Genomic DNA, 57,671 nt, shown 5'->3' with positions numbered 1-57,671 from the left:
AATAGAATGTAAATTATTTGCCAAAGCATGTGTCCCGGAAAATCCCTTAGGTTCCTGTATGGTGTCCTCTGAAGGCGCATGTGCTGCGGTATATGCTTATGGGCGGGTGAATGCATGATGACGCAAGCAGTATTATCCAAAAAAGTAAAAGCACCAAAACTTAATTTTAAAGAAGGCGTTATTAATTTAACTCATGGCAGCGGTGGACGCGCCATGGCTCAATTAATCGAGCAAATGTTTTTAGCTGCCTTTGATAACCACTGGCTAGCTGAAAGAAATGATCAGGCTTGTTTTTCAGTATCCGCAGGTCGAATGGTCATGACCACAGATGCGCATGTGATTTCACCGTTGTTCTTTCCAGGGGGTAATATTGGCTCCTTATCGGTTCATGGAACCGTGAATGACATTGTGATGTCGGGTGCAAAACCATTATACCTGTCTGCCAGTTTTATTTTAGAAGAAGGATTTCCTCTTGCTGATTTACAAAAAATTGTCAACTCGATGGCTGCTGCCGCACAACAAGCTCATATTCCCATTATTACCGGTGATACCAAAGTAGTCGAACGCGGCAAAGGAGATGGAGTGTTCATTACCACTACGGGAATTGGAGTAGTCCCTGAAGGCATCCATATCTCTGGTAACAGAGCGAAACCCGGTGATCGTGTCCTAGTCAGCGGACATATTGGCGATCATGGTGTTGCCATTATGGCTCATCGGAATAATTTACAATTTCAAACAACCATACAATCCGATACCGCTTCACTACATGATTTGGTGGCCCATATGATTGCTGTAGTACCCGACATTCATTGTTTGCGCGACCCTACTCGTGGAGGTCTCGCAACCACATTAAATGAATTTGCTTTGCAATCCAATGTTGGATTTATCATTGAAGAAAGCAAGATCCCAATTCGTACCGAGGTTGCCAGCGCATGCGAGTTGTTAGGACTTGATGCCCTCTATGTTGCCAATGAGGGAAAATTAGTAGCCATTTGTGCTCCCGACGATGCAAATAACTTATTAGCCGCAATGCGCGCCCACCCTTTGGGAGTTCATACGAAAATTATTGGTGAAGTGATTGAAGACCCACGACATTTTGTACAACTAAAAACAAAATTCGGGGGTATGAGAATTGTTGATTGGTTGGCAGGAGAGCAATTGCCAAGGATTTGTTGAAGTAAAACAAGTTTAATTAGGAACACTCATGGAAGAAAAACAATATTATGTCTATTTGTTGGCTAGCAAAAAGTATGGCACATTATACGTAGGGGTTACTAGCAATTTGGCACAACGAATATATCAGCATCAAGAAGGATTAGTCGAAGGATTCACAAAGAAATATAATGTCCACCAATTGGTTTATTATGAAATCCATTCAGATGTGTATGAAGCGATAACACGAGAGAAACAAATTAAGAAGTGGAATAGGCAATGGAAAATAAATCTAATTGAGCAAAATAACCCTCAATGGATAAATTTGGCCAAGGAATTATACTGATGAATGGATTCCCGCCTGCGCGGGAATGACAGAAACTCGAACTGTCATTCGAAGAGGCGGGATCTATCGGCTTAGTTACAATAAATATTGTCATTCACGCGAAGGCGGGAATCCATAGGATTAGTTACAATAAGTATTGTCATTCCCGCACAGGCGGGAATCCATAAGCTTAGTTACAATAAGTATTGTCATTCCCGCACAGGCGGGAATCCATAGGCGTAGTTACAATAAGTATTGTCATTCCCGCGAACCATAAGCTTAGTTACAATAAGTATTGTCATTCACGCGAAGGCGGGAATCTATAGGATTAGTTACAATAAGTATTGTCACTCCCGCACAGGCGGGAATCCATAAGCTTAGTTACAATAAGTATTGTCATTCCCGCACAGGCGGGAATCCATAGGCTTAGTTACAATAAGTATTGTCATTCCCGCAAAGGCGAGAATCCATAGGCTTAGTTACAATAAGTATTGTCATTCCCGCAAAGGCGAGAATCCATAGGCTTAGTTACAATAAGTATTGTCATTCCCGCGAAGGCGGGAATCCATAGGCTTAGTTACAATAAGTATTGTCATTCCCGCGCAGGCGGGAATCCATTCTCAACGTCTGGAAAAACCTCGAAGCATCACGCTGCGCTCGAGCTATAAGGAGTTTTATGTCTATAAAAATAAGCTATTTCATGCCTTATTTAAAATTGCAGAGTCTATTGGATGCCTTGCACGATGCAGGATATTCCTGCGTTGGCCCTCAAGTACGCGATGGAGCCATCGTTTATGATGTGCTCAATAGTGTAGATCAATTACCTTGGGGGATCCGTGATCAGCAAACTCCAGGAGGCTATCAATTAGAAAAAACTCCGGAACATAAGGCATTTGCCTTTGCCAATGGCCCACAAGCAATCAAACCTCTTTTATTTAAGCCTCAGGAAACGGTATGGAAAGTAAAACGGGACACTGAGGGAAAATTATCGTTCCAACCCCATCAACCGGAGGAACAACCAATAGCGATGATTGGTGCACGCTCTTGTGATTTAGCAGCAATGACCATTCAAGACAAAGTATTTATTAAGGGCGCCCATCCCGATCCACGTTATAAAAAACGGCGTGAACAGTTCTTTATTGTTGCAGTCAACTGCTCTTATTCCTCAAACAACTGTTTTTGTGTTTCAGCAGGAACCGGTCCTGAAGTCAAGAATTCGTTTGATATGCTTATGACTGAAATTGATGATGGATTTGTAGTCAAATCAGGCAGTGAACGTGGACAAGCGATTATTGATAGCTTACAGTTATCTGAAGCAAAAGCGATTCAATGCACCAAAGTAAGTAAAATTATAGAACATACCGCAGCCATGCAAACAAAAAGAATCCCTTTAGATAATAAACAAGGTTTACGCGATTTGTTATTTGCCAACTTAAATCACTCAAGATGGGAGGAAGTGGCAGAACGATGTTTATCCTGTGGTAACTGCACCTCAGTGTGTCCAACATGTTTTTGCCATAGTGAAGTAGAAAAACCCAGTCTGGATGGCACTTGTAGCGAGCATCAACGCGAATGGGATTCTTGCTTTACTGCAGGCCACAGCTATTTGAGTGGAAAAGTACTTCGTGAGGATACGCGTAAACGATATAGACAATGGTTGACTCATAAGGTAGGCAGTTGGTTTGATCAGTTTGACACCAGTGGTTGTGTAGGTTGTGGACGATGCGTTACCTGGTGCCCTGTGGGTATTGATATGACTGAAGAATTAGCCGCTGTTTCTGGTGAATCCAACGTGAGGATTAAAGAAAGTGATTAACCCAAAAATTGATCCTTATTTGCCACTTGAGGCTATCATTGTAGAGAAAACCGAAGAATCCCCTACCATTTTTACCTTGCATTTACGTTTTCTTGATCCCGAACATCAGCAACAATTTCGCTTTTACCCCGGGCAATTTAATATGCTTTATCTGTATGGGGTGGGTGAAGTTGCGATTTCCATTGTTTCTGACCCGGAAAAGAAAAATATTCTGACCCACACTATCCGTGCCATAGGTCGAGTAACTAAAGCATTACAAAAACTCCAACCTGGAGACCGCATTGGAGTACGCGGTCCTTATGGACGCGGGTGGCCGCTTGAACACACAATAGGCAAAGATGTTGTAGTACTCACAGGCGGTCTGGGTTGTGCCCCTTCGGTTTCGATTATCGAATATATTTTAGCGCGTAGAGAACAATATGGTCATCTGAGTATCCTGCAAGGCGTAAAACACAGCGATGATTTTATTTTCAGAAAACAATATGCAATTTGGCAAAAATCACCCAATACTGTAATTCATGTTGCCGCAGATCAAGCAGGGCCTAAATGGCCGTGGGCTGTTGGTTATGTTACGGATATGATTGATAAACTCAATCTAAATCCTGAAAATACAGTTGTCATGATGTGTGGACCGGAAATGATGATGAATACTGCGGTCAAGGTACTCCATCAACGAGGAATTTCAGAAGATAATATTTATTTGAGCATGGAACGAAATATGGAGTGTGGTATAGGACAATGCGGACATTGCCAATATGGAGGTGTTTTTATTTGTAAGGATGGTCCTGTTTTTACCTATTCAAAAATCAAAGAATTATTTAATGAGCCAGGATTTTAACAACCATGAAGCCACGTGTAGCGGTACATAAATTTACGTCATGCGATGGATGTCAATTAGCCTTTTTAAATTCAGGAGAGGCCTTACTCACATTATCTGACTTAGTGGATATGGTGCATTTTTCAGAGGCAGGGGCAGTCGAGTTGGATGCACAAGTGGATATCGCATTTGTTGAAGGCAGTATTTCTACCCCAGACGAAGAGCAGCGCATAAAAAAAATTCGCGAAAACAGCAAATTCATTATTACGATTGGCGCCTGTGCTACTGCAGGTGGCGTTCAAGCATTACGCCATTTCGCCAATACCAAAGAATGGGTAAGCAGTATTTATGCTTCTCCAGAATACATCCATAGCTTAAGCACCTCAACTCCAATTGCGTCGCATGTTAAAGTAGATTGGGAATTATGGGGTTGCCCTGTTAATAGCAATCAAGTATTGGAAGCGATTCGTTTTTTATTATCCAATGCAACGCCACGCATCAAACAAGATTCTGAATGTATGGAGTGTAAACGGAAAGGCAATATTTGTGTTTTAGTCACCCAAAAACAACCTTGCATGGGCCCTGTAACCAAATTAGGCTGTGGCTCCCTATGTCCAACAGTAGGACGAGGATGTTATGCATGTTATGGTCCTAAAGAAAATTCCAACCCTCAATCCTTGGGAAAATGGTTTGAACAGCTAGGCCTGACTCGAGAAGCCATTGCACAAAAATTTTTGCATATAAATAATCAAGCACCAGTGTTTAATAAAGCAGGTACTTATTTCAAGGGAATTAAAATCAGCAATGAGTAATACTATATCTATCAACGTTCCCATTTTAGCGCGCGTCGAAGGTGAAGGAGCGCTAGAACTGCACATTCAAGACAATGCAATCACCAAATTGCAATTAAAAATTTATGAACCCCCTAGATTGTTTGAGAAGTTTCTTGAAGGCAGAAGCTACACCGAGGTGTTGGATCTTGTAGCGCGAATCTGTGGAATATGTCCGGTTGCCTACCAAATGAGTGCGACTCAGGCAATTGAGCATTGTTTTGGGATACAACCCTCCCCTTGGGTACGTGAAATGCGCCGTCTCTTTTACTGCGGTGAATGGCTGGAAAGCCATAGCATGCACATACATTTTTTAGCACTACCTGATTTTTTAGGATTTAAATCAGCACCTGAAATGGCGAAACGTTATCCCGAAGAAGTAAGACGCGGCATCCGTTTGCAGGCATTTGGCAATGATTTAATCAAATTATTTGGTGGCCGTTCGGTGCATCCGGTTGGTGCCTGCTTGGGTGGATTTTATAAAGCGCCTAATCATATGGCAATCAACACACTTTTAGAAAACGCAAAAGCGCGCATCGAAGATTGTGACGCATTAATTCGCTGGCTTGCAAAACTGTCATTTCCGGATAACTCTCATGACTTTACTTGTGTCTCGCTGTATCACCCCACGGAATATCCATTCAATGAGGGACGTTTAGTCTCTGATCACGGATTAAATATCAACATTGAGGAATTTGATGCTTATTTCAAAGAGCACCAAGTCCCCTATTCCACTGCCTTGCATTGTTTATTGCAGAATAAGCCTTATCTGGTAGGGCCTCTTGCACGCATCAATAATTGTTTTGGTCATCTTCCGACACCTATTCATCTTCTGCTTCAAGATTTAAAAATAAATTTTCCTTCTCATAATATGTATCACAGCATGATGGCCCGCGCGGTTGAAATCTATTTTTGCGTTTTGGAGTCCATACGCATTATGGAACAGTATGAAATTCCTAAAGAAGCACATCCAGAGATTAAGCCACGTGCCGGAACAGGATTTGGATGTACCGAAGCTCCCAGAGGGACTCTGTGGCAACATATTCAATTAGATGCTCAAGGACAAGTTAAACTTGCCCGTATTGTGCCGCCAACCAGCCAGAATCAGGCGCGTATTGAGCAAGATTTACGTATTTCTTTGGCGCAATATGGCCTTAATCAAGACGAAGAGTCATTACGCGCCTATAGCGAAATGATTATTCGCAATTATGATCCATGTATTTCATGCTCCACTCATTTTTTAACAATTAAAGTGAATCGAGAATGAACCTCATCAAAGTATTAGGCATCGGTTCCCCTTTTGGCGATGATCAAGCAGGTTGGAAGGTAGCCGCAGAGTTAAGACGACAACTTGCAATCCCAACCCCTATGGCACCTTACGTGCTTATTGAGCACCATGATCGCCCGGGTGTTCGGCTGATAGAGTTAATTAGAGGCTTCAACACGATCTTTATCATTGATGCAGTCAAATCAGGTAGTGAAGTTGGGACTATTCATCGGTTTCACAAAGATGCACTTCTTGATTCGGAGCCCACATTCTCAACTCATGGCATCAGTATTCTCCAAGCCCTGCAATTAGCTGGTGCCCTGAATGAATTACCAGCCAATCTTTTATTTTATGGAATCGAAATTGACGCAATTACCCTGGATGAAACACTATCTCCTCAAGTAGAACAAGCAATTGGGGAGGTGACACGTCTCCTATTAAGTGAGATTGTTATAACTTATAGATTTTAGTTTTCCCTGGCATTCGAGGAATAATAAAAAAACAACTCCATTCAAATTAAAGAGAGCTGCTGCTAATTTTCTACCTTACTCTATCCTGCGGCTTGCTCGCAAGGACCAGGCGCCAAAAGAAATATAATTTGCTTTTCCTAGAAAAAGAAATATTCTATTTTCATGTTTTGCACGCTTTGATTAACTCTTAAAGATTAATGGAGACCAAATATGTCACACGTTGCACTTATTACTGGAGCAAGCAGTGGTATCGGGCGAGCATTAGCTTTAGAGCTGGCATCTAAGGACATCACCGTAATTGCTATTGCAAGAAATAACGATGAATTAATTAAACTAAAGGATAAAAACCCGAATAAGATTAAAATAATACCCGCGGATATTACTACGGATAAGGGTTTAAACAAAATTGAAGAAGAACTTAATGGATTAAAAATCAATTACTTGATCCATAGTGCAGGTATTATTTCTCCTCTTGGTTTATTACATGAAGCAAGGCCTTCTGATGTAAAGAAAATAATTGCAACAAATCTTATTGCACCCATACTGCTCACTCAAAAGACACTGCCTTTCTTCTCCAAAAAAGGCGGTCGAATTTTAAACATTACTTCCGTAGCTTCAGAACATGCCGTCCCAGGTGCAGGTGCTTACTGCATCACCAAATCGGCGCTCAATATGTGGACGCAAGTCTTGCAGACTGAATTGCCTCCTGGGATCGTAGCTACTGATGTTATCCCAGGGGAAGTAGATACTGAAATGCAAAAAAATTTGCGCGAATGTCCTATTGAACAATTCCCATTAGCTAGAGAATTTCAAGAAGCGTACCAAGAAAAAACCTTGATTCCACCCTCTGTATGCGCTGACTTTTTAGCGTTCCTCTTATTAAAAACCACACCGGAAGAATTTTCTGCAAAAAGATGGAATATTTATAAACATTATACAAAGAAAATTCCTCTTCCATTGAATAAAGAAAAACTCAATGATGGGCTAAAAAAACAATAGAATAAAAAAATACAGCTGCGGTTTGCAATTGTAATGGCTTAGAACCAACTCCTAGAGTTATTCAAAAAGCAAAGCCATGAAAATATGATGTTCATATGTTCCATCGATTCGCACCGCATTTTTATGCACCCCTTCTTTTACAAATCCATATTTTTCATACAATGAAATTGCGGCCTGATTGTGTTCACGCACGGTAAGCTCAATGCGGGTTAACCCCTTTTGCTTAGCCATATGCAATGCGGTACTTAATAACTCTTCCCCAATTCCCTGCCCTCGGTACGGTGCAATTACACCAATTCCTAAAGAACCAACATGAGCAAAAACAGGTCGATCAAGCGGACTAATATCACACCATCCAACTAATTTCCCATCACACATTGCGACTACTTGAGGCCAATTATCTTTGATATGTCCTAAAACAAACGCCTTAGTTAATTCGATAGGAGGTCCTTCCAAAAAAGCTAAAAATTTACGTTCGCGAGCAACACTATCTACAGCGGACCAAAACGCTTCAATGTGTTTTTCCTGAATCGGCATAATAGTAAATTGCATAGGAGGCTCTTAAGGTGGGCATCGATGTATAGTAAAAAGAAGATTTATCTTTGAGTCAATAAGCTGTTACTCATTTTCACTGACAAATTAGGTGCTGTTTGCATTTTGCTCGCTTGAACCCTATCTCATTGATTCGTGTTCATTGCAATTTGATTTATTGGAAATTATTAACCCTTAATGATCTTTTAATGCTCATCAAGTATAATAAACAATTAACCATAAGTCCCACATCGTTTTTATTGGAGATATTATGCTACCACTGAATTTCATAACTCAAGGAAGTCTTGTGGTTCCAGCCAATATTTCAGTGCCTTTGGTCTTCCCTGGAGTTAGAGGAAAAATAAAAAAACCAATTCCATTACCTGGGGACCGATCATTAGAAGCGAATAGCTTGGCAATAATCCAGCCACTGAATTTAGATAAGCCAGAAGAAAAACAGCGATTTAGGTTAACTCCTTATGTCCCCATAGGTTCGAGTCGTGATGATTTGCCTGAAAATCAAAGAAATATTTCTATTGATGAGGAAAATAGCTGTGAAGTCGAACTTGATGATCCTACCCAGTATTTAGAATATATCGAACAATATCAACAAACCGAGGCCCCCTTATTTGGTAAGGGCTCTCCATCTATAGACGATGTTAGACAAGCCAGGGTACCCGATTGCTTTTTATTAGCGTCCATAGCAGCTATTTTGAGTCAACCCGACGGAGCCAGCTACATTCGTAGTATGTTGCGACAAAATAATGATGGGACAACGACCGTTCGTTTATTCAACCCTAAAACATTGGAACCAGTTTATGTCCGAGTAGAAAACTCCTACATCGTAGATCAAAAAGGTAGTTTAAATAACCACACTGCGCTATGGGTCGATATACTTGAAAAAGCAGCAGCCTCGGTTCCCGAGTTTTTTGGAAATACGAACCCTTCCATGAGTGGCGCTCTGAAAGGTGGCACAGAATCTAATGCATTGAAAATATTAACGGGTTGCCATTCGAAAGAAAAATATATTAATAATGATAAGTTTTTCGCTTGGGATATAGGTAACTTTTTTGCTAGTGAGCTTGAACAATTGGAGGTATTAACCCAACAGAAAAAGCTCATGCAAGAACTCGGAGGAGAACACCAATCTGGAATAGATAAAATTATTTCAGAAATGCTCTCAGCAAGAATAAGAGTCTTTGAAGAAATTTTTGATGAGGACGCGGAAAAAATCTGTTTGCAATTAATTGATTTTTATATAAAAAATAGAGATGTATGGGGAAAAAAATACAATGAGTATAGTAATAGCCAACAACGTCTTGAAGAAATCATAAAACATTTTTCACAGGATGAGACAAATCAACAAGCAGTTGATATCTTAAAAAAATTATTTAATTACTATCATAAAGATGTAAAACAAAATGTACGAAGAGATAATCAAGAACTATTCAGCGGAATTTATTCACCTGAAGAGCTCCAAGTTTTTAACGACATTACAAATAAACTCGCTGAGGGTGAATCCTTAACAGCCGGAACTCCCCATAGATACGATGAAAAGGTACCCGGCCTAAGAGCGATGCACGCTTATACGATTGTTGATGCTTTTGAAACGCTACGTCCTGTTAATAAAGATGAGGATGTAATGCGTCCGATTAAAATGATACGCATTAGAAATCCGTGGGGATTCACAGGCAGGATTTATTTGCCTAATATGGAAAATCCTGATCAAATTGAGATTAAAGAAGAGCGTGTTGCAGGTACTTTTGATTTAGAACTTAAAGATTTTTGTCGTTATTATGAAAGTTATACCAGCACCCAAAACTTCACCGAGGTTCGAGTACTGGCTGAAAAAAGAAAGCGGTTAGCCTTAAAAATGCAAAATCTCTTAAACGGAGACCATACATTACCGGGGAAAGACACTCAACATGATTTATCGTCAAAAATAGATGCATATTTTGAATGCAAAGCTGATTTAGTGAGCATCCAAATGATTGCTGTTGAATTGTTAAATGAGGATATTCATAAAAAAATCGCGGAAGTGTTTGAAGATAAGCAAAGAAATTACGAAGATGTTATAGATTCATTAAAGGAAATTATTGAAGCCAATAAAATAACTATGATGAATATTTTTCAAACCTCCGATTGTGAGTTAATCGCTGTATCAATTAATTACTGGTGGCAAAATGCGAATCAACAATGTTCTCCAGAGGATGAGAAAAAATATGAACATCAATTAATTGATTCTGTTATGAAAGATAATTTGCTTTGGCAACATTTCGTTGAAAATTATCAAACGAATGCTTCTCTAGCTTTAAAGCCATTGAATAAATCGAGACGATTAATTGATGACTTATTTAAAAGTATTGAGGAATCAAAAGAATCGCTACAATCATTAGACCCACATGATGAGGGTTATGTATCATTTCTAAAAGCACTATTACTCCAAACCGCTTTGCTGAAACAACATATTGGTTATCTTGAAAAAAACGAACAACTTTTGCTACAGTATGATATTAAAATAGATGCCTTTCGCAAAAAAGCGGCACAACTTGATGCTTATATCGAAGAATTAATGCAGAGCAATCCAAGCGCTTATCATGTTAAAATGCAACTCGAACAAGAATTACCGCAACAAAGTGTATCAATAGATGATTTTACCGCTGATACCGAACGACTTTTAAAAAAGAATTTAGCTGAAATGGGCATAGTTTCAAATGAGTATCATGAAAAAGAACAAATCGCTCATGCTTCAAACCAAGAAAATGAAAGTGAGCCACAAAAATCGCGCTACTTGCCTCAATGGTTAATTTCTTTACAGAACTTATTAGAGCGAGTTCTTGAGGCAATTACGAATTGGAATAGCCCTAATCCTATTAATAACGATCAAAGTTCGTCCCGCGCTGGATATAATCTAAAACCGACAGGTGATAAATATTCCAATCATTTTAAGAGATTGGCATTTTTTGTCCCCGTTGTTCCTGATAATGAGACAATGCATACTGTCGCTGATTTCGTCTTCAAATCCTAATCGCTAGATCTCCTTCCATACAGGAGGTCTAAACATTGCGCGTTATCCAGTGCACCCACAGATGGCCAATTACTTCAAATTTTCCTTAAAGTAAACTCTTTAATTAATTGGACAGGATAAAACCCCAAGAACATGTTATAGTTCAAATCAACAGCAACAACACTTAAAAAATATGCAAAAAATTACAATTTATCATAATCCTAGATGCTCCAAATCAAGGAAAACGTTGGAACTTCTTCACTGCCAAGGTTATGAACCTGTTATTGTTGAATATCTTAAAACCCCGCTTAATCTGGAACAAATAAATAGTTTAAGAGCACATTTCGCGCTTAAGGACTTCGTTCGTACAGAGGAGCCTGTTTTTAAAGAGCATGGATTATCCCTGGACAATGAAGTCCAAGTTTTACAAGCAATGCTTAAATACCCCATATTAATGCAACGTCCAATAGTCACCTATAAAGATAAAGCAGTCATAGGACGTCCACCTGAGCATGTTCTGGAGTTATTTAAGTAGTTGTTTCTTGTAGCCTGCGGGAGGTCCCTCGTTACACCGTTACACTCGAGATGACGAAAACTCCCCTCCCAGTTAAGTGTTTCGTATCGCTTAACTGGGCGTGATAATCCTTATGCTCATTGATAGTTAAGTGGCTTTGAAATGCCCTCGTCAACCTTCATCGTTGATTTTGATTGATGAATACCAAAACTTCCTAAAGTAGTTAAAGGTAGAAATCGGGGCTTATTGAGTGCTTGATTCAGTTCAGAGTCCTGATTTTGAACTGCTTCGTTGAGGTCAGCTCCACTCTTCTTAAGGCTTAATACAGCATCGACAATACCTTGAAGGTTTGTACCACTATTCATCCAATATGGATTCAAACTGTTTTTTCCTTCTTGTAAGCACATTATAGTGTCGATGATTTTTTGGCCAACTAGTCCCTGTTTATTTAAAAAATGTATTGCTTGATTACAGTAAACATCCTCGATTGGATGAAAAAATATCTTTGGATTAAAGATGAGTCCCTCTGTTTTTAAACAAATTGCCAACTGTTGTTTCAGCATCGTATATAAATTGTTTAAATCCCGATCGATAAAAGGGAAATGTGTTTTCAATTCATTGAAAAGTGGAGGGGATAAACTTAAAAAATCAGGAAATGGAGTCATAGAGACGGACTTAAAGAGTTCATTTACTTTAATTATAATCTCAGAGATATCCCCTGCATTTTTATTTTTGTTCAAATTGTTAATAATCTCTGCGAAAGAAGATAAAATTCCAATATGCCTAACGAATGCAATCAGGTTATTATCAGCATCTCGAGCACAGACCTCATCATCGCCTATCTTAATCCTGACATCTGGAGATATTGAAGATGAATCAATTAATTTTTCATCTTGATCTTTACTCATATAAGGTTCGAGCGAATTAAGCATTCCAGTGAACAATGGCATCATATCTGAAAGGTAATGGTCCCGATAGAACAATGCGAATATGAGATAGTTATAAGACTTGATTTGCTCTAATAAAGTCTCTAAAGTCACTGAATGAGAATACTCCTTAAATTCCTCTACAAGTTGTTTTTTTTGTTCTTGACTTAAATCATGGTCATCAAATGCATCTAAAAATAGAGCTAAATTAACTTCATTAACTGTTTCAGGCAAAATGAAATGGAAATGCTCGTGTTTCTCCTTTGCTTTATCCTTTATAAGAAACGATAGGTGCTTATTATGAGTATAATGAGCAAAATCATGCATTAGTCCTTCGCCAATAGACAAAACTTTATATTGTGTTAAAAGCTTATTATATTTATCGAGAAACTTTTGGAGTCCAGCTTCAGGGACATAAACGCTAATAAATGGGCCACTTATTTTAATTTTTTTTATAAGTTGATTTTCAGGAAATCGTTTTAGAAACATAATCCACAGTCCTACTGAAGAAATTGAGGACACAGTGTAACGCAATCGGGCATTTATTTTAATAGTAGCTTTTAAATTCACTCATTTAGATGGCGCTATTTGAGTAGTATTTGTTGTTCTTTGTAGCTTGGGTTTAGCGCAGCGAAACCCAGGCTACAATCTTATAATTCAAGCGTCACTACTATTCAGATACTAATTGATTTGGACAACCTGCTTGATGGAATGCTACAAGTGCAGTATAGATGCCTTGATAATCTGCAAATGCATTTCTATTCGCTTTAATATCATCAAAAACCGCGTCTGTTCGACCACAAGTTCCATATTCTGTAATATTTGCATGATCGCCATTGGCTTTTTTATAAGACATAAACGTTTCACCGCAATGCAAATGAGGTCGTTTGGTCTTATCATTCCCTAGATATTCTACATTGCCACAGTACATTTTCTTAAAGTTCACCTTAAACTGAGGTATATTCGCAAATGAATTTACAGAAACTGCAATAATAAAACCAGCTACGGCCATAAGTGATATTTTATTCATCATAACGCTCCAAAATAAATAGAAAGCGCTAAATTTAACACATATCAATACAGCAACCAAGATTCAATACATAAAATACTAATACCTTGAGTTTACCTTATTTTTGCATCACATAGGCTCCAGGCGCAGAGGGTAGCGATGGATCAAGATGCGGTGGTGAAACATGTCTTTGCGAACCAGTGTTGACTAACCACTCGTGCCAGGCAAGCCACCAGGATCCCTCTTTCCTTTTTGCTTTACTTACCCATTTTTTCGGCCCCAGATAAGGCATGTGTTTCTTGCTTTCACGGATATAATAAAAACGTCCTGGATGATTGGGTTCACTAACAATTCCTGCGTTGTGGCCACCATTTGTTAATACAAAGGTAATATCCGAGTGCATCATCAAATGTACTTTATAAACAGATTCCCAAGGAGCAATATGATCATGTTCGGGACTCACGGCAAAAATAGGCACATGAACATTTTTAGGAGCTACTATTTCATCTTCTACACGAAAATGCCCTTCAGCGAATTCATTTTTTAGAAATAGTTTCTCAAGGTATTCCGTATGCATTTTATAAGGCATACGTGTCGCGTCAGCATTCCACGCCAGTAAATCGATCATACCGCGTTTTTTACCTGTCATATAATCATCAACCATCTTTGACCAAATCAAATCATAAGTACGCAACATTTGAAAAGAACCGGCCATATGTTTGGGATCAAGATACCCCTTTTCCCACATCATGTTTTTGAGAAATGCTATTTCACTTTCATTGATAAAGAGCATGAGTTCGCCTGCTTTTGTAAAATCTCCTTGTGCCGCAAGAAGGGAAAGACTTTTAAGACGACTATCTTTATCTCGTGCCATTGCAGCAGCAGTAATCATAGCTAAAGTTCCCCCAAGGCAATATCCCATCAAATGAATTTTTGTCTTAGGCAAAATATCACTTACCGTATCAATTGCGGCCATTGCACCTTGGCGATAATAATCATCCATGCCTAAATCACGGTCGTTCTCGTCTGGATTGCGCCATGAGACAATAAAGACCGTATGTCCTTGTCCCACAAGCCACTTAACTAGAGAATTTCCTGGTGATAAATCCAGAATATAATATTTCATTATCCATGCAGGCAATATTAGAATGGGCTCTTTAAAAACAGTTTCAGTTTGCGGTTCATATTGAATTAATTCTATTAAATGATTAGTAAATACAATCCTCCCTGGAGTAATTGCAACATTCTTGCCTGGTTTGAACTTTCCTGCGCCTGGAGGTGGCATACCGGCTAATCTTCTCTGCGCATGCTCGATTGCAAGTTCGGTACCTTGAATTAAATTGGCGCCACCAGAGCGAATTGTTTCATAAAAAAGATCAGGATTAGTCATGACAAAATTGGAGGGTGATAACGCGTCGAGTAACTGGCGAATAAAAAAAGAAACCGTGCGCTCTGCTCGACCGAAAAGACCAGGAACTTTTCGTGTGGCATATTGCCACCAATCTTCAATCTGAAGAAAAGTTTCAGCATAAAAACGCCAGGGCATCAATTGCCAATTTTCTTTATGAAAACGAACGTCCTTTCCTTCTCCTGGTTGTTTTTCACATAGCAGACGAGCAAGAAACTCATCCAAGTGTATGCCTGGATAACAAGCCAATGCCAATAGATGGCCTGGTGATTGGGCTAATTGCAAAAGCCAGGCCCAATAAGAAGTTCCTATTACTGCAGGACTCATTCCCATTGTAACCTTACCAAGATTTGCCTGATACCATTTATTGAGATAATAAAAAAATTCATCCAACTCCTTGATATATTTTGCATGATGGGAATTGTTGACCATCTCAGATGGAGGCTCAGGTTGTTTCTTTAAGACTAATCTAGATACGACTTTCGTTTGCTCTGTTCCTTTCATGGTCAATTTCCTTTTGATTCCATCCAGCTAATACTTTGTTGGCGATTTAACCGATGTGCTGCTGTAAATTATAGTATTATTTTCAGTATAATGCGTGAGTTATAAAACAGATCAAGAGAATAAAGACATCTTGAGTTGCTTTAATAATGGAGTATGCTTAAAAAAGGATATAAACCAAATCGAACAGAGGGAAACAATGAAAAATCTATTAGTTATTTTACTATGTGTCATTTGTACTTCAGTGCTAGCTGATGATTTGGGAAAAAGCACCTATCAAGTATCGTGTAAATCGTGCCATGCTCCTCAATTTGCAGCCGGGATAAAAGCTCCTGCGGCTTTTGATAAAAAAGCTTGGGATATACGCTTTAAAAATGCTGAACTAGAAGCCAAAAACAATCCTACAGAATATAAAACAGCCATGGATTATTTATTATACAAGATAAAACTTGGCAAAGGGTTAATGCCGCATAGTGGGTTGTGTAAGGAAGCAGATGTACCCAAGAAAAATTGCTCGGATGAAGCATTTATTCAGGCGATTCACTATATGTCTCAAAATTAAGAATCAATGTCAACAATGCATCTAAGCATTAGATGCCTGGTCTCAGCGGCACAGCCATTAAGTTAAGGATTTTTGTCATTCCCGCGAATTCTTAAGTTGGCACTACGCCTTGCTAGAAGTAGGTTCCCGCCTTCGCGGGAACGACAGTTTTTTACTTAACTTATTGAACATGGGTCTCAGCGGAGCCTGGGATATTTGAGTCTCCCAAAAAACATAAGTTCCGCTATGCACGATAATCAAGGTTTATCATGATACAAAACAATCAGCTCCTTACTGGAAGAACAACCTAATACTTCCATTGTCTTAGCCAGAGTACCTTCCACAGTTCGATAGGAAATCTTCATGTCACGCGCAATTTCTTTTGAACTTTTTCCTTGGGCGAGTAATTTAAGACAGACTGCTTGTTGTTCTGATAAGTGTACCGGAATATGTGACACTTTATGAAACAGCACAATATCTTTCTCATTTAATTTGACTGATTTGGATTCTCTTGTTTGCTTTGCGGTGACATGCTCAAACACACTTAATACATGTTCTTCCAATGCATTATCATTTGTATCAAGAGAGATATTCGCTACGTTTTCAAATAATGGATCACGTTCGACATGAAGCCTATCAAAAAAGGTTTTAAGATCAGTAGTTAATAATGGTGAAGGATTACGTGCTATTCGCCCTATTTGCACTTCAGTACTTACTTGCAAAAAAACCACCAACTCCGAAGATAATAAGTGGCGAATTGCCTCATCACAGATAATACTTGCTTCAGTAGCTACTACAATATTCTCTTTAGTTTTCAGTGCATTCAGTAGATTATATTGGCATTGATAAAAATCTTTTTGGCCTTCAGTACCAAAAATCTCATTTAAGGAACGTCCAATATGATACTCAATTCCAAGATCAGCATCGATAAACTGCCAACCCAATTTTTCAGCCAGCTGTTTAGCAAATAAACCTTTACCAGCACCTGGTAGGCCGACAATAAATATACGTTTATATTGATTCATGGTTTTCTCTCCTACCCGCTTTATTAATAAGCACTAATTTTGGAATCTACTGATATTATAAAAAATGGATATAAATAGCATCAATACGTAAAACTACTTATTAAGTAATACAGTATTTGTACAAAAAGGCCTTTTAGCAACTTTTTTCTATTAATAATTTTTTTGCTGTTACCAAATCAAAATATGCTTTTTTCTTATCGGAGGGATTACGTAAAAGATAGGCTGGATGATAACTTACTAAAAAGGGGATATTCTGGTATTGGTGCAGTGTATTACGCAATTGTTTGAGTGGAAGTGGTTTGTTAAGCAAAAACTGCCCTGCAAAACGACCTAACGCCAAGATCAGATGAGGCTGTACAAGCTCAATTTGACGTGCGAGGTACGAACTGCATTGAGCAATTTCATCTTCTTGGGGATCCCGGTTATTCGGTGGTCTACATTTCAAAACATTAGCAATGTAAACATCTTCTTCAACCATTTCAATGCTGTGCAGCATCTGATTTAATAAGCTTCCTGCTTTACCCACAAAAGGTTGGCCTTGTTGATCCTCATAAAAACCTGGGGCTTCGCCAATTATCATCAATTTGGCTTGCGGACTGCCACGAAAAAAAACCGTTTGCGTTCGAGTTTTATGTAAAGCACATCGGGTGCATGCGGCCACCTCTTGAGCTAATGCAGATAAATCCTGCTCACCAGAAGGATTAGGCTTGCGTAACACCCAGAGATCGATTCCCATAGCCTGTAGGTAATAACGATTTAAAGTGTCTGACATAAAGGACTCATTTCAAAACTGTAACATGCTAGAGAATAGTTGGAGTGTTATTTTCGTTTTTAATTTTTGATAAATCAATGCTTACTTTTATTAAAAATAAAATAGACACGGTGTGGGCGAGGTTATGCTCAATTAAACTGGAAAAAACGGTCGTTCCCGCGAAGGCGGGAACCCATATCTAGAAAGACACGGTGCTTCCATAAGAATAGATTCCCGCCTTCGCAAGAATGACAAAAATTCATAACATTATAATGGGATCGTAGTTAACTATCCTAAAAACTTAATAGCCTCTGCAAGCATTATTTGACGAGAGCGTTCAAATTGCACCTCATTCCAGATATTTTCTACCCGTAATGTTCCATTATCAAGACATTCCTCATAAGCAGCCAATGCAAGCAATATATGAGAAAATTTGATTTTCCTAAACTTGCCTAACGCTTCAAGTAACGTCATGAGTTCAATTGCGGCTCCTGAAATATCATCGCCAAACTCACCATCAATCCCATTAAACTTTGCAGAAAACCAATCTTCTAGAGGAATCCCTCTCATGATGAAACAGTGAGATAGTTGCGAACCACCAAGTACCCGAGTATCCAAATATTGCTGAATATCAACACAAATAGTGTTTCTCTTTATGTACTCAAAAGCTTCAGCAAATAATGGAGTTAATTCAAAAGGTTGTACCTGAACAATAGCACGTAATTCAATAAGCGACTTAAGCATATGCAAATTTTCTACTTGTTCTTCTTGAGTATATTTCTCAGAAAAACCGTGCATATTCTTCTTCGCCACCTCTATTTGGCGATCGAGTTCAGCAACAATCTTTTGTAAGCAAATAGCATTTTTTTGTTTCGTTGAAATTTGTTTCTGCAACCAACTGCGAAGCTCTGAAGACAAAGATTGAGCTTGCTTACTTGAACATGCTTTAGTTAATGCAGCATTAAAATCATCCGGATTTAATTGATCATATAATTCAGCGGCCTTTATATAGAGATTTGCATGTTCCTCTTCTAAATGCTCTTCCAACATTTTGCGTTCCAAAACATCAATTTTGGCAACCTTAGTGATTTCAATCATCCCACCACCAGGCAAAATATAAAATCCATAATGTTGCGCAAACCGAATGCGCCCATGCGCATCAATGTTGATTCTATCTACTGCCTCATTCTCAAGTTTTCCTCCCATTTGAATTTGAATAGGATACAATTGATTCGCAGGAGGATGATAAATATCGAGCTGATCCAGATTAAAAAGATGGGTTTTGTTGGTTTTCTCCAAATGTGCTTTTTGAGCCGTACGAAATTTTTCCCAAATCTCTGGTTTATATTCAGAGAGTGGCTGTTTCAATCTCATTTGACCTGGAGTGGTACCAAACTCAAACCAGAAACTTAATTCTTCATCCATCTCCATACCATAGAAATCTAATAAAACATCAAAATACTGCTGATTTTCTATACGTTGTAACACATCAGCATAGTTAATAAATGTCGCCGCATAAGCTAGTGTTTTATAATGATTTTTTGCTTGATTATTATGGGTAATTTGTCCAGAAAGCATTTTAAGCCCTGCAATTTTATCCTGCATCATGGCTTGTCGGCCTTGAGGAGTTGCTTCTCTATATTGAATCAACATTGGACCGACATCAGTAAATAACTGCACCATGACTTCTCCCCATCAGGCTTAATAAATTTCAATTTACTAGTGAATATTACCAACAACACACAACAAGTTCAGTGATTTATTCAAGTGATCCAGGTATTGCTTCATTAAATCAATTTTATCCAAGTTTTTGTTTCATTATAGTTAATGATTTTGAATTATTTTGCTAAGATAGCTTTTGTTGTCATTTTAGAAGAAAGCTCATGACATTAACGAAGATTCCAAATCCTTATTCTGCGGAAACAGCATTTCATGATGGCAGGCTACGCCAAGCCCAATTGAAGATGCTTGCCATGCTTGAAGTGGTGGATTCTATCTGCCTTAAACATGGTTTGGACTACTGGCTTGATGCAGGAACTCTTTTAGGAGCAGTTCGTCATCAAGGCTTTATCCCCTGGGATGACGATGTGGATATTGCCATGCCGCGTGCCAGTTATGAGCAATTTCTCCGTGTCGCACCAGCAGAAATTCCTGACTGGATGTGGCTGCAAACAATTCATAGCGATCCAGGCTATTTTAATATGGCTACTCCTTTAAAAATCAGAGATCGTACCAGCCGCTTTATCGAAAAACATGAAAAAGGTAATGAACCTTACATTCAAGGTATATTTATTGATGTTTTTGTCTATGACAGCATGCCAATAGATCCAAAACAACGTAAACGATATAAATTTTATGCTAAAAAGCTCTCCCGTTTGTTAAGCACCAAATACAGTAAAGTAAAAATAGGACACTATCCCGTACTGTATAAGGCTATAGCCTCATTTTTGCCCAAAAACTTGCTTGAGTTTTGTTTGCAAAAAATCATTCATCGAGCGAATAGCAGTCAAAGCCCTTACATAGGACGCGGTTATAATTGTGTAGGAAGAAATTTAATTAAAAAAGATGAAGTATATCCTTTGCAACGTGTTGCCTTTGAAACGAAAGAACTTAATATTCCTCAAAATGCAGAAACATTTCTTATTCAACAATATGGTGATTATTTACAATTACCCCCAGAAGAACAAAGAGTCATGAGACATTGCAAAGAACTTATCCCTCATCTGGAAGAAACAATCTAAAATCCCCCTCCTCTGCTGGATTTTCTCGATTGTTGACAGATAATCATGCAATCGGTTACAATTGTACCCAATATCAAACAAGCACATCACCAAAGAGGCTTAAACACATCATGGACATAATCTCTTAAGTACGCCCTAAGCACTGGGCAATGACGGAAAGCAGTCACACAAACTGCCCATTAAACTACTTAAGTGAGTTACATGATGCATCAGCCAATTCAATTTAAACATCTTAGTCTTTCTTTTCCCCATAAAACATGTTTTGTGGACTTTAGCGGTCAAATTTCCTATGGCAATCGCATTGCGATTATTGGACGCAACGGCTCCGGAAAATCAACCCTATTAAAATTGCTTGCGAGATTACTTGAGCCAACTGATGGTGACATCCGTTTTCCTAAAGAATTAAACATCGGCTATGTCCCACAAGTTATTGAAGAATTTGATTCATTAAGTGGAGGTCAACGTTTTCATAAATTATTAACCCAAGCATTAGCATCTGCTCCAGATCTCTTAATGCTCGATGAACCCAGCAACCACCTGGATCGTAACAATCGCCGTTCTTTGATGAGAATGCTTGCTGATTATAGAAAAACCTTGATTATAGTGACTCATGATATTGAATTACTGCAAACCACTGTAGATACAATTTGGCATATCGATCAAGCCGAAGTACATGTTTTTACAGGATGTTATGAGGACTACTTACGAGAAACCACTATTCAGCGTAGTGCAATTGAGGGTGAAATTGCAGAGTTGACTCGTCAGAAAAAACAAATACATGCGGATATGATGAGAGAACAGTCACGAGCCAAAAGCAGTAGAGTTCAAGGAGAAAAACACATTCAGCAGAGGAAATGGCCTACGATTGTTTCGCAGAGCAAAGCAAGAAATGCACAAGAGACTTCAGGCCGCAAAAAAAGTGCTATCAATCACAAAAAACAGGAATTGACTCAGCGTTTATCAGAACTGTACGTCCCTGAAGTCATTTACCCTAAATTTGCTATTCATGCAGTAGATACGAATGAGACTTTAGTCACGGTGAGTAATGGGGCTGTCGGTTATAATGAAAATAATTCGATTCTAAGCGCATTGAGTTTCTCAATAAGAGCTCGGGAACGGATTGCAATTTATGGTGATAATGGATCAGGTAAATCCACCTTACTTAAAGCCATATTGGATAATCAGTCTGTAATAAAAAAAGGAACCTGGATCGTACCTCATCCCCATGAAATCGGCATCCTTGATCAACACTACAACACATTACCTGCAGATAAGTCGGTATGGGAGATTATAAGTTGTTTCTTCAGTGACAAATCCTATACCGAAATCAGGAAGCATCTGAATGATTTTTTATTTCGGAAAAATGAAGAAGTTGATGCGTTGGTTTCTACTTTATCGGGTGGAGAAAAAGCCCGACTGTCCTTGGCGCAAATTGCCGCAATTACGCCCAAGTTACTTATTTTGGATGAAATAACAAATAACCTGGATCGAGAAACACGGGCTCATGTTATTCAGGTACTCAAAGATTATCCAGGTGCAATGATTGTTATTTCGCACGATTCTGATTTTTTGAACGCGATTCAAATAACGTACAGGTATGAAATTAAAAATGGATTATTAAATTTATTATAGTTGTGCCTATAACCGAGTAAAGATATGAATAAAAAAGACATTTTACTAAGCAAATTTTTCCTGAGTCTGCTAAAACCTTACAGCGTTTATGTTATTGGATTATTATTTACCGCTGTGTATTGGGGAATTAATAACACCCTTTCACCTTATGTGCTAAAACTTATTATTGATAAGGTTGCTGCATTCTCAGGCGATAAATCAGCTGTATTTGATGCGATAAAACCCTATGTGATCTTATACATTACTTTGTGGATCCTGATCGCTATTGATATGCGTCTTTCAGATTGGTTCCGCTTAAAATTATTTCCCTACATTCGCTTTGACTTGGTAAATAATATGTTTGCCTATTTGAATCAGCATTCGCATCGCTTTTTCCAAAATAACTTTGCGGGCAGTTTATCTAATAAAATCTCTGATATGACCTCAGGAACTATAGCGATTTTTACAACGATTGATGATGCAGCAGCCCAAGTCGTTGGCCTCATCATTGCGATCATCAGCATGCTGCTTGTACATCCTGTATTTGCCTTGATTTTACTTATTTGGGCTATTGTCTTTTTGGGAATTGCGATGGTTTATTTCAAACCAGTTCAAGACTTGTCTAATTTATTTGCGACCAGTAAAACAACATTGGTAGGAAAAATTGTTGATAGTATAAGCAATATCACCAATATACGATTGTTTTCCAGAGCGGCTTTTGAAAATCAGTTAATTCGCAATACAGCCCAAGAAACCACAGATAAAGATCAGACCATGCAATGGACTATCTTGAAAATGCGTTCTTATTGGGACATAAGCATTATCGTACTGATTGCCACCAATTTATATATGCTGGTAGATATGTACAGTAAAAATCAAGTCTCAATCGGTGATTTTAGTTTTATTATCTCCTTATCAATCAGCATTTTTTATAATTTATGGTATCTTGCAAGTCAATTTGTATTGTTTGCAGAAGAGTTGGGAAAATGCAGGCAAGCCCTAACCTTGATTTCAGAATCACATGAGATTACTGATAAACCCGAGGCACAACCATTAACTGTCACTCAAGGCCGGATTGAATTTAAAAACGTGAGCTTTCACTATGACGAAGGTGCGCATCTTTTTAAAAATAAATCCGTGGTCATTGAGCCAGGACAAAAGATTGGTCTTGTAGGCTTATCTGGATCCGGAAAAAGCACTTTTGTTAATCTGATTCTGCGTTTGTTTGATGTGGAATCAGGACAAATTTTGATTGATGGAAAAAATATTTGCGATGTTACCCAAGAATCATTGCGCGAAAACATTGCTATGATTCCGCAGGATGTGACTTTATTTCATCGCACGCTCATGGAGAATATTCGTTATGGCCACATTGATGCAACGAATGCGGAAGTTATTTCTGCATCAAAAAAAGCACATTGTCATGAATTTATTTCACAACTTCCTGAACAATACAATGCGTTAGTTGGCGAACGTGGGATTAAATTATCAGGTGGGCAACGACAGCGCATTGCCATTGCCAGAGCTATGCTAAAAAATGCACCCATTTTGATTCTGGATGAAGCGACATCCGCTTTGGATTCATTGACAGAGAAATTGATTCAGGATGGTTTGCATTTGTTAATGCAAAATAGAACAACTATTGTCATTGCGCACCGTCTTTCTACCTTATCGGAAATGGATCGCATTCTGGTCTTTGATAAAGGTCGCATTATTGAAGATGGGTCGCATGAGGAACTGATCAAGGTACCAAGTCATTACAGTCACATGTGGCAAATGCAAGCTGGAGGTTTTTTACCAGATAAAATCTAAACTGATAATTTGGCTAAAAGCAAGATCCGTAGCTCAGGAAACCCTGAGCTACGTTTTACAGCACTCAGGCTAGGATATAATGTTTTTACATCGAAACATGTTCAGTAACTGCTTGTTTACTTCGCTCATACTGGATGAACAGTTCAGCAAGCGCATCTGGTGTAGCATCTTTTTTAGCATCAATTGCACGCTCACTCCATTTAGGAATTCGAACTCCCTTAAAAAAATTATCTTCAGCCTGTTCAAAGCGTTTCTCAAAATTAACAGTATAAATCTTGCTAAATCCAGTGATCTCTCCTTTTTCATCGGTCTCCAACTCAAGAACAGCTTTTTGAATCGCCTTTTTAGCATCCAACTTTGCACCCTTGATTCCATCTTCTAAAATCTTTTTAGCACCTTCAAGCGTTTCAGAAAAAACGAGTTCATGGCCTAATGAATAACCACAAACATGTTCATATGCCACTGCGTGAAACGGAGAAATTAGATAAGAAGCCAAATCAGTAAAACTATCACCTGATTTGGTGTAGGCTGGGTTAACAATTGCGTATATTTTGCTCATTTCATTCCCTAAAATTAAAAATATATAAAAATAAAGCCTGTCCGCGGATATGAACTGACTCAAGCTCCATAAATGCATTAACCTGGAAAAAACAGTGGCAACGTATAAAGAGTTCGCATGTTAAATTGACAAGTATTTGTAGCCTGTATCAGCGTTCAAATTACAAATACTTGTCAATTCAGCACAGAAAACACTTGCAGTAAAATTCACCAGTTTTTTCCGGATTAAATATTATCACATTTGTCTTATTTGTATATAAGATAAGCGACTACTATTACTTTGATACAAATCAGTTATAGCAATGCCTACTAAGTTTTATTCGGCGTTGCAAGTTCACTTGGCTTCAGTTACGCACTATTATGTACACTCCTTCGCCTCGTTCACTTGCCCTTAATGGCTAGTGCGGTAGTTGAGGTTTATTTTTAAATAATCTATAAGGCCAATGCAATTTCAGGCCATCACGCGTCAATTGGAATGGGCCTTAGTTTATATTCAAGACCCATCGATTGACTTTGGCTTAACCGACAAATTTGAGTTTGTCACTTATTTCCTGAGAACTGGTGACCGTCAATGCATTGTTTGTGTCATCCTGTTTCTTGACTTTAAATAAGGTATTGGGCTTTTTCACGGTGACAAGAGCAAGATATGGTTTGCTGGCTGCCACATTTTCTCGCTCGGTTCCAATTTTCCGCTCATCCATATACTTTGTAGCCTCTGACCGGTCTTTAAATAAGGTCAAGTTCGATTGAAATGATTTTTTTATGGCTTTAGTACTCGGGGTAATTGTGTAAAAATCAGAGGATTTGAACTTGACACATTGTACGTTTTGACCGACTGCAAACAAACCCTGCATATCTTCGCTAACTATGCCCAATTTTCTTGAAATTTTTTCATCTTTTAAAAGGAGGTTAATTTTTTCTAATTGCTCCTGGGACAAAGTACGTAAATTTAGTACAGATTTTAAATCAAGATAAGATACTATTTCTTTTAGAATTTCCAGGGGTAATATGGCTAAGTCACCATTCAACTTCAATTTTTCCATCGGTTTGTTTTTAGATTTTACCAGTTTACCGAGCAAGTCAAATATTTTCATCTCCACTCCAGTTTGATTAAAATATATACACATAGTATCATAGAAAAATTAAGCTTTTATTAGGCAAGGTCCCTGAAGTTTTTTTAGAAAAGATTTAATCTTGAATTGACCACAGATTTTTCAATTTCACATCGAACAGCCCCCTCTCCCGCGATAGGAACTTTGATAGTATGATGATGCCCTTCGCGGGAGAGGGAAATGGACAAATCTATGCTAAGATAACGAGCCGTAATTTACGGAAGAACTGCACTGATGCTGAGAGACATCTTTGGTACCCTCTTCGAGCGGGTAGACCGTAACTGCTTCTCATTGCATCTTGATGCACTTTTATAATCGACCCATCAAGCATGGGCCATTCGTGATCGCCATCTTTTTTTAATTCCGCCAATATTGCGGCGATATAATCTTTTTTAGATCTGTTGCTATAAGGATTATAAACACTTTTCTAATTGCCATAGTCCTGTGGCAAGTCACGCCATGCAGCACCAGAACGAAGCATCCAACATATTGCCTCCATGAATAACCGATCCTTTTTACCATGTCGCCCTTTAGGCTTTGGAAGTAATTTTTCTAAACGTGGCCACAACTCGTCATCAATGACCATACCTGACAATCCCTCTCTGTCCGATGTGAAATTGAAAAATCTGTACTCATTTCAAGATCAAATCTTGTCTAAAAAAAACTTCATGGACGTTAACTAATTGATTTATTATATAATAATTTTGTTTTTGTGCTGCCTATTGCCTCAATGAAAGGTGTCGCCAAAGGATAAAAAAAATTTGAAAAAAGAATTTATCTCACTTAATATTTCCGTGAGACAGGATCGTAAAAGTATCAGCTCAATCATTATTCACTTATTCGTTAGATAACAAGCAACTTGTTAAGTTTCATGAAGCAAGTTACAGAAGTTATCTCTACTGAATGGAGGACTGGTAAACTTAGTTAACTAAATCAATAAGCATATTTCGTGTTGAGATAGATATTTAAGTTAATCAGTGCTTTTTGTATCTGCTAGCTCAAGTAGCAGAGACATAATACTCATGAATAACCCTCCAGTGGTTGGCATTTCCTATTACTCACCAAGCGTTGTAATTTGAATTATATTTCAGCCATCAATCTTATCTCAATTTAAAATTTAACCAATTAATTTTTCATAAAAGGTATAAAAATGGCTATACGTTATTTATCGTTTGAATTTGATGAGTGTTTATTTAATCACAAGTACATTCAAGAATCCGATTTAGGTCTCGCAAAGCATTTAGGAGATGCGATTCTAATCCACAATAGAGCATATTTAGATCAACTAAAAATTGAAAATACTGCATTTGATACGGTGGTTGTTTTGATCGGATCCAATAGGCAATCCTATGAATATGATTATTCTAATATGGGTTATGGAAACAAATTTAAAGGTTCATGTTGTCCGGCCATTCAAACAGTATGTGCTGATCTGAATGTTACATTTGATCCATTTCTTTTAGCTGATGTGACTGGAAATCTGCCTTATGGAACTTCTTATAAGTTAATCATGCAAGAAATTGCTGACAATACCTATCTCAAGAATCCTCAACAAAACCATGCTACATGTACTATGGATGAAACCAAAAGAACGCTCCTATTTGCACAGATGCAAAAAGCAGCTGCAGATCATCCTAATGAAGAAATTATCTTTGATTTCGTTGACGGCAGGTATGATATTTTAGTTTGTTATTTATACAAATATTTTACAAAACATCCGCATATGATTCCTAAAAATGTAAGCTTACGCCTGCATTTGTATGGAGGCGCTAAGGTTGCTTTAATGGCGTCTATTCAAGGAACTGGCGAACCTTATTTAAATTATCCTGAACATGTTAAGTATATGTTAGGCCATTTGTGGGATCTGGATAAATTCGCTGAGTCCATGAAACTATTTTCAATAGAACATATAGATAATATATTAGAAAACTTTTATAAACTTGAAGAACAAGCTACGGCTTTGGAATCAGCCATACAGAAGGGTGAATACATTACCAAATGTACCGAATCTATTGATAATATTGAAGAACTTGCTACAGAAAAAGAATCTGACATTGATACTTACGACTTTAGTGTTACGTCTGATGAATCCTCAGATGAGGACAGTGATCTTGCGTTTCTTGAAGACAATGGTCCAGAAAAAGAGGTTGACGCTGGCAAACAAACTCTTGCTACTGAAACTTCCACTATTCACCCGCGCCCAGAGGCAGAACCGGCTAATCAACAAGGCAATCTGGGACGTAATCAGCATGTGTTCCATAAACCAGTTGCAGTTAATAGAGTAAACAGATCCCCTATGGCATTACCCGATGATACGTTTTGCAGCGCCAGTAGTTCTTGTTTAATATCCTAAAAATTTACTCTTTATCGCCTCGATTAATGATGTTTCACCTCATTGTGAAACATCATTAAAATCCCACCAGGAAAAATCATCAAACAAATATCAGCTCTCTCCAATATACACCGGGTTACCCATAATGTATGGTTGCTTTAATATTAGCTTCAGATCCCAAAACCATCACAATAAAATCAGCTTATTACCGGGCTTAAATGTGCCAATTTTGTCATCAAATTATTATTTTTTACTCAAAATATGGATTATCATCTGTCTTATAACGACGTGAACGTATAAATTTTATGGTTTTTTGTCACCCATCCCCCCTTTACGCCAAGTAGCTCGCATTTCTGTCCAGCTACTAAAAATATCGATCATCGAAATAGACCACACAAAATCACCCATTAGCGGCATGCCAGAGTATCTGCTTCCATAAAACCAACTTGGCTCGTGTCTCAATAGTTTGTACTAATCTTAATATATTTTCTTAAAGGACTTCCTAACTTCGTTTCATTTGAGCCTCTTCCATAGCAGAATTTATAGAGTCTTAGTAAATGATCAATCATTGCCAGCAATTTCGCTGATACTTCGTCTAATGAACCCTCTTAATATTTGTAATATTTCGGGAACCAGGGAGGCAGAGTTTTTTTTAAACGCATAAAGCACATCTTAGCAGTAGCAAGCCAAATCATTTAAGCGACTCCAATAATAAAGTTAGCTCATAAGCTTTTCTTTTTACCCCGTTTATTAAGCTTTTTATTGGAAATGGGCAACAGATAATTTGAGGCAATTCGTTGAAAAAAAAATTTTTTCTTATTTAATATTGCCTTAAGAAAAGTTCATTAAAATATCAGATTAATCATTATTCAATTATTCATCAGATAACAAGCAATTTTTTGACTTTCATGAAGCAAATTACAGCAGTTGTCTGTACTGAATGGAGGACTGGTAAACTTAGTTAACTAAATCAATAAGCAGATTTCATGTTGAGATAGATATTTAAGTTAATCAGTGCTTTTTGTATCGGCTACCCCCAAGTAGCAGCGGCATAAAAACTCATGAATGACATTCCAGTGGTATCGACATCCTAGTACTAACCAAGCGTTGTAATTTGGATTATAAAGGGACCATCAAATCCTATCTCAATTGAAATTTAACTAATTAATTTTTATAAAAGGTTTTAAAATGAAAATACGTTATTTATCGTTTGACTTTGATGGGTGTTTATTTAATCCAAGTTACGCTCAAGCAGAACATTTCGAGTTCACTAAGCATTTAGGAGATGCCGTTCTAGTCCACAATAGAAGATTTTTAGAGCAAATCAAAAGAGAAAATGCAGCATTTGATAATGTGGTTGCATTGATCGGCTCCAATAGGCAATCCTATGAGACTGATCAATTGAACATGGGTCCTCAAAAAGCATTTAAAGGTTCATGTTGTCCTGCGATTAAAACAGTATGTGCTGATCTGAATATTACATTTGATCCGTTTCTTTTGGCTGATGTGACTGGAAATCTTCCTTTCGGAACTTCTTATAATTTAATTATGCAAGAAATTGAGGCCGGTAACTTTATGCAAGATACAACTCAATATGAGCATGCTACATGTCCTGGCGAAGAATATAAAGTATCGCTGCTATTCGCACAAATGCAAAAAGCAGCAGCAGATCATCCTAATGAAGAAATTATCTTTGATTTCTTTGACGACAGGTACGAGATCTTAATGGGTCGTGCAAAGGAGTTTTTTACAAAATATCCGCATATGATCCCTAAAAACGTCACCTTACGCATGAATAGGTATGCAGGTGATGATGTTACTTTAATGGCATCTATCGAAGGAACTGGCGAACCTTATTCTAATTATCCTGAACATGTTAATAATATGTTAAACGATTTGTGGGCTCACGATGAAATCGCTAATTCCTTGAAACCAATTTCAAATGAACAACATACAGATATTGTGTTAGAAAATAATTATAAGTTCGAAGAACAAGTTAAGGCTTTAGAAACAGCAATCCAAACAGGCGAATACATTGCCCTCAATTTAGCAGCACGGGAAATTGATCACATTGTAGAATATACGGAAGCAGTTGACACGAACGAAGAACTCTCTACAGAAAAAGAATTAGAATCCAGCAACAATTTGTCTCCACTTAGCTATTTTACTGATAACTCTAGTGGTGAACCCAGAGCCAAGCTTGCTTTTGCCAAAAAGAATCATAGTCATAATGAAATAAATCGATGGTTTCAAGGATATCAACAACCCGAGTATATTGAGGATGGCGATCGCATTATACTGTTCATTAATGTTCATCCTGATTCCCCCTATAAAGATCCATCTTTATTTGAAGCAATAGAAATTTTACGCCAACAACACATTGAACTCAGTGATAATGCCATAGAAACATTACAACAAGAATTTAATTCTGTACTACCTGTATTAGAACAAGCAAAATCAATTGCAATGACATATGATGTTGACTTCAAGCAGTTTCTTGATGGGTATACTAATGCTTTTAGTGATATGCCAGTTGATTACTTGGTTAAATACAAAAATCATGAGCTTGTTGAAAACGATGGCCGAGAAAAAGAAGCTAACATTGGTAATCTTAACTTTAGTGATAGATCTGATGAATCTTCGGATGAAGAAAGTGCTCTTGAGCTTGTTGAAGACGATAGTCGAGAAAAAGAGCTTGACGCGAGTACTGATGACTTTAGCGATAGTGATTCATCTGTTGACGCCTCGGATGAAGAAAGTGATCTTAAGCCTTTTGAAGACAATAGTCCAGAAAAAGAGGTTGAGGTTGATGTTGACAAACAAACTCTTGCTACTGAAACGCCCGCTATTCACGCGCGCTCAGAGGCCGAGCCCACTAATCAACAAGGAAATCCAGCTGGCAATCCAGGGCGAAACCAGTATGCGTTCCATAAGCCAGCTGCAGCTCCTAGAACAAACAGGGCACCTATCGCATTGCCCGAGGATAAGTTATGCAGCGGCAGTAGTTCTTGTTTAATATCCTAAAAATTTACTCTTTATCACCTCGATTAATGATGTTTCACTTCATTGTGAAACATCATTAAAATCTCACCAGAAAAAATCATCAAGCGAGTAAAGCAAATATCAACATCCCCCAATGTACGCCGGCTTACCCATAATGTAGGTTGCTTTAATATTATCTTCAGATCCCAAAGCCATCAAAATAAACAACAACTCGAAAATATCATTGACTCGTTCACGGCGATATTTCAGATAGGTTGTAGCATCAGGATCAATCACAATGAAATCAGCTTCCTTGCCGGGCTTGAATGTACCAATTTTATCATCCAATTGTAATGCTTTTGCAGCTCCCAAAGTCGCCATATACCAACGCATCATACTAGGTAATTTCACACTATTTAACATGGAAACCTTATACGCATCATCTAAAACAGCAAACATTGAAAGACAATTTCCAGCCCCCCAATCAGTCCCTAAAGTGATTTTATTGGTATATCTGAAGGCTCTTGCAAAGTTGAATAAGCCACTACCTAAAAAGTTATTACTCAAAGGACACCAGGAAATAATCGCTCCCGATTTTTTAAACAGCTCCAGCTCTTCATCTGTTGTATGAATGCAATGACCAAATACACTTCGGTCCGTTACCAAACCAAAATGGTCATAAACATCCAGATAATGTTTGCTCCAGGGATAAATTTTTTTTACTGCAGCAATTTCATTCAGATTCTCATCCAGGTGCGTTTGAATATAACAATCAGGATGTGCTTTTTTAAGTGAACCACACAACTCCAGCATTTGCTCAGAACACGCTAAAGCAAACCGCGGCGAAATACAGTAGGATAAACGGCCTTTATTATGCCATTTTTCGATCAAACGAACACAATTATCATAATTCTCCTGTGTTGTTAATCTCAGTTTATCAGGAGCATTTTCATCCATCAAAATATTGCCGGTTACAAAACGCATGTTTCTTTTTTGTAACTCTGCAAAAAATATATCAGTTGCCTCATAAAATAATGGTCCGTAAGATACAGCCGTTGTAGTTCCATTTCTTAAAAGATAATCAAGAAAGAAATTTAAATCTTTTGTTGCACTCGCCCTATCACTATAAACACTCTCCGCAGGAAATACATAGTCTTCCAACCACTCCAACAGTTTTTCACCATAGGCGGCAACAATTGCGCTTTGCGTAGCATGTTGATGAGTATCAATAAATCCAGGAGTAATTATCTTATTTTTATAATCAACCAGTTTTACCCCATCTATTTTATTCTTTAAAACATCATAACTCCCCACATCAACAATCTTCCCTGCTTCAACAACCAATATGCCATCCTCGATGTAAACATATTGACACTCTTGCTCTGATTGTTTTTCTTTCTTATTATCAGGAAGATTTTCAATGGTAGCCGTGTCTTTAAAATAAAAAATTGCACCTCTATAAGCTGTTTTATCACTCATAAAAATCTCCATGTTATTCAGGGTTCGTGTCCTTAATAAAATAAATCAGCAAAATTGAGGACAGTGTACAAAATGGTAATATCCACAAATAGGTAAAAAAGTCTTTGGATGCAGCAGTAACAAATAAATAAGGGATGAACAATAAAAGGGTGTTAAATAGAAAAACTGCCGTATTTAATACGCTAATGGCCACACCACGGGTACTGTCTGATGAAATTTCACTGACCATCGTATAAAAAAGCATAGAGCCTGAAAGTAAAAAGCCAATCAGAAATGAAACTATTTTAGTAATGATAAATGAATTGGTGCCATAGTGAGGAAGATAAATTCCCAGTAATAAGGCCATGGTTCCAGTGACTAAAGTAATGTGTATTACCATAATTCTTGATTTGACTGTATTGGAAAACCAACCCATTAATGGGGTGCCAATACCAATCCCTGCAAAAATCAATCCGCTAATCATAATTGATTGCAGAATATCGACTGAATAGTAGTTTTGAATTTGCATGAACCATAAACTCGCATAAGCAAGTAAAACACCAAACGACATTGCTGCAGTAACGGAACACAGTACAATTTGTTTGTTTTTAAAAACAACCGCTAATGATTTTTTTAATGAAATCGAACTATCTCTTACGAAACCAGGAGGGGAACGAACAAGGATAGAAGATAAAATAAATAAAATCAGACCAAAAATCGAGAGCCATTGATACAGTTCACTCCATGTATGCGATATCAACTCTACTTTAAAATAATAATGAAGAACCCCAGCTAAAATACATGAAAGTGTTTGGGTCAAACCAAATAATACAGGAAAAAACTGTGCGGAAAACCATTGAGAAATCAAAACTGCCGCGGCAACAAATGCAAAAGAAGCACCTATTCCTTGAATGAAATTTGCAAATGTAAAAATTGTCAAGCTACCCGCAATAGAGATAAAAATATTCCCTAAGGCCAGTAATAAAATTCCCCCGCTGACTACAATTCTTGGATTAAATTTATCAAGCAAATAACCAGCGGGAATTTGCATGCAAGCAAAGCCTAAAATAAATGCGCCGGTTGCAATGGATACGCCATAATCGCTAGCACTTAGTGTGTTTTTTATTGGTTCTGAAAATACTGCTGCCGCAGTGTTCAAACAAAAAGAATAAACAACAAACAAGGTTGCAATCAACCAAACAATAGTCCCATATAATTTTTGCATGAATTATCCTTTTTTCCAGGTGAGTGTCTTTTTTATGCCCTTTATGAAAAAAAGTATAGCAAATAAACAATTGTATTTTGGATCACATCACTTTGAAAAATTCAAACCAAAAGAATGAACATGGAGAATAATTTTCATCCACTCATCTATACTCAAAATAACCCAGTCACAATTTTTATCTTGCAGGATGCAATACTGGGCTGACTAAAAAGGAGTTTTTTTATGAAAGTTAATTACTTGGTTGTTCCTCTCATTTTAATACCACTATCCGTTTTCAGCCAAACCAATGATGATGTTATCACATTGACCATTTCACAAAATCCGGATAATAAAAACAGTCAGGTCATCACATACTCTAATGAAACAGACCATTTAAAACAAAATAAGTCGTTCTCTCGCAGCATTGATTATCCGACTCAAATTATTCGTATGGAAAAAAATATAGAAAATCAGCAACTCTCCTGTGATGAGGTGAACAATCAAATTGATAAAATATTAGTACAACATATAGCGAATGAACAATTCACTTATGCAATTTATATTAGTTGTTATTATAATCCTGAAACTAAATTAGCAACTCAATTCGTCATCAGTAGTTATTTTGATCCGGTAAGTGATGAAGCCGTTCGTTACTTAGAATCCTACCTCAACAAATACAACGGTACTAATTTGTTAGGTGCACAATACACAATTGAGTCTGCAAAAGGTCTCATCATTTCCTTAGATATTGCCGCTGGAATGAAAAAAAGACCTAATAGACCTCCTTTTACAGAATATCGAAAGGACCATAGCAGCTTCTATTTCAAAAGCAATTATGAAATGAAAAACAAACTGTTTAGTGATATCTATCAAAATTTTTTCACCACTGATCCAAATAAAATATTTCCTTTTTTAGATAAATGGGTTTCTTCTCATGCAAGCTCTATTTATAAAGCGGTTTTAAGAGATTCAAATTATGTTGAGTTACAACCCGAAAAAATTTTTCTCATGGAAAATGAGGAAATATATGTTTCGAACTTTAAACAATATTTTGCACACTTTTGCGAGCCCTATGAAAATCATAGATGCTTGAATCCAGCAGAAAAAATTGACAATGAAGAAGACAATTCAAAAATAGCTTCGTAAATTAACGAACCCGGAGTTTTTAGTTTGTACCCCAGGTGCAGCGCTGCGAAACCCGGGTTTTCTTGAATGGGTGTCCCGGGTTACGCTGCGCTTCACCCAGGATACAGTGATTATAAAATTTACTATTAACCTAACTCAGGCTCATATGCAGGTACCTTTGTGGCTTTTAATTCAACTTGCTCCTCGGCAATTGCTTTATCATTCACAATTTTGGTCACACACGCATCAGACCAAACATTTAAAGCAGTTTCCAGCATATCAATTAAACCATAAAAGGGTAAAATAACGCCCATAAGGACGATAGGAACATTCATACTTGATAACAGACTGATGCTTAGAAAGAAACATCCCATGGGCACGCCGGCATTTCCAATAGCAGCTACAGTAGCAACAAATATCCATAAAACCATTGTGCCGTAAGAAGTCGGCATTCCATGATTTTGCATTAAATAAATGACCGTAGCAAAAATAAAAGCGGCACAACCGTTCATATTTATGCTAGTGCATAAAGGTAAAACAAAACGACTTACGGATGGTTTTACTTGTAAATTATTTTCTATAGTATTCATCGTGACAGGCAATGTCCCGACCGAAGACTTGGAGAAAAATGCTACTGATAAGGCAGGAAGCATGGAGCGCATTGCTGAAAAAGGCTGAATCTTATTCCTTTTTAACCATAAAGGTAAGACGACAAAACCTTGAATTACATTCGCTAAAACAACAATTAATAAATACTCACCTATTCCTTTAATATCCATCCCTGAGCGCAACTGAACAACCGTTGAGGTAATAAAACCAAACAATCCCAAAGGAATAATCGTAATAATCCAACGGGTCATCACTAAAAACATGCCATGTGCGCCACGAAAAAACCGCGTAAGCGTATCGCGAGACTCTTCATCAGGGATTTGACGCACAGCAATGCCGATAATAATGCTTAAAAACAGTACTCCTATTACTTGCTGCTCCAGAAAAGGAGATAATAAATTGGTAGGTATAATATTTGCCAGGTATCCCAAGTAACCTAAACTACTCGCTGATTTGACTGTTTGCGCATCCAAATTAACCTGAACGGAGCTGGGTTGGATTAAAATGTAAAGCAAACAACTAATCGTTGCGGCCACTACGGTCGTAGAAAAAGTATACTTAAGTGTTCGCTGCCAAATTTTTTTCATGAATCCATCGGTCTTGTAGTTAGCCAGAGTAACAATGATGGATAAAGAAATAATGGGCAAACTAATGCATTTAAACAGCTTAATAAATAAATCGGAGATTAATAACCCTATCTCCTTGAAAAAAACAATATTTGACATCCCACTGACGATACCTAAACCAATCATTAAAGCATATAGCACGGGGGTGCTGAGAATTAGTTTTTTTTGTTGATGCGCGGCACACATGTTAATAATCCTTAAAATCAAAAAAGTAAAAATGAGAAGATTAAATTAACAGCAACAACAAGAAACGAGTTTAAAATGAGCGAGAGTTGAGCGATGATTCGTTTGTGTCGAGTGAGCTACCATAAAAACCTTTTATTTTTTGATCAAATTTTGCACAATTAGAGATATTCTAACACATTGCGCATGTTCGTCAAGAGATTTTAAAATCTGCAGATCCATCAGTCAATCAATTCAAGACAATTGATCTGTTGCTTTAAACGGATGATTCGACGATAAGCTTCCTCTATACGTTTTTGATTTATTCTTTGCTCAAATACCAAACGCTCAATCATCTTAATCACTTCTGGCGCCGTAATTTTGGCTAATTGATTTGCAAAAATGAGCATATCAGCACCCGCATTGATTGTCAGGGATAAAGCATCCTCAAGTGAATAATGATCGGTAATTGCTTGCATTTGTAAGTCATCTGCAATAATTACTCCATCATAGCCCATGGTCTTACGCAATAAGCCGGTTAAAATATCGTGGGATAAAGTTGCAGGTAACCCCTGATTATCCAACTGTTTATTCACCACATGCGCTGTCATGATGAGAGTTGGTTGATGAGTATCTCGCACGAGTTGATAATAAGGAACCAACTCATCCTTATGGAAGGCATTGGTCACATCGACAAACCCTTTATGGGTATCACCTAATGCACTACCATGACCTGGAAAATGCTTATAGCAGCATGCAATACCCTGGTGTTGGAAAACATCCACAAATGCTCTGGCCAATCGAACTACTTCATTAGGGTCAGCGGAAAAACTACGTTGTACACTTCCTATAATTCCTTGCTGATCTTGCAAATGTAAATCAACAACCGGAGCAAAATTAAGATTAAAACCCAATGACTTTAATGTTAATGCCATTTGTGTCAACTCAGCCTGCAAAGCATCAGGGGATAATTGTGCCATGTTATATGCATTCATAGTCGGCATACATCCCTCGATCCGAGACAAACGATCGATACTTCCGCCTTCATAGTCTATGGCAATTAACAAGGGCAAATCGTTATTTTTGAAATTTACTTCTGCAGAATGGTAATAATAATTGAGTTGATGAGTTAACCGTTTGATTTGTGCCTGGTTTTTTAAATTCTTACCATATAAATTCGTAGAAACATCATGGTCGAATAACAAAACACCGCCTAATCCATCTGAAGACAGCCATTCCGCTATAGGGCTTTTGTCATGTATATCGCAACCATCAAACCCCATAACTAACATTTGACCAATTTTATTTCTAAGAGTAATCATCAGCCGCTCCGTCAACAAGATAAGAAAAAAAATTTCCTAAAAAATAGTTGATGTTGTACTGAGAATCATACACAAAGATAAAAAATAATGCCATTTATATCTTTTTTGGCGGTATTGCTGGAATATCATCAAAATTACAACTGCAATTACCTGGTGCATTAGGAGGAAGAGGGACTAATGAAAAATCACTGGCATAGCAAACAGTCACGTTCCAGGCTGAATCTCCAGGATTGATTGTATTAGGTAAAGACCAATAATTTTTAGCAGTATACGTTTTACCTTCATCACTTTGCCAAAAAATAGGAGAAAATCGAGCTCGATACATTAATTTTTGACCCGGTTGACAAGGGAAAGTCTGACGTGTCCACGATTTTCCAATAGGCACAGTAACTGTTGTTAAAGTTTTGGCACTTATGGCATCCATTATATCTACAGATACATCATATTTGGTCCAACAATTATCTTTAACTAAAGTGTAATAACAAGTAATCTCTGCCCAAAGGGGGCTTGAAGAAATCAAACTGAATATGAAAATAAAAGTTCGTATTATCATAATTTAATCCCTTTATTCACAAAACGTGCTCACGATTTTTTGTTTCTAAAGTAGAAACAATATCTAACTAAATAGTAACTATATTTAGATCTTATTTATTCATAGTATATACAATAACGATCATAAGTTACGAATAAGTTATAAATTTAGATCAATACAGGGTTGATTTTATTATCCGACCTGTATAAGCTTGCCCGAATTGGAGAGATGGCCGAGCGGTCGAAGGCGCACGCCTGGAAAGTGTGTATACGGCAACGTATCGAGGGTTCGAATCCCTCTCTCTCCGCCAAATTTGATAAAAAGGCGGTCAACTCGTAATAGAAGTGCTTGCCGTTTTTTTATGTTTAATATTCCCATAGGTGCTTTTGCAGTGATGGAACTGAAAATCCTGATTGAGGGTACGCAAAGGTATGATTATGAACAATTCATTAGGGATATGGCATATGAAATTAATTGTAATAGGAATTTTATTATCATTTAATGCGATAGCTGGCGATTATTTCCCTAAACTAACATCACAAGATCAACCTTGGTCTGTTACTGCAAGTGCTGGTACAGGTACTTATGAGTTAACATCCTCAAGAGATAAAAATGTTCCAATAGGACGTTTAGCGCTGGCCAATGAAATGATGCTTGCTGGCAATATAGCTTTGGGCTTGGAATTAGGGCTGCAAACCGGTACCCGAATAAAACTCAATATGCCCCAAGAAGCTTTTCATGCTCTGAAAAAATGGATTCCTATGCAAACTACCCTTGCCCCAACATTGGATTTATTAATTACATCCAAGAGCGATCCACTGGGCAATAGTTCTTTTTTTGCGCAACTGAAAGGTGGGCTTGCCTACAGACATTGGCGGGATGATCGGGTTCCTCTTAATGACATTTCTCAATTAGCCGGCGAGATACAAGCAGGCTTTGGCTATCCAATTACTGCTTTGGCCAACCTAAACTTATTATATCAAGGAATATTCAGTGGCAATGGACCCAATTTTCATTTTGAAACCTATTCTAAAAGAGGACAATTATCCAATATTCCAACCCTACATGCTGTACTTTTAGGTTTGTCTGTAAATCTATAAAAATGTTCCCCTAGATTTTCAATTTGTGACTAAGAGACAGATGCAGCGAAGCTACAATAGACTATAATGTAATCTAAACGGATCTACTTCTCTATTGAACAGTAGCAGGGAGTACTATCATGAAAGAACAACATTACGCCTATAAAATAACTCACGGCGCATCCAGTTTAAATTGTCCTCATTCTGCCTTAGTAAACGATAAAATGCTGGACTTATTAAAAGAAATAGAAAACCAACATAGTGATGGAATTTTCTGGGTATTTAAACAGTTTGGTGATCAACCTCAAGAACCACTCTGCATCATAGACTGTTCAAAAAAACGAATTTACTTTCATTACTCCGGCGAGGTCGAAGACTTAAAGGATGCTATAGCAAATTTGAGTCACTAATTCGCTCTCAAAAGAGAAAAGAAATTTTTCAAATCAAATGGATTATTATTTTTTTATTTTGGTCTTATCTGATACAAATAAACTCTAGACAAATGACAGTTTTTTAGTCACTATTCCACTCGATTTTTATTTTCATGCAAAGAGAATACTTATGTCTTTAAAAGCCAAAATAGTTATTTTAAGTTTGATTGTTTTTAACTTATTGCCCAATGCTTATGCCGCTTCTTCAGCTAACCATGTTGAAAGCGATACCGCCATCCAAAATGCTGTTTTATTTTATATTAACAAATACCGGCAGCAACATGGCTTATCCAAGCTTACAATGGACAACAATATTGTAATTCAAGCCAAACAACACTCTCAAGATATGGCCAATCATCGTATGCCTTTTGGTCATCAAGATTTTGGAAAACGTATTGCTAAACTGCGTTCACAGATTAAAAATACAGGTGGTGGTGCTGAGAATGTTGCATACAACTACAAAACAGCTGAAATTGTAGTCAGTCAATGGGTCAAAAGCCCAGGCCACAGAAGAAATATTGTAGGAAATTATAACTTGACTGGCATAGGGGTTGCCCGTGACAAGCAAGGCAAACTTTACTATACCCAAATATTCCTGCAAACAGGAAAAAGTCCTCGAAGCTACACGGCGAGAAGACCCTACATTGGCGTTCCCTTTTTCGGTATTAAAAGACAAAGCTAAGCAAGAACTTAAAGACATGTAGCCTGAGGCGCACCGCGACTAAACCCAGGTTTCGCTGCTCTGCCCCCAGACTACATGATTATTAATAAACGCCGAACTTCATTTTCTTCATTAATTCAATAACCTAATTAAACTGCTTTTAATTTTAACGAAATCTTTGCAAAAAACCTGCTAAATCATGTGGCATTAATAATCAGAGTGGCCTATCATAAAACCATAGACAGTACACATTGTTCAGCCAACATTATTACTTTGGGAGCCAGATTGAGAGTGCGGTGAGCAAGCTTAGCAAGTACTAAGAAGCCTTAAACACTCCAGAGGAGTCCACCTTGGTAAAAAAGGACTGTACTCAATCTTACTGTCTATCCCAAATTCCATAAAAGGGCGTATTAAATATAATACGCCCTTTTTATTTGCTGCTATAATTCTATAAATCAATAGCGTTACCTAATCACTCATTATCGGTTTGACTATTTTTTTTTATGCATAATCTTTATAATCAACAATTAAAGCTTCAGTTAGTATTATAATTACAGACACACTTATAAACTGGACTTGGCTCAAATGGATCTTTTACTAATTCTGCTTGTCCTATTCTTTTTCAGCTTGTCCTTTGGACTAATCAGATTCTATGATTATTTATCAAGGAGTGAATCATGAGCTTGTATTTAAGCTGTGGAATAATCGCATTCGGTTTATTAGTCTTTTTGTTAGTTGTATTATTCAAACCCGAATTATTTTAAGCCATAGATTTAATTTAAATGTGGGATGGACCCCTTATGACAAAACCTGGTTTTCTACAAATCGCATTTTATCTGTTCTTTTTGTTGCTTCTTGTAAAACCGTTAGGTTGGTACATGGCACGAGTGTATCAAGGCCGTCCTTGTTTCCTGGACATTATATTAAGACCCTTCGAACACCTAATCTATAAGATTTGCGGGATCCATACTCAAGAAGAAATGGGATGGAAAACCTATCTATCAGCCATGCTCTTCTTAAACTTGGCTGGATTACTGGTTGTTTATCTTATACAACGTCTCCAATTCTATTTGCCATTGAACCCTCAAGAATTTCCCTCCCCATCACCCGCTCTTGCATTTAATACCGCAATAAGCTTTAGTACTAATACCAATTGGCAAGCTTATAGTGGTGAAACAACAATGAGTTATTTAACTCAAATGCTTGCGTTAACGGTACAAAACTTTATTTCGGCAGCAACGGGCATGTCTTTATTAATTGCGTTGATACGCGGACTCATAAAACATGAAAGTAACAGTTTGGGGAATTTCTGGGTAGATACAGTACGCGGAATACTCTATATTTTATTGCCTTTGTCACTGATTTTTGCACTTATTCTGTGCTCACAGGGTGTCATTCAGAATTTTAAACCTTTTCAAAAAATTAACCTCACCCACCCATTTACCTACCAACAACCTGTAAAAGATGTTACAGGCCGAACTGTATTAGATAACCAGGGTAATCCTAAAACAACGCCTGTAACAATAACAGAACAGGTCATTCCCATGGGACCGGTCGCATCGCAAATTGCCATCAAACAACTGGGTACAAATGGCGGTGGTTTTTTTAATACGAATTCGGCACATCCATTTGAAAACCCCACTCCATTGACCAATTTTCTGGAAATGATAGCGATCTTGCTTATTCCTGCAGCTTTTTGTTTTATGTTTGGCACCATGGTTCGTGATAAAAGACAAGGTTGGGCGATATTAATAACCATGTCCATTTTATTTGTTCCATGCTTAATATTTGAAGTTGTTGTCGAACAAGCAGGCAATCCAGCATTTCACCAAATGGGGATTGATACCACAGCTCAATCTGAATTTTACCCTGCCGGTAACATGGAGGGCAAAGAAACTCGTTTTGGCATTGTCAACTCTGCAATTTGGGCAACAGCTACGACCGCTTCCTCTAGCGGTTCAGTCAACTCCATGCTGGATTCATATACTCCTCTAGGTGGGATAGTTCCTTTATGGATGATGCATTTAGGTGAAGTCAGTTTTGGAGGTATTGGCTCAGGATTATCCGGGATGATAATGCAGATCATTCTCACGGTATTTGTTGCAGGGCTTATGGTTGGTAGAACTCCAGAATACCTAGGCAAAAAAATTGAGCCTTATGAAATGAAAATGGCCTCCATTGCTGTGTTAATTATGCCTTTGATTGTACTCATAGCTACTGCCTATGCTACGGTAACCCACATTGGGGTAAGCTCCATAGCCAATCCTGGTGCCCATGGTTTTACAGAAATGCTTTATGCATTTACTTCGATGGGGAATAATAATGGTAGTGCTTTTGCAGGCTTAAATGCCAATACACCTTTTTATAATATTGTCGGTGGCGTGATGATGTTGATTAGCCGGTATTGGCTTGCTATTCCTATTCTTGCGATTGCTGGTTCACTTGTTAAGAAAAAGCGGATTCCAAACAGTTCAGGTACATTAGCCACTCATACACCATTTTTTATGACCTTATTAGTTTATATTGCCATGATTCAGGGAGCGTTGTCCTTTTTACCAGCCCTTGCTCTTGGTCCTATCGTGGAGCATTTGATGCTTTGGGGGAAATATGGGTACTAAACCTCATTCTATTTGGGATTTTAACATTATAAAAGGTGCTGTAATTGACGCATTTTTCAAATTATCACCTCATATTCAAATAAAAAACCCAGTGATGTTTACTGTTTATATAAGTTCAATTATCACCACGATTCTTTTTATACAAGCATGTCTAGGAAAACCTGAAGCACCACCATTTTTTATTCTTGCTATTAGTTTGTGGCTTTGGTTTACACTCTTATTTGCCAATTTTGCGGAAGCAATGGCAGAAGGTCGCGGCAAAGCTCAAGCTCAAGAGCTACGACGAGCGCGTCGTGAAATTCAAGCTAAAAAATTGGCGAAGGCATCTAAAAATGCAAAATTCTCCATCATTCCATCCGTACAATTACGTGCAGGAGATCTGGTCTTGGTTGAAGCTGGTGATTTCATACCAAGTGATGGTGAGATTGTAGAAGGAATTGCTTCAGTTAATGAAAGCGCTATAACAGGGGAAAGCGCGCCTGTTATTCGTGAAAGTGGAGGAGATCGTAGTGCAGTAACTGGAGGCACTCAGGTCATTTCTGATTGGCTTATTATTCGCATCACATCTAATCCGGGCGAAACATTTCTAGATCGGATGATTACTCTAGTAGAAGGGGCAAAAAGAAAAAAAACACCTAATGAGCTTGCATTAACTATTTTACTCGCTGCATTAACTATTGTGTTTTTGGTAGTCTGTAGCACCTTGCTCTCTTTTTCGATTTACAGTGTTTCTGCAACTAAATCGGGTTCAGCCATTTCAATCACGGTTCTAGTCGCTCTTTTTGTTTGTCTTGCCCCAACAACTATTGGTGGGCTACTTTCTGCAATTGGTATTTCTGGTATGGATCGAATGATTCAAGCCAATGTCATTGCTTTATCAGGACGTGCCGTTGAGGCGGCAGGTGACATCGACATTTTAATACTTGATAAAACAGGAACGATTACTCTAGGTAATCGACAGGCAACAGAATTTGTTCCGGCAGAAGGTGTCGATATCAAAGATTTAGCCGATGCAGCTCAATTAGCTTCTCTTGCGGATGAAACGCCTGAAGGTCGAAGCATTGTCATTCTTGCCAAAATAAAATATAAGTTACGTGGCAGAACTCTTGCCCCATTACAGGCAACATTCATTCCATTCACAGCACAAACACGTATGAGTGGCGCAAATCTTGGCAATCGACAAATTCGTAAAGGTTCATCTGAAGCAATTGAAGAATACATCAATCAGTTAGGAGGGCATGTTCCTAAAAATGTGAAAAATAATGTTGAAATTATCTCACGCCAGGGAGGAACTGCACTGGTTGTTGCAGAAGGTCCCAAAGTACTGGGCATCATTCGTCTTAAAGATGTTATTAAAGGGGGTATTCGAGAGCGCTTTGCACAACTAAGGCAAATGGGCATTAAAACCATTATGGTAACTGGAGATAATCCTCTAACTGCAGCTTCAATTGCTGGTGAGGCTGGAGTAGATGATTTTCTAGCCAATGCCAAACCCGAAGACAAACTTAAATTGATTCGTGATCTACAAGCTCAAGGTCATTTAGTCGCAATGACTGGTGATGGAACAAATGATGCGCCGGCACTTGCTCAAGCAGATGTTGCTGTTGCAATGAATTCAGGAACACAAGCAGCAAAAGAAGCAGGTAATTTGGTCGATCTGGATTCAAACCCAACTAAATTAATTGAAGTAGTAGAAATAGGTAAGCAGTTATTGATGACACGCGGAGCCCTGACTACGTTTAGTATGGCCAATGATATCGCTAAATATTTTGCCATTTTACCTGCCGCATTTGTGAGCACTTATCCTGCTCTAAATGTATTCAATATCATGCACCTGGCAACCCCACAAACGGCAGTGCTGTCCACAGTAATTTTTAATGCAATTGTTATTGTTCTTCTTATACCTTTAGCTTTACGTGGGATTAAATATAGACGCCTTCCTGCAGCAGAACTCCTACGAAATAACGTCATAATTTATGGATTAGGTGGATTTATAATCCCTTTTATTGGCATCAAAATGATCGATATGCTCTTAATCACCTTAGGTTTAACAGGATAAAAAAATGGTTATAGAAGCTCTAAAACAAATAAAAACGGCACTAATGTTCCTGCTCGTTTTTTCTTTATTAACAGGCTTAATTTATCCTGCTGTAGTTACTGCTTTAGCTCAAATTTTTTTTCCTTATCAAGCAAATGGCAGTTTATTACGCCTTAACAACGAACCCATTGGTTCAGCATTAATTGGACAATACTTTGATGCACCCAACTACTTCTGGGGACGCCCTTCTGCCACAGCTCCATTTCCTTATAATGCAGCTCATTCTTCCGGTTCGAATATGGGGCCTTCTAACCCTGACTTTTTGTCAATTGTAAAACAACGAATTGATAGACTGCGTCAATTCAACTTGGAAGATCAAAATAAAATGGTCAAGCAACTCATTCCCGTTGATTTAGTTACTGCATCCGCCAGTGGTCTGGATCCGGAAATAAGCCCGCTGGCAGCCTACTACCAGATACCGCGTATTGCCAAAGCGCGTCATATTGCAGAACAAGAAATTCAAGAATTAGTGAATCAGTTAATAAAAAAACGTACCTTGCATCTTTTAGGAGAACCACGAATTAGTGTATTGGAGCTAAATTTAGCTCTCGATCAGATAAGGACTAATCAATGACAGACAAACGCCCCGATCCCAATGCATTATTACAACAAGTTATTAAAGAAGAGCAACAAAACCAACGTGGCAAACTCAAAATCTACCTCGGCGCTGCCCCAGGAGTAGGAAAAACTTATTCCATGCTTCATGAAGCAATGGGAGAGCAAGCTAAAGGATTAGATGTAGTAGTAGGCATTGTCGAATCTCATGGTCGCATTGAAATTGAAGAAATACTTAAAAACTTCGTAGTTTTGCCCAAAATCACAATTGAATATCACGGTAAACAGTTACAAGAATTTGATCTGGATGCATCATTAAAAAGAAATCCAGGATTAATTCTCATTGATGAAATGGCACATACAAATGTGACCGGCGTCCGGCATAAAAAACGCTGGCAAGATATTAAAGAATTGCTCGACCGTGGTATTAATGTCTATACCACTCTTAATGTTCAACATATAGAAAGTCTCAATGATGACGTCTCACAAATCATTCATGCGCCAGTTCAAGAAACAATTCCTGATGCCATGATAGAACGAGCGAACACTATCGAATTAGTCGATTTAGCTCCTGAAGATTTATTAAAACGTCTGTCCGAGGGCAAAGTATACGTCCCCAAACAAGCCCGACTTGCTGCTGAATTTTATTTCCGTAAAGGCAATTTAATGGCATTACGTGAGTTGACATTACGAACTCTGGCAAAACGGGTAAATACCCAGGTACTTTTATACAGGCAAGGCCAAGGTATTAAACATATTTGGCCAAGCATGGAGAAGATACTCGTTTGCGTTGGCCCAGGTCCGGAATCACATAAATTGATTCGAGCAGCCAAAAAAATGGCTACCAGTTTACAAGCAGATTGGATTGCAGTATATGTAGATTCTACGCGGACTCATCTATCGACAACGCAGCGGGATCAAGCCATAAAAAATTTATTTTTTGCAGAGCAATTGGGGGCTGAAACTCATATTTTAATAGGGTATGACCTTGTCAAAGAAATTATTAATTTTTCCCGAGAGCAAAATGTCACCCTGATTATGATCTGCAAACAGATTCGTACTCGTTGGAGAAATTTTTTCTTTCGCAGCCTGGCAGACGAAATTTTGCGTTACAGTGGTGAAATTGATGTTTATACTATGACCGAGGGAGCCAAGAAATCAACAAAAAAATTACTTGCCAAACCCATGACTCCCTGGCTCTATTACTTTTTATCAACAAGTATCGTTGCAGTCACAACACTCATTAATTATTTAATTTATCCTTTAGTCAATGATACAAGTTTAACCCTAACTTATTTAATAGGAATGACCTGCATTGCTTTATTAGGACGCACAGGCCCTGCAGTTTCAGGAATTTTTCTTAGTATTTTTGCGTATATTTATTTCTTTATTCCGCCCTATTATAGTTTCTTTATTCCCCAGTCAGATTATTTTTTTACCCTTGTTATGATGCTTATTATGGCATTAATTATTTGTCAATTAACCTTGGTAACTCGTCGTCAATCAGAAATTGCACGCCTTACAGAATATCAAACTTCAGCCTTATATACTTTGAGTCGCAGGTTATCCAGAACACGGGGAATAGTCAGATTGCTTCGCACAGGCATTAATTATATTTCAGAAACTCTTCACTGCGAGATCATTGCCCTACTACCGAAAAATGGGCATCTTGTTGTCCGTGCAAGAGCCAAATCACATCAAGATTTGGATGAAAAGGAATACAGTATTGCACAGTGGGTATTCGAGTTAGGGCAAAAAGCAGGATGGGGAACTGATACTCTCTCATTTTCTAATGCGCTGTTTATTCCATTACTGGGTGCACGAAGAACCATGGGCGTTTTAAGAGTACAACCGTCTAAAAAGAACGATTTCATTACGCCCGAGAAAATACAGCTTTTAGAATCTTGTGCCAATCAAATTGCATTGGCTTTGGAAGTAGACAGTTTGCAAGAGGAACAAAATAAACCAACTAATCCCTCCACGTAAGGTCACAATATTACAATATCTACGCTACACATATTACTCTGGAAAATCATTCTAAATTACAATAGGATAATGAATACTTAGGTAAAAAGGATTTGCCCATGATGATCGCAACTTTACTGGCGCCCGACAATGAAACCCGGGTAGCCATTACTCCTGGCTCAGCAAAGCACTTTATCAAATTAGGCTTTGATGTCGCTATAGAAAAAAACGCAGGACTTGCTGCAAGTTTCAATGATCGGGATTACGAACAAGTCGGTGTCCAAATTCGTGATAAAAAAAACATACTCGAGACTGCCAATATTCTTCTTTGTATTAATGAACCAGCTCCCCAAGACTTGGAAGGCTTGCCTCAAGGTGCCTTGGTAATAGGTCATATCGATAATGACCCACAAAGCAAATTAATTACCTGGTGCAAGGAAAAGCAAGTTACCCTGATTTCAATGAATCTTATACCGCGGATCAGTCGTGCGCAAAGCATGGATAGTCTATCTTCACAAGCAAATTTGGCCGGTTATAGAGCTGTGTTAGAAGCTTGCTCTGAATTTCATCGAGCCATTCCCATGATGATGACCGCAGCAGGGATGATTCAACCAGCGAAGGTACTCGTTCTTGGCGCTGGTGTTGCGGGTTTACAGGCGATCGCAACAGCTAAACGTTTAGGTGCTGTGGTTTATGCATTCGATGTAAGGCGAGCAGCCAAAGAGCAGGTCGAAAGTTTAGGTGCCGAATTTATTGAGGTAAGCCAAGATCAAGATAGTGAAACTAAAGGAGGCTATGCTTCAGAAGTTAGTGAAGAATATAAAAAACTTCAAGCAGAACTTATTGATCAATATGCCAAATTATCAGATATCGTCATTTCCACGGCCTTAATCCCTGGCCGAAAAGCTCCGATTTTAGTGTATAAAAAAACTGTAGAACAAATGAAACCTGGATCAGTTGTTGTTGATCTCGCAACTGCCCGAGGAGGAAATTGTGAAGTCAGCGTTCTTGATAAAACTATAAAACATGAGGAAGTTACCATAGTCGGCCTAAGTAACCTGGCAGGGCTAGTTCCAGCTACTGCGAGTGAACTATACGCCAATAATCTAGTCCATCTTATTAATCTTTTGGCGCCGACTCCTCCAGAAATCACATTAAATCCCAACGATGAAATTATTCAACAAGCAGTGCTTTGTCATCAAAATCAATATCTACCATTTCAGGCAATAAAGGAGACTCAAAATGCATGAGATTAACACCTTAGGTGATCCATACATTACCATACTCACTATTTTCGTTTTGGCCTGCTTTGTTGGGTATTATGTAGTGTGGAAGGTCACACCCGCCTTACATACCCCATTAATGTCCGTAACCAATGCAATATCCAGTATTATTGTTTTAGGGGCACTTATTGCTGCTGGAAGCCAGTTTATTGGCGACATCACCTGGATCGGCGGTTTAGCTATATTCATTGCCTCAATTAATATTTTTGGTGGTTTTGTGGTAACCCAACGCATGTTGCGTATGTATAAAAAATAGGTAATAGCTCATCAACGTGGCAGCTAGGAAATTCTATCCAGAGTGGAACTAAATCTGGAACTTTTGCAGCTAAATGCTGGATCTCAGACTGCAATTTCCTAAGTTGGCTCAATAGAGTCATTACACAAAATAAAATAGTTAGGGTCTGCTTGCTTTCGCTAGGTTGAGCCAAAATGATCTGATTTTCGAGCACAAAACTCAGAATATCAGGACAGATTGGCCAAGATAGAAGAATTATTAATAGGCCCTACGAAATTAAGGATGATTTTTCATGACAACCCTGGTTCCTTTATTTTATCTCTTATCTGCTGTGTGTTTCATACTGGCGCTAAAAGGCTTGGCAAGCCCTGCGTCTGCAAGACGAGGAAATCTGTTAGGAATTGCCGGTATGATCCTTGCGGTAGGTTCAACCTTGATGATGTCAACGACTTATCATCAGCCCTTACTCATTAGCTTAATGATTGCAGGAGGCATCATTGGAACTTATATTGCCTTAAAAATTAATATGACTGCAATCCCACAACTTGTCGCGGCATTTCACTCATTGGTAGGGATGGCAGCAGTTTTAGTTGCTTTTTGTGCTTTTCTCTCCCCTACTTCATTTCATATTGGCGTCCCAGGCGCAATTGCTAAAGCAAGCCTTATCGAAATGAGTCTTGGCTTGATTATAGGAGCCATTACTTTTTCAGGTTCCGTGATCGCCTTTCTCAAATTGCAAGGAATTATGTCGGGCAAACCTATCAAACTCATAGGCCATAATGCAATTAATCTTATTATGGCATTAGCAATCCTTGTTTTATTGGTTTTGTTTTTTATTAACCAAACCCTCATGCTTTTTAGTATCATGGCCAGTTTTGCTTTTATAATTGGCGTATTGCTCATTATTCCTATTGGTGGCGCAGACATGCCAGTAGTTATATCAATGCTTAACTCGTATTCTGGATGGGCTGCAGCAGGTATCGGGTTTACACTCAGTAATCATTTACTTGTTATTACAGGTGCGCTGGTGGGTGCGAGTGGGGCTATTCTGAGCTACATCATGTGTGTTGGAATGAACCGTTCCATTTTTAATGTAATTTTTGGCGGTATCCAATCATCAGCAGCTAATTCGCAAACTAACACAACAAATGAGTCACGTACTGTACGTCAAGGTAATGGTGAAGATGCAGCATTCCTCTTAAGTAATGCTAAAGATGTCATCATTGTTCCTGGATATGGAATGGCAGTAGCGCATGCGCAACATGCAGTCAAAGAATTGGTTGATGCTCTAGAACACCGCAATATAAAAGTTCGCTTTGCAATTCATCCTGTCGCCGGTCGCATGCCTGGCCACATGAATGTATTACTTGCAGAAGCCAATATTCCCTATGATAGAGTTTTTGAACAAAGCGAAATTAACCGTGATTTTGCAAGCTGTGACGTTGCTTATGTAATTGGGGCAAATGATATAACGAACCCTGCAGCAAAAACAGATCCTGGCTCACCAATTTATGGTATGCCCGTTTTAGAAGTAGAAAAAGCCAGAAACGTATTGTTTGTTAAACGAAGTTTGGCACCAGGCTATGCCGGTGTGGAAAATGAACTGTTTTATCATGATAATACGTACATGCTTTTTGGCGATGCAAAAGCAATGACTGAATCCATTGCTAAAGCCCTGGAAACCTTATAAACCACATATAAAATAATAACCTGGGGGGGCAAACGTAGACTTAGCCCCCCTCCTTTCATGCCCCGGTTCTCAGCCACTCCCTTGTGCCTCAACAAGATATTAATTTGCCATACCAATAAAATAAATGTATCTTAACTCGGTTATTATCATTGTGGAGTTATATAATGTTACGAAAATTTGGACTTGGCTTACTGTGTATTGCCGCATCTATAAGTACAAGCGCGTATTCTACGGAAAGTCATTTGCTCCAACGAGGAGTTACGATTGAATATGAATTACCTAGCAATGATCCGCAAATATTTCTTAATTACCTTTTCTGGCCAGTAGAAGCCAATTGTAAAATCGCTACCGAAGATGAAGGGAATGAACTTTTAGTTGTAGCATTAGCTAAAAAAGGAAAAGTTAATGACATCAGCTTGTCTGCAGGAGAATCGTTACGAATCACTGTTCATCCAGGTGAAAATCTTAAGTTAAGCGCTGAATCTGGAGCAAAAGTTGAAATTACCAATTTCGGTGCGCACACTGTAAAAGCAACGTGCACTGCTTAATAAACCTCTATTTTAGAAATAGCATTTTAAATTTGCTCTATCTTGCCTCGGTGCAGCGAAGCGAAATCCGAAAATTTTGATCGCTGCAAAGCCGAGTTTTTCTTCGTTGCACCAGGCTACAATAATATTAGCTGCTCTCTAATGTTCCCGCGTTGCATGGAATTTAATTTTGGGATATCGCTCTTCAGCCATGGTCAAATTAACACGCGTCGGAGCAAGATACATTAAGGCATCACTTCCATCCAAAGCCAAATAGTCATATGCTTTTGTTCGAAATTCACTCATTGCCTTATCATCATCAGAATAAACCCAACGAGCACAGGAAACATTTACTGTTTCATAAATACAATCTACTTTATATTCATGTTTCAAACGATGCGCTACGACATCAAACTGTAACACACCAACCGCACCCAAGATTAATTGGTTGCTATTTAATGGCCTGAATACCTGAGTCGCGCCTTCTTCAGATAATTCAATTAAACCTTTTAATAAAGCCTTACTCTTTAATGGATCTTTTAAGCGTACCAATCGAAACAACTCAGGAGCAAAATTGGGAATACCCGTAAATTTTAATTGTTCACCTTGAGTAAAAGTGTCCCCTATTCGAATTGTTCCATGATTATGTAAACCAATAATATCGCCAGATAAAGCAATTTCTGTGTGTGAACGATCACCAGCCATAAAGGTTAACGCATTAGAAATTTGCACTTCTTTGCCAATACGCAGGTGGTTGATTTTCATTCCTTTCCTGTAGGCTCCTGAACAGATGCGCAAAAAAGCAATCCGGTCTCTATGCTTTGGATCCATATTAGCCTGGATTTTAAACACAAACCCAGTAAAGTTCTCCTCATCTGCTGATACAGTCCTCTCTTGAGCTGTTCGAGGTTGTGGACCTGGAGCATAACGCACATAATCATCCAGTAACTCTTTGATTCCAAAATTATTAATTGCAGAACCAAAATAAACCGGTGTCATTTTTCCCGCTAAATAATCCTGCAAATTAAATTCATGGGAAGCGCCCTTAACTAACTCAATTTCATCGCGCAACTCCTGAGCACTATCACCTAATAGTTCATCCAGTTGCGGATTATCCAGTCCTTTAATTTGCATCGCATCTTGCTTTTGTGCATTCTTACCAGGCTGATATAAATAAACTGTATCTTCATAACGATGATAAATACCTTTAAAGCGCTTTCCCATACCTACAGGCCAGGTAACCGGAGCACATTGAATGCCTAAAACTGATTCAACCTCATCAAGTAAATCAATGGGGTCACGGCCTTCACGATCCAGCTTATTAATAAAGGTCATAATTGGCGTATCACGCAGACGACATACTTCCATCAATTTAACGGTTCGATCTTCTACTCCTTTAGCAACGTCAATAACCATTAACGCCGAATCCACTGCCGTCAAGGTACGATAGGTGTCTTCAGAAAAGTCCTCATGCCCTGGGGTATCTAACAAATTCATGACATGCTGATTATGAACAAACTGCATCACTGAAGTAGTAATAGAAATACCGCGTTCTTTTTCCATTTCCATCCAATCTGAAGTCGCATGTCGATCGGCTTTACGTCCTTTAACAGTTCCTGCCAATTGAATTGCACCTCCGAATAACAGTAATTTCTCGGTTACGGTTGTTTTACCTGCGTCAGGGTGAGAAATAATCGCGAAGGTTCGTCTTGTATTAAAATCCTGATAAAAATCGGACATGAAGCTCTCTAAATAAATATAAAGTTATCGTATGTAGTGAATTTTAAGACATTCCCGAACAAATACAAGACGAAGCCATTGTTTATCAGGCAAACAATGGCTCAAAAGCTGATTAAAATAGTCTTTATATCTCAAAAACGTTATGATTAAAAAAAGAATTTATAAAAAATCAGCGTAACTGCACTAAATACAGATCGTAGAGGAGAAATTGCTCATTATGAAACGTTGTACGTGGGTTGGAATTGGTAAACCTCATTATGAACAGTACCATGATATGGAATGGGGTATTCCTGTACATGATGATCATAAGCACTTCGAAATGCTCTTACTGGAAGGAGCACAAGCAGGATTGAGCTGGGAGACAATACTCAAACGTCGTGAGGGCTACCGCAAGGCATTCAAACAATTTGATCCAAATGCTGTTGCAAAGATGGCTGATGAGGAATTAAATACCTTGCTGACTGATTCAGGAATTATTCGTAATCGTCTTAAGATATTCTCAGCTCGCAAAAATGCCTTAGTATTTCTAAAAATTGCACAGGAATTTGGATCCTTTGACAATTATGTCTGGGGATTTGTGAATGGAACTCCTAAAATAAATTATCCTAAAACGCTCCAAGAAGTCCCTGCGAGTACAACAGAATCAGATGCCTTATCTAAAGATTTGAAAAAAAGAGGAATGAGTTTTGTCGGTTCAACAATCATGTATGCTTATATGCAAGCAGTTGGTATGGTCGATGATCATTTAGTGGATTGTTTTTGTAAAAACAGAACATGAAATGCCTAACCTAGATTCCGCTGCGTAGGCTTGGGATTTCAGATATACCTCACATCTGTTACGGAACTTAGGCTAATCATTTATTTATTAGAGACTGCTATCCCGAACGATTAAGCAGTTTCTTGCTTCTTAAGTTCTGTGTAAAAATCCTCTGCCTTTTGTTCAATATATTTTTTGCAGCCCTCGGGATCAACAAAGGGATTTTTTTTACCTTTTCGCAATAATGTATATTTTTTCTTCAGCTCAAACATTCCGGCATGGGCTCCCAGAAAAATATCACAACGCAGTGATTCCAGTACCTTTATGGAGTGCTTATAATCATCGGCAATTTTTGGATAAGTTATATTATCAACCAGTTTATACCCAGGATTTACGCCAATACTTCCTATAATTACAGCCTGATATTGCTTGCCATGATCTTTTAGTTTCATTGTCCAGGTGGTACAGCCTTTAGTGTGTCCAGGAGTCAGATGAGCGGTTAATACAGTCCCTCCTAATTCCACCCCTTCTCCGTCGTGAAGAACCTTATCCACAGTACTTTGAGTAAAATAAGTGCTGGAATCATTGGCATAATGAAAATCAGATTTACCGCCAGACAGGATCACAGAAACATCCTCGTCCATGACCATATATTTTGCTTTTGTTTGTTGCTTAATTAATTCGCTACCGGCAGCATGATCAAAATGAGCATGACTAATCAGCAAAATTTTAGTATCACTGAATTTAAAACCTAGTTTTTCTATACTGGCTTTAATCATGGGAACATTAGCCTCAAGATCACTATTGATCAAAATGTTCCCTCTCGGTGTGACAATCAAGTAACTTGCCAGATCATCAGTACCTACATAGTACAAGTTTCCCGCAATACGAAATGGAGGAAACGGATTTGGCAGTGGATATGCAAAGCTTGAATGGTTCAATACCATCATCAATGCGGTTAGACATAATACTTTTTTCATGATACTAAAACCTAATGAGAATCCAGCAAGACACCTGGCAAGATAATACTTCATTACGAAGAAACAGGATACACATTGTTTAATTTTCTCAAAGAGAATTAATCTGTTCTCAACTAATCAGGATTTTCTGACTAAAAAACAGACATAAAAACCGTTTTGCAAAAACTCCCCCCCCCCGAAATCCGATTGCCAACTGAATAGCTTACTTTATAAAAAACCTCAGTTGACAAGTAATTTTTAATTAGTTTAGACTTTTCCGGAAGTAACTTTCCCAGAATATTAATCTAAAATTTAATAATTATATCAAAAACTTAATTCGTTATTAAAAGGACTTAAATGAAAAAAATTATATGCTTTGTGGCGTTGTTTGCTTCATATTCTTCTTTTGTCTATGCAAATTATTTAGGAAATCTCAATAATTCAGCTATAGTTATTAATTCTTGCAGGTACACTAAAACCAATCATCCTTTAGACGTTTCAATACTCAACAAAGGTTACTTTGTGCTAAAACGCGGAAAAGGAAATGATCTGTATTATACCCGATATGGTTCTTTTGTTCTTGATTCAGAAGCCTATTTGGTTACTCAAACTGGAGAATATGTACAAGGCATTGATCCGGAGAGTCCTTTCGGTTCTTTAAGTAAAATTCAAGTCAATATGGAAGATTCGCGTGTTCATGCAACTGATATGATCCAAGTACAATTGAACCTTGATGCATCAAGCTCAATAAACCAAGACTATTATATCTCCGCCTCTGCTTATGACTCTATTGGCAGCTCACATGAGTTAAAAGCACATCTTAGAAAGTTAGATTTTAATTCGTGGCAAACGGATGTCACCATAGATACGATGAATATCGCAACTGGCAAATTAATTTTCAATCCCGAAGGTAAACTCATTGAGCAAGCGGGCCTTAAGGATATGGAATGGATTACGGAACAAGGGATGCAAAAAATTACCATTGATTTTGAAGGCTCTACACAACATGCAACTCCTTTTCAAGTTAGCTCATTATATGGAAATGGATACCCTCCAGGCTATATTACCAGTATCTATATTACTCCTGATGGTAATCTTTATGTAATTTATTCAAACGGCTTCCAAAACAAATTACCTCTAAATATCGCTATCGCACTATTTGATAATCCTAAAAAGCTGGATGAAATTATAGATAATTTATTTGTTGCAACGAAGTACTCTGGCCCTGGTGATATTCAACCTGCCTATGGATATGGCGCATTTTTAAATGGATATCTCGAAGAAGAAAGTTGTCTGTTTAAAAATTAAAGAAGGAGTTGAATACATCATTTTTCTAACTAAAAACTGCGCTCAGCTTATAACAAAACATTTTCATGCAGAAGTGTTTTTGCTCCATACACTTCTGCACATGAATTCATTAATGACGTTCATACAATTTTGATGCGTGAAAATTTAAATGATCCTCGATAAAACTTGCGATAAAATAATAACTATGATCATATCCTTCATGCATACGCAAATTAAGCGCAACCTGAGCTTGCGAACATGCTGCCTGAAATAATTCAGGTTTGAGTTGCTCTTTCAAATAAGGATCCTGAATACCTTGATCGATTAAAATGCACTGATGAGGCCATCCCCTCTCCATGATGAGTTCGCAAGCATCATACTCCTTCCATTGTTTCTTGTCTGTCCCCAAATAACCAGTAAACACTTTTTGCCCCCATTGGCATTGAGATGGCGCACAAATAGGTGAAAATGCAGAAACAGAGCGATATTGCTCGGGATTTTTCAATGCCAAAGTAAGCGCCCCATGCCCTCCCATTGAATGGCCAAAGATACCGCAAGCGTGATGATTCAGCGGAGCATGTTGCAAAAGCAAATCTGGCAATTCCTCATGTACATAAGTGGCCATATTATAATACTTTGACCAGGGTGCTTGCGTGGCATCCAGGTAGAATCCAGCACCAATACCAAAATCATAACTATCCCGATCCCCTGGCAAATTAATTCCTCGAGGGCTCGTATCGGGTACAACAAGTGCTATACCTAAATGAGCAGCGATGCGTTGTGCCCCAGCTTTAGTAATAAAATTTTGCTCCGTGCAGGTTAATCCTGAAAGCCAATATAGGACAGGGACGCTTTGTTGCTGCGCGTGAGGAGGCAAAAAAAGGCCAAAACGCATAGTACAATGGGTTACTTTGGATTGGTGGGTGTATACTCGTTGAATACCATCAAAACAATAATGTTCTTCAATAAGTTCAAGAGTCATATAGTTTTATCCCTCATAAGTCAGCACTGTACGAATTGATTGTCCTTGCTTCATTAGGTTAAAGGAGTGATTTATCTGTTCAAAAGGCAGAACATGAGTAATTAAATCATCAATATTGATTTTCCCATCCATATACCAATCAACAATTTTTGGTACATCAGTACGCCCACGTGCTCCGCCAAATGCCGAGCCCTTCCAAACTCGACCAGTGACCAATTGGAATGGTCTGGTGGATATCTCCTTTCCTGCACCTGCAACACCAACTATGGTACAAACGCCCCATCCTTTATGACAACATTCCAATGCCTGACGCATTAATTTTACATCACCAACACATTCAAAACTGTAATCGGCTCCTCCTTTGGTCAGTCCAACAAGATATGCGACCAAGTCATTATCCACTTCCAGAGGATTAACAAAGTCAGTCATTCCCATTTTTTCAGCCAAAGCTCGTCGATCTGGATTAATATCGACACCTACGATCTGATCTGCACCAACCATACGAGCAGCCTGTATTACATTAAGACCTATGCCGCCTAAGCCAAAAACAACAACACGGGAACCTGGGGTTACTTTTGCAGTATAAATTACCGCCCCTACACCTGTAGTAACGCCACAGCCGATATAACATACTTTTTCAAAAGGAGCATCCTCACGAATTTTCGCAACAGCAATTTCAGGTAATACAATATAATTAGCAAAAGTTGATGTCCCCATATAATGGAAAAT

The 57,671-nt window shown here is 38.1% G+C and carries 51 protein-coding genes, 1 tRNA gene and 1 other RNA gene (2 of these 53 only partly in view); 34 read left to right on the top strand and 19 right to left on the bottom strand.

Annotation, left to right across the window (positions count from 1 at the left end; translation table 11 throughout):
- From hypD to ELY20_RS03415, 9 genes are all read left to right on the top strand, one after another.
- A protein-coding gene (hypD, locus tag ELY20_RS03455) for a hydrogenase formation protein HypD (protein ID WP_110144207.1) crosses the window boundary here: on the top strand, nucleotides 1–118 show its end. It extends 986 nt beyond the left edge of the window; 118 of the gene's 1,104 nt are visible here — the last part of the coding sequence; the start codon falls outside the window, past its left edge; it ends in the stop codon at nucleotides 116–118.
- Nucleotides 115–1,176 carry a hydrogenase expression/formation protein HypE gene (gene hypE / locus ELY20_RS03450; protein ID WP_407656307.1) on the top strand — a complete coding sequence of 354 codons (1,062 nt, stop codon included), beginning with the start codon at nucleotides 115–117 and terminating at the stop codon, nucleotides 1,174–1,176. The genes hypD and hypE overlap by 4 nt, the downstream gene beginning before the upstream one ends.
- Before the next feature lie 28 nt (nucleotides 1,177–1,204).
- The gene (locus ELY20_RS03445; protein WP_110144208.1) at nucleotides 1,205–1,498 is read left to right on the top strand and encodes a GIY-YIG nuclease family protein; all 294 of its coding nucleotides are present in this window, start codon (nucleotides 1,205–1,207) and stop codon (nucleotides 1,496–1,498) included.
- Between the two features lie 679 nt (nucleotides 1,499–2,177).
- Nucleotides 2,178–3,293 (top strand): 4Fe-4S dicluster domain-containing protein, encoded by a 1,116-nt coding sequence (locus ELY20_RS03440; protein ID WP_407656308.1) that lies wholly within the window; start codon nucleotides 2,178–2,180, stop codon nucleotides 3,291–3,293.
- Entirely contained in the window at nucleotides 3,286–4,131 is an 846-nt protein-coding gene (locus ELY20_RS03435) for an FAD/NAD(P)-binding protein (protein WP_110143050.1), read from the top strand. The genes ELY20_RS03440 and ELY20_RS03435 overlap by 8 nt, the downstream gene beginning before the upstream one ends.
- 5 nt (nucleotides 4,132–4,136) lie before the next feature.
- Nucleotides 4,137–4,922 carry an NADH-quinone oxidoreductase subunit B family protein gene (locus ELY20_RS03430; protein ID WP_110143051.1) on the top strand — a complete coding sequence of 262 codons (786 nt, stop codon included), beginning with the start codon at nucleotides 4,137–4,139 and terminating at the stop codon, nucleotides 4,920–4,922.
- Nucleotides 4,915–6,207 (top strand): Ni/Fe hydrogenase subunit alpha, encoded by a 1,293-nt coding sequence (locus tag ELY20_RS03425; RefSeq protein ID WP_110143052.1) that lies wholly within the window; start codon nucleotides 4,915–4,917, stop codon nucleotides 6,205–6,207. The genes ELY20_RS03430 and ELY20_RS03425 overlap by 8 nt, the downstream gene beginning before the upstream one ends.
- On the top strand, nucleotides 6,204–6,677 hold the full coding sequence (locus ELY20_RS03420; protein ID WP_110143053.1) for a hydrogenase maturation protease: 474 nt from the start codon (nucleotides 6,204–6,206) through the stop codon (nucleotides 6,675–6,677). Before ELY20_RS03425 ends, ELY20_RS03420 begins: the two co-directional genes overlap by 4 nt.
- 210 nt (nucleotides 6,678–6,887) lie before the next feature.
- Nucleotides 6,888–7,676 (top strand): SDR family NAD(P)-dependent oxidoreductase, encoded by a 789-nt coding sequence (locus ELY20_RS03415; RefSeq protein WP_110143054.1) that lies wholly within the window; start codon nucleotides 6,888–6,890, stop codon nucleotides 7,674–7,676.
- Nucleotides 7,677–7,733: 57 nt separating this feature from the next.
- Here ELY20_RS03415 and ELY20_RS03410 read toward each other — a convergent pair whose 3' ends face one another.
- Nucleotides 7,734–8,228: a GNAT family N-acetyltransferase gene (locus ELY20_RS03410; protein WP_110143055.1), complete on the bottom strand. Its 495-nt coding sequence runs from the start codon at nucleotides 8,226–8,228 to the stop codon at nucleotides 7,734–7,736.
- Between the two features lie 250 nt (nucleotides 8,229–8,478).
- Here ELY20_RS03410 and ELY20_RS03405 point away from each other — a divergent pair, with 250 nt between their 5' ends.
- Together ELY20_RS03405 and arsC are read left to right on the top strand one after the other, a co-directional pair.
- Nucleotides 8,479–11,235, top strand: coding sequence for a C2 family cysteine protease (locus ELY20_RS03405; RefSeq protein WP_110143056.1), 2,757 nt, complete (start codon nucleotides 8,479–8,481; stop codon nucleotides 11,233–11,235).
- Between the two features lie 172 nt (nucleotides 11,236–11,407).
- Nucleotides 11,408–11,749, top strand: a complete 342-nt coding sequence (arsC, locus tag ELY20_RS03400; RefSeq protein ID WP_110143057.1) for an arsenate reductase (glutaredoxin) — start codon at nucleotides 11,408–11,410, stop codon at nucleotides 11,747–11,749.
- A gap of 116 nt (nucleotides 11,750–11,865) precedes the next feature.
- On the opposite strand, the gene ELY20_RS03395 is transcribed toward arsC, so the two are convergent.
- The 3 genes from ELY20_RS03395 to ELY20_RS03385 form a co-directional block, all read right to left on the bottom strand.
- Nucleotides 11,866–13,143, bottom strand: coding sequence for a hypothetical protein (locus ELY20_RS03395; RefSeq protein ID WP_110143058.1), 1,278 nt, complete (start codon nucleotides 13,141–13,143; stop codon nucleotides 11,866–11,868).
- A gap of 181 nt (nucleotides 13,144–13,324) precedes the next feature.
- Nucleotides 13,325–13,687: a hypothetical protein gene (locus tag ELY20_RS03390; protein WP_233590479.1), complete on the bottom strand. Its 363-nt coding sequence runs from the start codon at nucleotides 13,685–13,687 to the stop codon at nucleotides 13,325–13,327.
- Nucleotides 13,688–13,781: 94 nt separating this feature from the next.
- Nucleotides 13,782–15,575: a PHA/PHB synthase family protein gene (locus ELY20_RS03385; protein ID WP_110143060.1), complete on the bottom strand. Its 1,794-nt coding sequence runs from the start codon at nucleotides 15,573–15,575 to the stop codon at nucleotides 13,782–13,784.
- 196 nt (nucleotides 15,576–15,771) lie between these two features.
- Here ELY20_RS03385 and ELY20_RS03380 point away from each other — a divergent pair, with 196 nt between their 5' ends.
- Nucleotides 15,772–16,134, top strand: a complete 363-nt coding sequence (locus ELY20_RS03380) for a c-type cytochrome (protein WP_110143061.1) — start codon at nucleotides 15,772–15,774, stop codon at nucleotides 16,132–16,134.
- Between the two features lie 236 nt (nucleotides 16,135–16,370).
- Here ELY20_RS03380 and ELY20_RS03375 read toward each other — a convergent pair whose 3' ends face one another.
- From ELY20_RS03375 to ELY20_RS03365, 3 genes are all read right to left on the bottom strand, one after another.
- A complete protein-coding gene (locus ELY20_RS03375; protein ID WP_110143062.1) occupies nucleotides 16,371–17,138 on the bottom strand; it encodes a shikimate kinase in 768 nt (255 codons plus the stop codon).
- A 133-nt stretch (nucleotides 17,139–17,271) separates the two neighbouring features.
- Entirely contained in the window at nucleotides 17,272–17,910 is a 639-nt protein-coding gene (locus tag ELY20_RS03370) for a uracil-DNA glycosylase (RefSeq protein WP_126955372.1), read from the bottom strand.
- A 267-nt stretch (nucleotides 17,911–18,177) separates the two neighbouring features.
- Nucleotides 18,178–19,572 carry a protein kinase family protein gene (locus tag ELY20_RS03365; protein WP_110143063.1) on the bottom strand — a complete coding sequence of 465 codons (1,395 nt, stop codon included), beginning with the start codon at nucleotides 19,570–19,572 and terminating at the stop codon, nucleotides 18,178–18,180.
- 200 nt (nucleotides 19,573–19,772) lie between these two features.
- On the opposite strand from ELY20_RS03365, the gene ELY20_RS03360 reads away from it, so the two are divergent.
- The 3 genes from ELY20_RS03360 to ELY20_RS03350 all read left to right on the top strand — a co-directional run bounded on the left by ELY20_RS03360 (nucleotide 19,773) and on the right by ELY20_RS03350 (nucleotide 24,053).
- Complete coding sequence (locus ELY20_RS03360; RefSeq protein WP_110143064.1) at nucleotides 19,773–20,630, top strand: LicD family protein; 858 nt, start codon at nucleotides 19,773–19,775, stop codon at nucleotides 20,628–20,630.
- A 201-nt stretch (nucleotides 20,631–20,831) separates the two neighbouring features.
- Nucleotides 20,832–22,262 (top strand): ATP-binding cassette domain-containing protein, encoded by a 1,431-nt coding sequence (locus ELY20_RS03355; RefSeq protein WP_199739186.1) that lies wholly within the window; start codon nucleotides 20,832–20,834, stop codon nucleotides 22,260–22,262.
- 24 nt (nucleotides 22,263–22,286) lie between these two features.
- Nucleotides 22,287–24,053: an ABC transporter ATP-binding protein gene (locus ELY20_RS03350; RefSeq protein ID WP_110143065.1), complete on the top strand. Its 1,767-nt coding sequence runs from the start codon at nucleotides 22,287–22,289 to the stop codon at nucleotides 24,051–24,053.
- Between the two features lie 85 nt (nucleotides 24,054–24,138).
- On the opposite strand, the gene ELY20_RS03345 is transcribed toward ELY20_RS03350, so the two are convergent.
- From ELY20_RS03345 to ELY20_RS03330, 3 genes are all read right to left on the bottom strand, one after another.
- A complete protein-coding gene (locus tag ELY20_RS03345; RefSeq protein WP_110143066.1) occupies nucleotides 24,139–24,612 on the bottom strand; it encodes a hypothetical protein in 474 nt (157 codons plus the stop codon).
- 517 nt (nucleotides 24,613–25,129) lie between these two features.
- Nucleotides 25,130–25,705: an F-box protein gene (locus tag ELY20_RS03340; protein ID WP_158618857.1), complete on the bottom strand. Its 576-nt coding sequence runs from the start codon at nucleotides 25,703–25,705 to the stop codon at nucleotides 25,130–25,132.
- Between the two features lie 445 nt (nucleotides 25,706–26,150).
- The gene (locus ELY20_RS03330) at nucleotides 26,151–26,309 is read right to left on the bottom strand and encodes a transposase (protein WP_110143068.1); all 159 of its coding nucleotides are present in this window, start codon (nucleotides 26,307–26,309) and stop codon (nucleotides 26,151–26,153) included.
- 564 nt (nucleotides 26,310–26,873) lie between these two features.
- Here ELY20_RS03330 and ELY20_RS03325 point away from each other — a divergent pair.
- Nucleotides 26,874–28,076 carry a hypothetical protein gene (locus tag ELY20_RS03325; RefSeq protein WP_110143069.1) on the top strand — a complete coding sequence of 401 codons (1,203 nt, stop codon included), beginning with the start codon at nucleotides 26,874–26,876 and terminating at the stop codon, nucleotides 28,074–28,076.
- A gap of 1,167 nt (nucleotides 28,077–29,243) precedes the next feature.
- Nucleotides 29,244–31,079, top strand: coding sequence for a hypothetical protein (locus ELY20_RS03320; RefSeq protein ID WP_110143070.1), 1,836 nt, complete (start codon nucleotides 29,244–29,246; stop codon nucleotides 31,077–31,079).
- 99 nt (nucleotides 31,080–31,178) lie between these two features.
- On the opposite strand, the gene guaD is transcribed toward ELY20_RS03320, so the two are convergent.
- Both guaD and ELY20_RS03310 read right to left on the bottom strand, forming a co-directional pair.
- Nucleotides 31,179–32,516, bottom strand: a complete 1,338-nt coding sequence (guaD, locus tag ELY20_RS03315; protein ID WP_158618856.1) for a guanine deaminase — start codon at nucleotides 32,514–32,516, stop codon at nucleotides 31,179–31,181.
- 13 nt (nucleotides 32,517–32,529) lie between these two features.
- Nucleotides 32,530–33,720 carry an MFS transporter gene (locus ELY20_RS03310; protein ID WP_110143072.1) on the bottom strand — a complete coding sequence of 397 codons (1,191 nt, stop codon included), beginning with the start codon at nucleotides 33,718–33,720 and terminating at the stop codon, nucleotides 32,530–32,532.
- A 222-nt stretch (nucleotides 33,721–33,942) separates the two neighbouring features.
- On the opposite strand from ELY20_RS03310, the gene ELY20_RS03305 reads away from it, so the two are divergent.
- Nucleotides 33,943–34,845, top strand: a complete 903-nt coding sequence (locus ELY20_RS03305) for an Lpg0189 family type II secretion system effector (protein WP_110143073.1) — start codon at nucleotides 33,943–33,945, stop codon at nucleotides 34,843–34,845.
- Nucleotides 34,846–34,970: 125 nt separating this feature from the next.
- Here the strand turns inward: ELY20_RS03305 and ELY20_RS03300 are convergent, their stop codons facing one another.
- The 3 genes from ELY20_RS03300 to ELY20_RS03290 form a co-directional block, all read right to left on the bottom strand.
- Nucleotides 34,971–36,245, bottom strand: coding sequence for a dicarboxylate/amino acid:cation symporter (locus tag ELY20_RS03300; RefSeq protein WP_110143074.1), 1,275 nt, complete (start codon nucleotides 36,243–36,245; stop codon nucleotides 34,971–34,973).
- 218 nt (nucleotides 36,246–36,463) lie between these two features.
- Nucleotides 36,464–37,543, bottom strand: a complete 1,080-nt coding sequence (locus ELY20_RS03295; protein ID WP_110143075.1) for a glycoside hydrolase family 3 protein — start codon at nucleotides 37,541–37,543, stop codon at nucleotides 36,464–36,466.
- 94 nt (nucleotides 37,544–37,637) lie between these two features.
- Nucleotides 37,638–38,096, bottom strand: a complete 459-nt coding sequence (locus ELY20_RS03290) for a hypothetical protein (protein WP_110143076.1) — start codon at nucleotides 38,094–38,096, stop codon at nucleotides 37,638–37,640.
- A gap of 201 nt (nucleotides 38,097–38,297) precedes the next feature.
- Between ELY20_RS03290 and ELY20_RS03285 the strand changes: the two genes are divergently transcribed.
- The 14 genes from ELY20_RS03285 to ELY20_RS03220 all read left to right on the top strand — a co-directional run bounded on the left by ELY20_RS03285 (nucleotide 38,298) and on the right by ELY20_RS03220 (nucleotide 51,238).
- Nucleotides 38,298–38,385 (top strand) — tRNA-Ser (locus ELY20_RS03285).
- 154 nt (nucleotides 38,386–38,539) lie between these two features.
- Nucleotides 38,540–39,175, top strand: a complete 636-nt coding sequence (locus tag ELY20_RS03280) for a hypothetical protein (protein ID WP_110143077.1) — start codon at nucleotides 38,540–38,542, stop codon at nucleotides 39,173–39,175.
- 119 nt (nucleotides 39,176–39,294) lie between these two features.
- Nucleotides 39,295–39,564, top strand: a complete 270-nt coding sequence (locus ELY20_RS03275; protein WP_110143078.1) for a hypothetical protein — start codon at nucleotides 39,295–39,297, stop codon at nucleotides 39,562–39,564.
- A 151-nt stretch (nucleotides 39,565–39,715) separates the two neighbouring features.
- Complete coding sequence (locus tag ELY20_RS03270; RefSeq protein WP_110143079.1) at nucleotides 39,716–40,267, top strand: CAP domain-containing protein; 552 nt, start codon at nucleotides 39,716–39,718, stop codon at nucleotides 40,265–40,267.
- A gap of 215 nt (nucleotides 40,268–40,482) precedes the next feature.
- A non-coding RNA gene (gene ssrS, locus ELY20_RS03265) (6S RNA) lies at nucleotides 40,483–40,635 on the top strand.
- A gap of 288 nt (nucleotides 40,636–40,923) precedes the next feature.
- Nucleotides 40,924–41,010: a potassium-transporting ATPase subunit F gene (locus tag ELY20_RS17135; RefSeq protein WP_199739192.1), complete on the top strand. Its 87-nt coding sequence runs from the start codon at nucleotides 40,924–40,926 to the stop codon at nucleotides 41,008–41,010.
- A gap of 36 nt (nucleotides 41,011–41,046) precedes the next feature.
- Nucleotides 41,047–42,864 (top strand): potassium-transporting ATPase subunit KdpA, encoded by a 1,818-nt coding sequence (gene kdpA / locus ELY20_RS03255; protein WP_110143238.1) that lies wholly within the window; start codon nucleotides 41,047–41,049, stop codon nucleotides 42,862–42,864.
- On the top strand, nucleotides 42,854–44,923 hold the full coding sequence (gene kdpB / locus ELY20_RS03250) for a potassium-transporting ATPase subunit KdpB (protein WP_110143081.1): 2,070 nt from the start codon (nucleotides 42,854–42,856) through the stop codon (nucleotides 44,921–44,923). The genes kdpA and kdpB overlap by 11 nt, the downstream gene beginning before the upstream one ends.
- Before the next feature lie 4 nt (nucleotides 44,924–44,927).
- Nucleotides 44,928–45,536, top strand: a complete 609-nt coding sequence (gene kdpC / locus ELY20_RS03245; protein ID WP_110143082.1) for a potassium-transporting ATPase subunit KdpC — start codon at nucleotides 44,928–44,930, stop codon at nucleotides 45,534–45,536.
- Nucleotides 45,533–47,503: a DUF4118 domain-containing protein gene (locus ELY20_RS03240; protein ID WP_110143083.1), complete on the top strand. Its 1,971-nt coding sequence runs from the start codon at nucleotides 45,533–45,535 to the stop codon at nucleotides 47,501–47,503. The genes kdpC and ELY20_RS03240 overlap by 4 nt, the downstream gene beginning before the upstream one ends.
- 98 nt (nucleotides 47,504–47,601) lie before the next feature.
- Nucleotides 47,602–48,732 (top strand): Re/Si-specific NAD(P)(+) transhydrogenase subunit alpha, encoded by a 1,131-nt coding sequence (locus ELY20_RS03235; RefSeq protein WP_110143084.1) that lies wholly within the window; start codon nucleotides 47,602–47,604, stop codon nucleotides 48,730–48,732.
- Complete coding sequence (locus ELY20_RS03230; protein ID WP_058468961.1) at nucleotides 48,725–49,021, top strand: proton-translocating transhydrogenase family protein; 297 nt, start codon at nucleotides 48,725–48,727, stop codon at nucleotides 49,019–49,021. The genes ELY20_RS03235 and ELY20_RS03230 overlap by 8 nt, the downstream gene beginning before the upstream one ends.
- Nucleotides 49,022–49,292: 271 nt before the next feature.
- The gene (locus ELY20_RS03225) at nucleotides 49,293–50,690 is read left to right on the top strand and encodes an NAD(P)(+) transhydrogenase (Re/Si-specific) subunit beta (RefSeq protein WP_110143085.1); all 1,398 of its coding nucleotides are present in this window, start codon (nucleotides 49,293–49,295) and stop codon (nucleotides 50,688–50,690) included.
- 164 nt (nucleotides 50,691–50,854) lie between these two features.
- A complete protein-coding gene (locus ELY20_RS03220) occupies nucleotides 50,855–51,238 on the top strand; it encodes a hypothetical protein (RefSeq protein WP_110143086.1) in 384 nt (127 codons plus the stop codon).
- A 138-nt stretch (nucleotides 51,239–51,376) separates the two neighbouring features.
- Here the strand turns inward: ELY20_RS03220 and ELY20_RS03215 are convergent, their stop codons facing one another.
- Nucleotides 51,377–52,957: a peptide chain release factor 3 gene (locus tag ELY20_RS03215; protein ID WP_110143087.1), complete on the bottom strand. Its 1,581-nt coding sequence runs from the start codon at nucleotides 52,955–52,957 to the stop codon at nucleotides 51,377–51,379.
- Nucleotides 52,958–53,174: 217 nt separating this feature from the next.
- Here ELY20_RS03215 and ELY20_RS03210 point away from each other — a divergent pair, with 217 nt between their 5' ends.
- Nucleotides 53,175–53,735, top strand: coding sequence for a DNA-3-methyladenine glycosylase I (locus tag ELY20_RS03210; protein ID WP_110143088.1), 561 nt, complete (start codon nucleotides 53,175–53,177; stop codon nucleotides 53,733–53,735).
- A 110-nt stretch (nucleotides 53,736–53,845) separates the two neighbouring features.
- Here ELY20_RS03210 and blaFEZ read toward each other — a convergent pair whose 3' ends face one another.
- Nucleotides 53,846–54,694 carry an FEZ family subclass B3 metallo-beta-lactamase gene (gene blaFEZ, locus ELY20_RS03205; protein ID WP_110143089.1) on the bottom strand — a complete coding sequence of 283 codons (849 nt, stop codon included), beginning with the start codon at nucleotides 54,692–54,694 and terminating at the stop codon, nucleotides 53,846–53,848.
- A 336-nt stretch (nucleotides 54,695–55,030) separates the two neighbouring features.
- Here blaFEZ and ELY20_RS03200 point away from each other — a divergent pair, with 336 nt between their 5' ends.
- Complete coding sequence (locus tag ELY20_RS03200; protein ID WP_110143090.1) at nucleotides 55,031–55,981, top strand: flagellar hook-basal body complex protein; 951 nt, start codon at nucleotides 55,031–55,033, stop codon at nucleotides 55,979–55,981.
- Between the two features lie 109 nt (nucleotides 55,982–56,090).
- On the opposite strand, the gene fghA is transcribed toward ELY20_RS03200, so the two are convergent.
- Together fghA and ELY20_RS03190 are read right to left on the bottom strand one after the other, a co-directional pair.
- Nucleotides 56,091–56,942, bottom strand: coding sequence for an S-formylglutathione hydrolase (fghA, locus tag ELY20_RS03195; RefSeq protein ID WP_110143091.1), 852 nt, complete (start codon nucleotides 56,940–56,942; stop codon nucleotides 56,091–56,093).
- A 6-nt stretch (nucleotides 56,943–56,948) separates the two neighbouring features.
- Nucleotides 56,949–57,671, bottom strand: partial view of an S-(hydroxymethyl)glutathione dehydrogenase/class III alcohol dehydrogenase gene (locus ELY20_RS03190; RefSeq protein ID WP_110143092.1) — the 3' portion only. It continues 393 nt past the right edge of the window; 723 of the gene's 1,116 nt are visible here — the last part of the coding sequence; its start codon lies beyond the right edge, outside the window; the stop codon is at nucleotides 56,949–56,951.

This window comes from Legionella qingyii (assembly GCF_003990155.1).
GTDB lineage: Bacteria > Pseudomonadota > Gammaproteobacteria > Legionellales > Legionellaceae > Legionella > Legionella qingyii.
The sequence above is the reverse complement of the archived record's forward strand: the minus strand, read 5'-3'. Positions and strand labels throughout refer to the sequence as shown.

What these genes read in the sequence shown, in the direction of transcription:
- hypE (WP_407656307.1), top strand. Translation starts at nt 115, where the DNA reads ATGATGACGCAAGCAGTATTATCCAAAAAAGTAAAAGCACCAAAACTT.
- ELY20_RS03445 (WP_110144208.1), top strand. Translation starts at nt 1,205, where the DNA reads ATGGAAGAAAAACAATATTATGTCTATTTGTTGGCTAGCAAAAAGTAT.
- ELY20_RS03440 (WP_407656308.1), top strand. Translation starts at nt 2,178, where the DNA reads ATGCCTTATTTAAAATTGCAGAGTCTATTGGATGCCTTGCACGATGCA.
- ELY20_RS03430 (WP_110143051.1), top strand. Translation starts at nt 4,137, where the DNA reads ATGAAGCCACGTGTAGCGGTACATAAATTTACGTCATGCGATGGATGT.
- ELY20_RS03425 (WP_110143052.1), top strand. Translation starts at nt 4,915, where the DNA reads ATGAGTAATACTATATCTATCAACGTTCCCATTTTAGCGCGCGTCGAA.
- ELY20_RS03420 (WP_110143053.1), top strand. Translation starts at nt 6,204, where the DNA reads ATGAACCTCATCAAAGTATTAGGCATCGGTTCCCCTTTTGGCGATGAT.
- ELY20_RS03415 (WP_110143054.1), top strand. Translation starts at nt 6,888, where the DNA reads ATGTCACACGTTGCACTTATTACTGGAGCAAGCAGTGGTATCGGGCGA.
- ELY20_RS03410 (WP_110143055.1), bottom strand. Translation starts at nt 8,228, where the DNA reads ATGCAATTTACTATTATGCCGATTCAGGAAAAACACATTGAAGCGTTT.
- ELY20_RS03405 (WP_110143056.1), top strand. Translation starts at nt 8,479, where the DNA reads ATGCTACCACTGAATTTCATAACTCAAGGAAGTCTTGTGGTTCCAGCC.
- arsC (WP_110143057.1), top strand. Translation starts at nt 11,408, where the DNA reads ATGCAAAAAATTACAATTTATCATAATCCTAGATGCTCCAAATCAAGG.
- ELY20_RS03395 (WP_110143058.1), bottom strand. Translation starts at nt 13,143, where the DNA reads ATGTTTCTAAAACGATTTCCTGAAAATCAACTTATAAAAAAAATTAAA.
- ELY20_RS03390 (WP_233590479.1), bottom strand. Translation starts at nt 13,687, where the DNA reads ATGATGAATAAAATATCACTTATGGCCGTAGCTGGTTTTATTATTGCA.
- ELY20_RS03385 (WP_110143060.1), bottom strand. Translation starts at nt 15,575, where the DNA reads ATGAAAGGAACAGAGCAAACGAAAGTCGTATCTAGATTAGTCTTAAAG.
- ELY20_RS03380 (WP_110143061.1), top strand. Translation starts at nt 15,772, where the DNA reads ATGAAAAATCTATTAGTTATTTTACTATGTGTCATTTGTACTTCAGTG.
- ELY20_RS03375 (WP_110143062.1), bottom strand. Translation starts at nt 17,138, where the DNA reads ATGAATCAATATAAACGTATATTTATTGTCGGCCTACCAGGTGCTGGT.
- ELY20_RS03370 (WP_126955372.1), bottom strand. Translation starts at nt 17,910, where the DNA reads ATGTCAGACACTTTAAATCGTTATTACCTACAGGCTATGGGAATCGAT.
- ELY20_RS03365 (WP_110143063.1), bottom strand. Translation starts at nt 19,572, where the DNA reads ATGGTGCAGTTATTTACTGATGTCGGTCCAATGTTGATTCAATATAGA.
- ELY20_RS03360 (WP_110143064.1), top strand. Translation starts at nt 19,773, where the DNA reads ATGACATTAACGAAGATTCCAAATCCTTATTCTGCGGAAACAGCATTT.
- ELY20_RS03355 (WP_199739186.1), top strand. Translation starts at nt 20,832, where the DNA reads ATGATGCATCAGCCAATTCAATTTAAACATCTTAGTCTTTCTTTTCCC.
- ELY20_RS03350 (WP_110143065.1), top strand. Translation starts at nt 22,287, where the DNA reads ATGAATAAAAAAGACATTTTACTAAGCAAATTTTTCCTGAGTCTGCTA.
- ELY20_RS03345 (WP_110143066.1), bottom strand. Translation starts at nt 24,612, where the DNA reads ATGAGCAAAATATACGCAATTGTTAACCCAGCCTACACCAAATCAGGT.
- ELY20_RS03340 (WP_158618857.1), bottom strand. Translation starts at nt 25,705, where the DNA reads ATGAAAATATTTGACTTGCTCGGTAAACTGGTAAAATCTAAAAACAAA.
- ELY20_RS03330 (WP_110143068.1), bottom strand. Translation starts at nt 26,309, where the DNA reads ATGGTCATTGATGACGAGTTGTGGCCACGTTTAGAAAAATTACTTCCA.
- ELY20_RS03325 (WP_110143069.1), top strand. Translation starts at nt 26,874, where the DNA reads ATGGCTATACGTTATTTATCGTTTGAATTTGATGAGTGTTTATTTAAT.
- ELY20_RS03320 (WP_110143070.1), top strand. Translation starts at nt 29,244, where the DNA reads ATGAAAATACGTTATTTATCGTTTGACTTTGATGGGTGTTTATTTAAT.
- guaD (WP_158618856.1), bottom strand. Translation starts at nt 32,516, where the DNA reads ATGAGTGATAAAACAGCTTATAGAGGTGCAATTTTTTATTTTAAAGAC.
- ELY20_RS03310 (WP_110143072.1), bottom strand. Translation starts at nt 33,720, where the DNA reads ATGCAAAAATTATATGGGACTATTGTTTGGTTGATTGCAACCTTGTTT.
- ELY20_RS03305 (WP_110143073.1), top strand. Translation starts at nt 33,943, where the DNA reads ATGAAAGTTAATTACTTGGTTGTTCCTCTCATTTTAATACCACTATCC.
- ELY20_RS03300 (WP_110143074.1), bottom strand. Translation starts at nt 36,245, where the DNA reads ATGTGTGCCGCGCATCAACAAAAAAAACTAATTCTCAGCACCCCCGTG.
- ELY20_RS03295 (WP_110143075.1), bottom strand. Translation starts at nt 37,543, where the DNA reads ATGATTACTCTTAGAAATAAAATTGGTCAAATGTTAGTTATGGGGTTT.
- ELY20_RS03290 (WP_110143076.1), bottom strand. Translation starts at nt 38,096, where the DNA reads ATGATAATACGAACTTTTATTTTCATATTCAGTTTGATTTCTTCAAGC.
- ELY20_RS03280 (WP_110143077.1), top strand. Translation starts at nt 38,540, where the DNA reads ATGAAATTAATTGTAATAGGAATTTTATTATCATTTAATGCGATAGCT.
- ELY20_RS03275 (WP_110143078.1), top strand. Translation starts at nt 39,295, where the DNA reads ATGAAAGAACAACATTACGCCTATAAAATAACTCACGGCGCATCCAGT.
- ELY20_RS03270 (WP_110143079.1), top strand. Translation starts at nt 39,716, where the DNA reads ATGTCTTTAAAAGCCAAAATAGTTATTTTAAGTTTGATTGTTTTTAAC.
- ELY20_RS17135 (WP_199739192.1), top strand. Translation starts at nt 40,924, where the DNA reads ATGAGCTTGTATTTAAGCTGTGGAATAATCGCATTCGGTTTATTAGTC.
- kdpA (WP_110143238.1), top strand. Translation starts at nt 41,047, where the DNA reads ATGACAAAACCTGGTTTTCTACAAATCGCATTTTATCTGTTCTTTTTG.
- kdpB (WP_110143081.1), top strand. Translation starts at nt 42,854, where the DNA reads ATGGGTACTAAACCTCATTCTATTTGGGATTTTAACATTATAAAAGGT.
- kdpC (WP_110143082.1), top strand. Translation starts at nt 44,928, where the DNA reads ATGGTTATAGAAGCTCTAAAACAAATAAAAACGGCACTAATGTTCCTG.
- ELY20_RS03240 (WP_110143083.1), top strand. Translation starts at nt 45,533, where the DNA reads ATGACAGACAAACGCCCCGATCCCAATGCATTATTACAACAAGTTATT.
- ELY20_RS03235 (WP_110143084.1), top strand. Translation starts at nt 47,602, where the DNA reads ATGATGATCGCAACTTTACTGGCGCCCGACAATGAAACCCGGGTAGCC.
- ELY20_RS03230 (WP_058468961.1), top strand. Translation starts at nt 48,725, where the DNA reads ATGCATGAGATTAACACCTTAGGTGATCCATACATTACCATACTCACT.
- ELY20_RS03225 (WP_110143085.1), top strand. Translation starts at nt 49,293, where the DNA reads ATGACAACCCTGGTTCCTTTATTTTATCTCTTATCTGCTGTGTGTTTC.
- ELY20_RS03220 (WP_110143086.1), top strand. Translation starts at nt 50,855, where the DNA reads ATGTTACGAAAATTTGGACTTGGCTTACTGTGTATTGCCGCATCTATA.
- ELY20_RS03215 (WP_110143087.1), bottom strand. Translation starts at nt 52,957, where the DNA reads ATGTCCGATTTTTATCAGGATTTTAATACAAGACGAACCTTCGCGATT.
- ELY20_RS03210 (WP_110143088.1), top strand. Translation starts at nt 53,175, where the DNA reads ATGAAACGTTGTACGTGGGTTGGAATTGGTAAACCTCATTATGAACAG.
- blaFEZ (WP_110143089.1), bottom strand. Translation starts at nt 54,694, where the DNA reads ATGAAAAAAGTATTATGTCTAACCGCATTGATGATGGTATTGAACCAT.
- ELY20_RS03200 (WP_110143090.1), top strand. Translation starts at nt 55,031, where the DNA reads ATGAAAAAAATTATATGCTTTGTGGCGTTGTTTGCTTCATATTCTTCT.
- fghA (WP_110143091.1), bottom strand. Translation starts at nt 56,942, where the DNA reads ATGACTCTTGAACTTATTGAAGAACATTATTGTTTTGATGGTATTCAA.